At 68.4% G+C, this 54,010-nt stretch carries 67 protein-coding genes and 1 pseudogene (2 of these 68 only partly in view); 29 read left to right on the top strand and 39 right to left on the bottom strand.

Annotated elements, in window-relative coordinates:
• The 5 genes from PSR88_RS00630 to PSR88_RS00610 all read left to right on the top strand — a co-directional run.
• Positions 1–19, top strand: partial view of a lipase family protein gene (locus PSR88_RS00630; protein ID WP_009472685.1) — the 3' portion only. 1,202 nt of this gene lie to the left of the window's left edge; 19 of the gene's 1,221 nt are visible here — the last part of the coding sequence; its start codon lies beyond the left edge, outside the window; the stop codon is at positions 17–19.
• Between the two features lie 119 nt (positions 20–138).
• The gene (locus PSR88_RS00625) at positions 139–825 is read left to right on the top strand and encodes an SDR family NAD(P)-dependent oxidoreductase (RefSeq protein WP_016884224.1); all 687 of its coding nucleotides are present in this window, start codon (positions 139–141) and stop codon (positions 823–825) included.
• A 75-nt stretch (positions 826–900) separates the two neighbouring features.
• Positions 901–3,258 carry an ATP-binding protein gene (locus tag PSR88_RS00620; RefSeq protein ID WP_016884225.1) on the top strand — a complete coding sequence of 786 codons (2,358 nt, stop codon included), beginning with the start codon at positions 901–903 and terminating at the stop codon, positions 3,256–3,258.
• Positions 3,259–3,534: 276 nt separating this feature from the next.
• On the top strand, positions 3,535–3,924 hold the full coding sequence (locus PSR88_RS00615; RefSeq protein ID WP_009472682.1) for a Zn-ribbon domain-containing OB-fold protein: 390 nt from the start codon (positions 3,535–3,537) through the stop codon (positions 3,922–3,924).
• Between the two features lie 5 nt (positions 3,925–3,929).
• The gene (locus PSR88_RS00610; protein WP_011593457.1) at positions 3,930–4,250 is read left to right on the top strand and encodes a hypothetical protein; all 321 of its coding nucleotides are present in this window, start codon (positions 3,930–3,932) and stop codon (positions 4,248–4,250) included.
• A 10-nt stretch (positions 4,251–4,260) separates the two neighbouring features.
• On the opposite strand, the gene PSR88_RS00605 is transcribed toward PSR88_RS00610, so the two are convergent.
• Genes PSR88_RS00605 through PSR88_RS00595 form a run of 3 tightly spaced genes read right to left on the bottom strand, consistent with a single transcriptional unit; the run spans position 4,261 to position 7,870 of the window.
• A complete protein-coding gene (locus PSR88_RS00605) occupies positions 4,261–6,357 on the bottom strand; it encodes a xanthine dehydrogenase family protein molybdopterin-binding subunit (RefSeq protein ID WP_011593456.1) in 2,097 nt (698 codons plus the stop codon).
• On the bottom strand, positions 6,354–7,346 hold the full coding sequence (locus PSR88_RS00600; RefSeq protein ID WP_011593455.1) for an FAD binding domain-containing protein: 993 nt from the start codon (positions 7,344–7,346) through the stop codon (positions 6,354–6,356). The genes PSR88_RS00605 and PSR88_RS00600 overlap by 4 nt, the downstream gene beginning before the upstream one ends.
• Positions 7,343–7,870, bottom strand: coding sequence for a 2Fe-2S iron-sulfur cluster-binding protein (locus PSR88_RS00595; RefSeq protein ID WP_011593454.1), 528 nt, complete (start codon positions 7,868–7,870; stop codon positions 7,343–7,345). The genes PSR88_RS00600 and PSR88_RS00595 overlap by 4 nt, the downstream gene beginning before the upstream one ends.
• Positions 7,871–8,195: 325 nt before the next feature.
• Between PSR88_RS00595 and PSR88_RS00590 the strand changes: the two genes are divergently transcribed.
• The 5 genes from PSR88_RS00590 to PSR88_RS00570 are packed head-to-tail and all read left to right on the top strand — an operon-like array spanning position 8,196 to position 11,697.
• Complete coding sequence (locus PSR88_RS00590) at positions 8,196–8,627, top strand: amidohydrolase family protein (RefSeq protein ID WP_237724182.1); 432 nt, start codon at positions 8,196–8,198, stop codon at positions 8,625–8,627.
• A gap of 55 nt (positions 8,628–8,682) precedes the next feature.
• The gene (locus PSR88_RS00585; protein ID WP_011593452.1) at positions 8,683–9,348 is read left to right on the top strand and encodes a glycosyltransferase; all 666 of its coding nucleotides are present in this window, start codon (positions 8,683–8,685) and stop codon (positions 9,346–9,348) included.
• Entirely contained in the window at positions 9,345–10,310 is a 966-nt protein-coding gene (locus tag PSR88_RS00580; protein ID WP_016884227.1) for an acyl-CoA dehydrogenase family protein, read from the top strand. The genes PSR88_RS00585 and PSR88_RS00580 overlap by 4 nt, the downstream gene beginning before the upstream one ends.
• Before the next feature lie 2 nt (positions 10,311–10,312).
• On the top strand, positions 10,313–11,086 hold the full coding sequence (locus tag PSR88_RS00575; protein ID WP_016884228.1) for a PIG-L deacetylase family protein: 774 nt from the start codon (positions 10,313–10,315) through the stop codon (positions 11,084–11,086).
• Entirely contained in the window at positions 11,080–11,697 is a 618-nt protein-coding gene (locus PSR88_RS00570) for a class I SAM-dependent DNA methyltransferase (protein WP_009472673.1), read from the top strand. The genes PSR88_RS00575 and PSR88_RS00570 overlap by 7 nt, the downstream gene beginning before the upstream one ends.
• Positions 11,698–11,710: 13 nt before the next feature.
• Here PSR88_RS00570 and phoU read toward each other — a convergent pair whose 3' ends face one another.
• A complete protein-coding gene (gene phoU, locus PSR88_RS00565) occupies positions 11,711–12,358 on the bottom strand; it encodes a phosphate signaling complex protein PhoU (RefSeq protein WP_016884229.1) in 648 nt (215 codons plus the stop codon).
• A 39-nt stretch (positions 12,359–12,397) separates the two neighbouring features.
• Positions 12,398–12,667, bottom strand: a complete 270-nt coding sequence (locus tag PSR88_RS00560) for a DUF4235 domain-containing protein (RefSeq protein ID WP_011593448.1) — start codon at positions 12,665–12,667, stop codon at positions 12,398–12,400.
• A 140-nt stretch (positions 12,668–12,807) separates the two neighbouring features.
• Between PSR88_RS00560 and PSR88_RS00555 the strand changes: the two genes are divergently transcribed.
• The gene (locus PSR88_RS00555) at positions 12,808–14,130 is read left to right on the top strand and encodes an NAD(P)/FAD-dependent oxidoreductase (protein ID WP_011593447.1); all 1,323 of its coding nucleotides are present in this window, start codon (positions 12,808–12,810) and stop codon (positions 14,128–14,130) included.
• 37 nt (positions 14,131–14,167) lie between these two features.
• Positions 14,168–14,395: a hypothetical protein gene (locus PSR88_RS00550; RefSeq protein WP_029539651.1), complete on the top strand. Its 228-nt coding sequence runs from the start codon at positions 14,168–14,170 to the stop codon at positions 14,393–14,395.
• Here the strand turns inward: PSR88_RS00550 and PSR88_RS00545 are convergent.
• Positions 14,392–15,081, bottom strand: coding sequence for an HAD family hydrolase (locus PSR88_RS00545; protein ID WP_016884231.1), 690 nt, complete (start codon positions 15,079–15,081; stop codon positions 14,392–14,394). The genes PSR88_RS00550 and PSR88_RS00545 overlap by 4 nt on opposite strands.
• A 78-nt stretch (positions 15,082–15,159) precedes the next feature.
• Here PSR88_RS00545 and PSR88_RS00540 point away from each other — a divergent pair, with 78 nt between their 5' ends.
• Both PSR88_RS00540 and PSR88_RS00535 read left to right on the top strand, forming a co-directional pair.
• Positions 15,160–15,603 (top strand): SRPBCC family protein, encoded by a 444-nt coding sequence (locus PSR88_RS00540; RefSeq protein ID WP_016884232.1) that lies wholly within the window; start codon positions 15,160–15,162, stop codon positions 15,601–15,603.
• A gap of 4 nt (positions 15,604–15,607) precedes the next feature.
• Complete coding sequence (locus PSR88_RS00535; RefSeq protein WP_016884233.1) at positions 15,608–17,230, top strand: phytoene desaturase family protein; 1,623 nt, start codon at positions 15,608–15,610, stop codon at positions 17,228–17,230.
• Here the strand turns inward: PSR88_RS00535 and PSR88_RS00530 are convergent.
• Positions 17,227–17,637 carry an NYN domain-containing protein gene (locus tag PSR88_RS00530; RefSeq protein ID WP_011593445.1) on the bottom strand — a complete coding sequence of 137 codons (411 nt, stop codon included), beginning with the start codon at positions 17,635–17,637 and terminating at the stop codon, positions 17,227–17,229. The genes PSR88_RS00535 and PSR88_RS00530 overlap by 4 nt on opposite strands.
• Positions 17,638–17,722: 85 nt before the next feature.
• Here PSR88_RS00530 and PSR88_RS00525 point away from each other — a divergent pair, with 85 nt between their 5' ends.
• Complete coding sequence (locus PSR88_RS00525) at positions 17,723–18,706, top strand: magnesium transporter CorA family protein (protein WP_016884234.1); 984 nt, start codon at positions 17,723–17,725, stop codon at positions 18,704–18,706.
• Positions 18,707–19,316: 610 nt separating this feature from the next.
• Here PSR88_RS00525 and PSR88_RS00520 read toward each other — a convergent pair.
• Positions 19,317–20,462 carry an RNA polymerase sigma factor gene (locus PSR88_RS00520; protein WP_011593438.1) on the bottom strand — a complete coding sequence of 382 codons (1,146 nt, stop codon included), beginning with the start codon at positions 20,460–20,462 and terminating at the stop codon, positions 19,317–19,319.
• A gap of 6 nt (positions 20,463–20,468) precedes the next feature.
• On the bottom strand, positions 20,469–20,876 hold the full coding sequence (locus PSR88_RS00515) for a YciI family protein (RefSeq protein WP_029539652.1): 408 nt from the start codon (positions 20,874–20,876) through the stop codon (positions 20,469–20,471).
• A gap of 270 nt (positions 20,877–21,146) precedes the next feature.
• On the opposite strand from PSR88_RS00515, the gene PSR88_RS00510 reads away from it, so the two are divergent.
• Positions 21,147–21,371, top strand: coding sequence for a hypothetical protein (locus tag PSR88_RS00510; protein ID WP_009472660.1), 225 nt, complete (start codon positions 21,147–21,149; stop codon positions 21,369–21,371).
• 73 nt (positions 21,372–21,444) lie between these two features.
• Positions 21,445–21,597 carry a hypothetical protein gene (locus PSR88_RS00505; RefSeq protein ID WP_157180196.1) on the top strand — a complete coding sequence of 51 codons (153 nt, stop codon included), beginning with the start codon at positions 21,445–21,447 and terminating at the stop codon, positions 21,595–21,597.
• A gap of 43 nt (positions 21,598–21,640) precedes the next feature.
• Here the strand turns inward: PSR88_RS00505 and PSR88_RS00500 are convergent, their stop codons facing one another.
• The 3 genes from PSR88_RS00500 to PSR88_RS00490 form a co-directional block, all read right to left on the bottom strand.
• Entirely contained in the window at positions 21,641–21,964 is a 324-nt protein-coding gene (locus tag PSR88_RS00500; protein WP_029539653.1) for a hypothetical protein, read from the bottom strand.
• Positions 21,965–21,975: 11 nt separating this feature from the next.
• Positions 21,976–22,416 (bottom strand): STAS domain-containing protein, encoded by a 441-nt coding sequence (locus PSR88_RS00495; protein WP_237724183.1) that lies wholly within the window; start codon positions 22,414–22,416, stop codon positions 21,976–21,978.
• Positions 22,417–22,663: 247 nt separating this feature from the next.
• A complete protein-coding gene (locus PSR88_RS00490) occupies positions 22,664–23,389 on the bottom strand; it encodes a GAF and ANTAR domain-containing protein (RefSeq protein WP_016884238.1) in 726 nt (241 codons plus the stop codon).
• Between the two features lie 91 nt (positions 23,390–23,480).
• On the opposite strand from PSR88_RS00490, the pseudogene PSR88_RS00485 reads away from it, so the two are divergent.
• Together PSR88_RS00485 and PSR88_RS00480 are read left to right on the top strand one after the other, a co-directional pair.
• Positions 23,481–23,779: pseudogene (locus PSR88_RS00485) on the top strand (HNH endonuclease); the annotation flags it as partial.
• A gap of 171 nt (positions 23,780–23,950) precedes the next feature.
• Positions 23,951–25,684 (top strand): cutinase family protein, encoded by a 1,734-nt coding sequence (locus tag PSR88_RS00480; RefSeq protein WP_016884241.1) that lies wholly within the window; start codon positions 23,951–23,953, stop codon positions 25,682–25,684.
• A gap of 7 nt (positions 25,685–25,691) precedes the next feature.
• On the opposite strand, the gene PSR88_RS00475 is transcribed toward PSR88_RS00480, so the two are convergent.
• From PSR88_RS00475 to PSR88_RS00435, 9 genes are all read right to left on the bottom strand, one after another.
• The gene (locus PSR88_RS00475) at positions 25,692–26,273 is read right to left on the bottom strand and encodes a DinB family protein (RefSeq protein ID WP_029539654.1); all 582 of its coding nucleotides are present in this window, start codon (positions 26,271–26,273) and stop codon (positions 25,692–25,694) included.
• The gene (locus PSR88_RS00470) at positions 26,270–26,593 is read right to left on the bottom strand and encodes a membrane protein (RefSeq protein ID WP_016884243.1); all 324 of its coding nucleotides are present in this window, start codon (positions 26,591–26,593) and stop codon (positions 26,270–26,272) included. Before PSR88_RS00470 ends, PSR88_RS00475 begins: the two co-directional genes overlap by 4 nt.
• A gap of 38 nt (positions 26,594–26,631) precedes the next feature.
• Positions 26,632–26,781, bottom strand: coding sequence for a hypothetical protein (locus tag PSR88_RS00465; RefSeq protein WP_016884244.1), 150 nt, complete (start codon positions 26,779–26,781; stop codon positions 26,632–26,634).
• Between the two features lie 14 nt (positions 26,782–26,795).
• The gene (locus tag PSR88_RS00460) at positions 26,796–27,032 is read right to left on the bottom strand and encodes a DUF3618 domain-containing protein (protein ID WP_016884245.1); all 237 of its coding nucleotides are present in this window, start codon (positions 27,030–27,032) and stop codon (positions 26,796–26,798) included.
• Positions 27,029–27,472 (bottom strand): phage holin family protein, encoded by a 444-nt coding sequence (locus PSR88_RS00455; RefSeq protein WP_011593428.1) that lies wholly within the window; start codon positions 27,470–27,472, stop codon positions 27,029–27,031. Before PSR88_RS00455 ends, PSR88_RS00460 begins: the two co-directional genes overlap by 4 nt.
• A gap of 76 nt (positions 27,473–27,548) precedes the next feature.
• Complete coding sequence (locus PSR88_RS00450; RefSeq protein WP_009472648.1) at positions 27,549–28,076, bottom strand: DUF6328 family protein; 528 nt, start codon at positions 28,074–28,076, stop codon at positions 27,549–27,551.
• Between the two features lie 113 nt (positions 28,077–28,189).
• Positions 28,190–28,468, bottom strand: coding sequence for a GlsB/YeaQ/YmgE family stress response membrane protein (locus tag PSR88_RS00445; protein WP_009472647.1), 279 nt, complete (start codon positions 28,466–28,468; stop codon positions 28,190–28,192).
• Between the two features lie 100 nt (positions 28,469–28,568).
• Positions 28,569–28,805 (bottom strand): csbD family protein, encoded by a 237-nt coding sequence (locus PSR88_RS00440; RefSeq protein WP_009472646.1) that lies wholly within the window; start codon positions 28,803–28,805, stop codon positions 28,569–28,571.
• A gap of 39 nt (positions 28,806–28,844) precedes the next feature.
• On the bottom strand, positions 28,845–29,384 hold the full coding sequence (locus PSR88_RS00435; RefSeq protein WP_009472645.1) for a Dps family protein: 540 nt from the start codon (positions 29,382–29,384) through the stop codon (positions 28,845–28,847).
• A 476-nt stretch (positions 29,385–29,860) separates the two neighbouring features.
• Here PSR88_RS00435 and PSR88_RS00430 point away from each other — a divergent pair, with 476 nt between their 5' ends.
• From PSR88_RS00430 to PSR88_RS00420, 3 genes are all read left to right on the top strand, one after another.
• Entirely contained in the window at positions 29,861–30,106 is a 246-nt protein-coding gene (locus tag PSR88_RS00430) for a cold-shock protein (protein WP_009472643.1), read from the top strand.
• Between the two features lie 146 nt (positions 30,107–30,252).
• A complete protein-coding gene (locus PSR88_RS00425; RefSeq protein WP_009472642.1) occupies positions 30,253–30,684 on the top strand; it encodes an ATP-binding protein in 432 nt (143 codons plus the stop codon).
• The gene (locus PSR88_RS00420) at positions 30,684–31,481 is read left to right on the top strand and encodes a SigB/SigF/SigG family RNA polymerase sigma factor (protein ID WP_011593425.1); all 798 of its coding nucleotides are present in this window, start codon (positions 30,684–30,686) and stop codon (positions 31,479–31,481) included. The genes PSR88_RS00425 and PSR88_RS00420 overlap by 1 nt, the downstream gene beginning before the upstream one ends.
• A gap of 10 nt (positions 31,482–31,491) precedes the next feature.
• Here the strand turns inward: PSR88_RS00420 and PSR88_RS00415 are convergent, their stop codons facing one another.
• A complete protein-coding gene (locus PSR88_RS00415; RefSeq protein WP_009472640.1) occupies positions 31,492–31,746 on the bottom strand; it encodes a hypothetical protein in 255 nt (84 codons plus the stop codon).
• Between the two features lie 104 nt (positions 31,747–31,850).
• On the opposite strand from PSR88_RS00415, the gene PSR88_RS00410 reads away from it, so the two are divergent.
• Together PSR88_RS00410 and PSR88_RS00405 are read left to right on the top strand one after the other, a co-directional pair.
• The gene (locus tag PSR88_RS00410; protein ID WP_016884246.1) at positions 31,851–32,993 is read left to right on the top strand and encodes an FUSC family protein; all 1,143 of its coding nucleotides are present in this window, start codon (positions 31,851–31,853) and stop codon (positions 32,991–32,993) included.
• Positions 32,994–33,079: 86 nt separating this feature from the next.
• Positions 33,080–33,850: a GAF and ANTAR domain-containing protein gene (locus tag PSR88_RS00405; protein WP_016884247.1), complete on the top strand. Its 771-nt coding sequence runs from the start codon at positions 33,080–33,082 to the stop codon at positions 33,848–33,850.
• A 2-nt stretch (positions 33,851–33,852) separates the two neighbouring features.
• On the opposite strand, the gene PSR88_RS00400 is transcribed toward PSR88_RS00405, so the two are convergent.
• The 7 genes from PSR88_RS00400 to PSR88_RS00370 form a co-directional block, all read right to left on the bottom strand.
• Positions 33,853–34,677 carry a glycosyltransferase family 2 protein gene (locus PSR88_RS00400; protein ID WP_011593421.1) on the bottom strand — a complete coding sequence of 275 codons (825 nt, stop codon included), beginning with the start codon at positions 34,675–34,677 and terminating at the stop codon, positions 33,853–33,855.
• Positions 34,674–35,678: a glycosyltransferase gene (locus PSR88_RS00395; protein WP_009472635.1), complete on the bottom strand. Its 1,005-nt coding sequence runs from the start codon at positions 35,676–35,678 to the stop codon at positions 34,674–34,676. The genes PSR88_RS00400 and PSR88_RS00395 overlap by 4 nt, the downstream gene beginning before the upstream one ends.
• Positions 35,675–36,802, bottom strand: coding sequence for a glycosyltransferase family 4 protein (locus PSR88_RS00390; protein ID WP_016884248.1), 1,128 nt, complete (start codon positions 36,800–36,802; stop codon positions 35,675–35,677). The genes PSR88_RS00395 and PSR88_RS00390 overlap by 4 nt, the downstream gene beginning before the upstream one ends.
• Positions 36,784–37,854, bottom strand: a complete 1,071-nt coding sequence (locus PSR88_RS00385) for a hypothetical protein (RefSeq protein ID WP_016884249.1) — start codon at positions 37,852–37,854, stop codon at positions 36,784–36,786. The genes PSR88_RS00390 and PSR88_RS00385 overlap by 19 nt, the downstream gene beginning before the upstream one ends.
• 67 nt (positions 37,855–37,921) lie before the next feature.
• Entirely contained in the window at positions 37,922–39,346 is a 1,425-nt protein-coding gene (locus PSR88_RS00380; protein ID WP_016884250.1) for a trehalose-6-phosphate synthase, read from the bottom strand.
• The gene (locus tag PSR88_RS00375; RefSeq protein WP_011593417.1) at positions 39,343–39,798 is read right to left on the bottom strand and encodes an STAS domain-containing protein; all 456 of its coding nucleotides are present in this window, start codon (positions 39,796–39,798) and stop codon (positions 39,343–39,345) included. The genes PSR88_RS00380 and PSR88_RS00375 overlap by 4 nt, the downstream gene beginning before the upstream one ends.
• Positions 39,799–40,168: 370 nt before the next feature.
• Positions 40,169–40,384 carry a CDGSH iron-sulfur domain-containing protein gene (locus PSR88_RS00370; protein WP_016884251.1) on the bottom strand — a complete coding sequence of 72 codons (216 nt, stop codon included), beginning with the start codon at positions 40,382–40,384 and terminating at the stop codon, positions 40,169–40,171.
• 24 nt (positions 40,385–40,408) lie between these two features.
• Here PSR88_RS00370 and PSR88_RS00365 point away from each other — a divergent pair, with 24 nt between their 5' ends.
• On the top strand, positions 40,409–41,455 hold the full coding sequence (locus tag PSR88_RS00365) for an iron-containing redox enzyme family protein (RefSeq protein ID WP_016884252.1): 1,047 nt from the start codon (positions 40,409–40,411) through the stop codon (positions 41,453–41,455).
• A 3-nt stretch (positions 41,456–41,458) separates the two neighbouring features.
• Here the strand turns inward: PSR88_RS00365 and PSR88_RS00360 are convergent, their stop codons facing one another.
• From PSR88_RS00360 to PSR88_RS00350, 3 genes are all read right to left on the bottom strand, one after another.
• The gene (locus PSR88_RS00360; RefSeq protein WP_009472628.1) at positions 41,459–42,844 is read right to left on the bottom strand and encodes a WS/DGAT/MGAT family O-acyltransferase; all 1,386 of its coding nucleotides are present in this window, start codon (positions 42,842–42,844) and stop codon (positions 41,459–41,461) included.
• 119 nt (positions 42,845–42,963) lie between these two features.
• The gene (locus PSR88_RS00355; RefSeq protein ID WP_029539656.1) at positions 42,964–44,130 is read right to left on the bottom strand and encodes an AI-2E family transporter; all 1,167 of its coding nucleotides are present in this window, start codon (positions 44,128–44,130) and stop codon (positions 42,964–42,966) included.
• Positions 44,127–44,573, bottom strand: coding sequence for a DUF6292 family protein (locus PSR88_RS00350; protein ID WP_029539657.1), 447 nt, complete (start codon positions 44,571–44,573; stop codon positions 44,127–44,129). Before PSR88_RS00350 ends, PSR88_RS00355 begins: the two co-directional genes overlap by 4 nt.
• Positions 44,574–44,694: 121 nt before the next feature.
• Between PSR88_RS00350 and PSR88_RS00345 the strand changes: the two genes are divergently transcribed.
• Positions 44,695–45,405: an enoyl-CoA hydratase/isomerase family protein gene (locus tag PSR88_RS00345; RefSeq protein WP_016884254.1), complete on the top strand. Its 711-nt coding sequence runs from the start codon at positions 44,695–44,697 to the stop codon at positions 45,403–45,405.
• Positions 45,406–45,525: 120 nt separating this feature from the next.
• Positions 45,526–45,963 carry a cupredoxin domain-containing protein gene (locus tag PSR88_RS00340; RefSeq protein ID WP_016884255.1) on the top strand — a complete coding sequence of 146 codons (438 nt, stop codon included), beginning with the start codon at positions 45,526–45,528 and terminating at the stop codon, positions 45,961–45,963.
• A 5-nt stretch (positions 45,964–45,968) separates the two neighbouring features.
• Here the strand turns inward: PSR88_RS00340 and PSR88_RS00335 are convergent, their stop codons facing one another.
• The 3 genes from PSR88_RS00335 to PSR88_RS00325 are packed head-to-tail and all read right to left on the bottom strand — an operon-like array spanning position 45,969 to position 48,509.
• On the bottom strand, positions 45,969–46,421 hold the full coding sequence (locus PSR88_RS00335; protein WP_016884256.1) for a nitroreductase/quinone reductase family protein: 453 nt from the start codon (positions 46,419–46,421) through the stop codon (positions 45,969–45,971).
• 8 nt (positions 46,422–46,429) lie between these two features.
• Positions 46,430–47,335: a DUF4436 family protein gene (locus PSR88_RS00330; RefSeq protein ID WP_192815096.1), complete on the bottom strand. Its 906-nt coding sequence runs from the start codon at positions 47,333–47,335 to the stop codon at positions 46,430–46,432.
• A gap of 13 nt (positions 47,336–47,348) precedes the next feature.
• On the bottom strand, positions 47,349–48,509 hold the full coding sequence (locus tag PSR88_RS00325; protein WP_016884258.1) for a zinc-binding dehydrogenase: 1,161 nt from the start codon (positions 48,507–48,509) through the stop codon (positions 47,349–47,351).
• Between the two features lie 123 nt (positions 48,510–48,632).
• On the opposite strand from PSR88_RS00325, the gene PSR88_RS00320 reads away from it, so the two are divergent.
• Entirely contained in the window at positions 48,633–49,169 is a 537-nt protein-coding gene (locus tag PSR88_RS00320; RefSeq protein ID WP_016884260.1) for a carboxymuconolactone decarboxylase family protein, read from the top strand.
• Between the two features lie 41 nt (positions 49,170–49,210).
• On the opposite strand, the gene PSR88_RS00315 is transcribed toward PSR88_RS00320, so the two are convergent.
• Together PSR88_RS00315 and PSR88_RS00310 are read right to left on the bottom strand one after the other, a co-directional pair.
• A complete protein-coding gene (locus PSR88_RS00315; protein ID WP_016884261.1) occupies positions 49,211–49,636 on the bottom strand; it encodes a hypothetical protein in 426 nt (141 codons plus the stop codon).
• Positions 49,637–49,682: 46 nt separating this feature from the next.
• Positions 49,683–50,369, bottom strand: coding sequence for a phosphatase PAP2 family protein (locus PSR88_RS00310; RefSeq protein ID WP_029539658.1), 687 nt, complete (start codon positions 50,367–50,369; stop codon positions 49,683–49,685).
• Between the two features lie 104 nt (positions 50,370–50,473).
• Here PSR88_RS00310 and PSR88_RS00305 point away from each other — a divergent pair, with 104 nt between their 5' ends.
• Positions 50,474–51,151 carry a response regulator transcription factor gene (locus tag PSR88_RS00305; protein ID WP_009472616.1) on the top strand — a complete coding sequence of 226 codons (678 nt, stop codon included), beginning with the start codon at positions 50,474–50,476 and terminating at the stop codon, positions 51,149–51,151.
• Here PSR88_RS00305 and PSR88_RS00300 read toward each other — a convergent pair.
• Both PSR88_RS00300 and PSR88_RS00295 read right to left on the bottom strand, forming a co-directional pair.
• Positions 51,124–52,527, bottom strand: a complete 1,404-nt coding sequence (locus PSR88_RS00300) for a sensor histidine kinase (protein ID WP_016884262.1) — start codon at positions 52,525–52,527, stop codon at positions 51,124–51,126. The two genes, PSR88_RS00305 and PSR88_RS00300, sit on opposite strands and share 28 nt — an antisense overlap.
• Positions 52,528–52,542: 15 nt before the next feature.
• A protein-coding gene (locus tag PSR88_RS00295) for a non-ribosomal peptide synthetase (protein ID WP_016884263.1) crosses the window boundary here: on the bottom strand, positions 52,543–54,010 show its final stretch. It continues 2,954 nt past the right edge of the window; 1,468 of the gene's 4,422 nt are visible here — the last part of the coding sequence; its start codon lies beyond the right edge, outside the window; it ends in the stop codon at positions 52,543–52,545.

Genomic DNA, 54,010 nt, shown 5'->3' with positions numbered 1-54,010 from the left:
CGCACCGTCCAACTGCTGATCGGTGGGCGCCGATCCGCGACGGGTCGCCTGTGCGGCACGTCGCCGGATTGTGTTCTGCCCGTGCACAGTCCGAAAGTTGAGCGTTTGAGCAGATCTACCAGGGGGTATTCCGAATCCATGCACCCCAGCACACGCACCGCTGTCGTGACGGGATCGGACTCGCCGATGGGCCGGGCGGTCGCATTGGCACTCGCGGACGACGGGTTCCACATCGGCCTCGCCTACGCCGCGGACCGGGACAGCGCCGAAGCCACTGCCGCCGACGTCCGGTCCAGATCGGTGAACGCGGCCGTGCAGCGCATGGACCTGGCCGACCTGCCCGACTCCGCGGCCGCCGTCGACGAGTTCGCCCGTGAGCTGGGCGGAATCGGCGTTCTCGTCAGCTGTCCGGGCAGTACGGCCGTCGAGTGCATCCAGCGCGCCGTGCGGTACATGATCGCAAGCGGCGGGGGCGGCCGGATCGTCAACGTCATCCCGTCGTCGTCCGGGCTCGGCGGACTCACCGGTCTGCTCGCCGCCGAATTGGCGCGATACTCGATCACGGTCAATTCGGTCGTGGTGCCCGCGGTCGAACCGGACTTCGCATCCCCCGGCCCCGACGACCGGGAAGTCGCCGCCGTCGCGTCGTACCTGACCGCGCCGGCCGCAATGTTCGTCACCGGGGCCGCCTACGTGGTCGACGGCACCCGGATCGCCATGATCCCGCACAGCCTGACCGAGGCCGGCACGCGGCGGCCTGCTCGCCGCGCCAACCGCATCCGGTCCTACACCGGCCGCTGGGCGCCGACCCGCTGGACGCGGTGACCCCGTTTGCGGGGCCCCGAAACTCGCGGACCCGCAGCCGAAAGCGTCGTTGCCGCCGCGCACCGGGAGTACCGTGTGCGCAGGGGGCTGCGAGTCGAGAGTGACGGTGCGATGCCGGCGGCAGTGAAGGGCACAGTGGGAAATCTGCCCCACGAACTGACGAGTTTCGTCGGCCGTCGCCGTGAGGTGACCGAGGCGCGACGCCTGCTGTCCGTGTCCCGTCTGGTGACGCTCGCCGGGATCGGCGGGGTCGGGAAGACCCGGCTGGCGTTGCGGGTGGCCGCCGATGCGAGTCGCGCATTCGAGGACGGCGTGTGGTTGGTCGAACTGGGGGAGCTCGACGACGACACGACACTCGTCGACGCCGTCTCGGCGGCACTGCGACTGCGCGAGCAGCGCTCCGGGAACCCGGAGGTGCTGCTGACCGAGTACCTCGCCACCCGGCAACTGCTGCTGGTGCTCGACAACTGCGAGCACGTGGTCGCCGCGGCCGCCGCGTTGTCGGAGACGTTGTTGCGGGGCTGCCCGGAGTTACGGATCCTCGCGACGAGCCGCGAACCGCTGGCCATCGGCGGTGAGGCGGTACTGCGGGTGCCGCCGTTGACCGTGCCCGAACCCGAACGCTCGTCACTGCAGGGCCTGCCGCAGTACGAGGCGGTGACGTTGTTCGTCGAGCGGGCGGCCACGGCAGTGCCGGAGTTCGAACTCACCGAGGACAACCATGTCGCGGTGGCCCGGATCTGCCGCCAGCTGGACGGGTTGCCGTTGGCGATCGAGCTGGCGGCGGTGCGGCTGCGGGTGATGTCGGCGGAACAGATCCTGCAGCGACTGACCGACCGCTATCGGTTGCTGACGGTCGGATCGCGGGGCGCGCCGAGCCGGCAGCAGACCCTGCGGCTGTGCGTCGACTGGAGCCACGAACTGTGCACCGAGGAGGAACGGGAGCTGTGGGCGAGACTGTCGGTGTTCGCCGGCGGCTTCGAACTGGACGCGGTGGAGGGAATCTGCGCCGGCGACCTGCCGGTGGAGAACGTCCTCGACGTGGTGGCGTCGTTGATCGACAAGTCGATCCTGATCCGCGAGGAGTCCGGGCCGGCGGTGCGATACCACCTGCTCGAGACGGTGCGCGACTACGGCCGCGAGAAATTGCAGGAGACCGGGGAGTACCAGTCGCTGCGCCGGCGGCACCGCGACTGGTACGAGCAGTTGGTGGTGCAGTGCGAGGCCGAATGGATCGGACCCCGGCAGGCGATGTGGATCAGCCGGCTCGACGCGGAGACGCTGAACGTGCGGGCGGCCCTCCATTTCTGCCTGACCGAGCCGGGGGAGGCCGAGACGGGGCTGCGGATCGCCGCCGCACTGTACCCGTACTGGCGTGCCAGGGGACTGCTCCGCGAGGGTCGCCGCTGGCTCGGCCAGCTGCTGGGACGGCACCCGGGCGACGCAAGCAGGGAACGGATCGAGGCGCTGTACGTCGACAGCGTGCTCGCAGGCATGCACGGCGACCGCGAGGCCGCGAAAGCGCTGGTCGACGAGGGGGTCCTCCTCGCCGAGCGGCACGGGGACACACTGATGCGTGCCCTGGTGGTCCACGCCGCCGGGTGCTGCGCCATGTTCGCCGGGGACCTACCCCGCGCACGGGTCTGCTTCGAGGAGGCACTCGCCGAGTTCCGCGACAAGGGCAACCTGCTCCAACTGACGTGGGGACTGCTCGGGGTGGCACTGGTCAGCGGCATGCAGGGCGACGGGGCGGTGGCGAAGATGTGCGGATCCGAGATCTTCGCGCTCACCGAGGCCCACGGCGAGTCCGTCTACCGGGGCTGGTCACTGTGGGCGGCGGGAATGGCGGCGTGGCAGCGCGGACACCTCGCCCTCGCCGACGACTACGTGAAGCAGGGGCTGCGGCTGTCCCACCTGGTCGACGACCGGATCAGCGCCTGCGGGGCACTCGAGGTGCTCGCCTGGGTCGCCGTCGGCTCCGGCCGGGCCCAGCAAGCCGCCGAACTGATGGGCGCCGCGGAGGCCGTCGCGCAGACCGTCGGCAACCCGAGCACCGTCTACCCGAACCTGCTCGTCCACCACGCGGAATGCGAGCAGCAGGCACGCGCCGTGATCGGGGACCGCGCATTCGACGACGCCTTCGACCACGGTATGCGCACGTCGTTCGACGATGCGGTCGCCCACGCGCTCGACGAGCAGCCACCGGAGACGGTGTCGGCGTCGAACGGGGCGACGCACCTGACCCGACGCGAATGGCAGGTCGCGGAACTGGTCGCCGACGGGCTCACCAACAAGGCGATCGCCGCCCGGTTGGTGATCTCGCAGCGCACTGCGCAGGGGCATGTCGAGCACATTCTCGCCAAACTGGGGTTCAACTCGCGCACCCAGATCGCGGCGTGGATCGTCGAACACGCACAGGACCCGCACCCCTGACCCGCCACCCGCACGGGACGAAACAGGTATGTCCCCGGGTCGTTCAGCCGCTGTAATTCCCCGCCGCGGACGGGATGCTCATACGCGTCCCCCCAATCCGGCTCCAGACCGAGGCCCCCCGATGCCCACTGATCCCCGAACACACCGAAAGCCCGACCCCCAACTTCCACGGCCCCCGATTCTCCGTCGGGCGCACACCGACCGGTGTCTTGTGTGGATCGGGGGAAACCGAATGGCAGACGACGTGGTGGGGCAGGAATTCACGGGGGTGACGGCATGACCACGGACGGCATGACCCGCTGGCAGGGACTTGCCCAGAAGTGCGAACTGATGATCCAGCGCTGCCTCAACTGCACGACCCTGCTCGCGCCGTTGATGGCCACCTGCTCCGCGTGTCAGGGTTCGAACCTCGAGCGGGTCCCGTCGTGCGGCGTCGGATCGATCGTGTCCTCGAAGGTGGTCCACCGTGAAGTGAACGAGACCGACCGTGGTCTCGTCCCCTGCACGATCGCGATCGTCGAACTCGACGAGGGGCCGTGGGTGTACACCTGGATCGACGGCGACGTCCCGGCACCGTCCGACTGTCCGGTTCGCGTCGAGTTCCGTCCCGCGTCGACGGCGGAACAGTTGCCGGTGTTCGCGGTCCGCTCCGCCGGTCAGCGGTGAGCGGCATGACGACCCAGACCACAGAGGAACCGGAGGAAGCGTTCGGCACCGATTGGCTGCGCCTGGCGCTTCGCCGATGCGATCTGCTCGCGCAGATGCACTCGGTGAGCTCGGATGCCCGGTGGATGATCAGCTTCGCGATCCAGTGGGCACCGTTCGGTGGTGCCAGCGCGGCGGAACTGCTGGAGCGATTCGGTGTCAGCCGCCGACGCTTCATGGAACTCGTATTCGAGGGACTCGCACCGAAGTCCACCGATGTCCAGAAGATCCGTGCGATGAAAAGTCACCTGCGCACGTCCCTCGCGCAGGCGTGGGGCGTGCAGTAGCCCCGGTCGATCACCCGGGCAGTAGGTCGTCCAGGTGGATCGGCGCCTTCCGGACCCGCACCCCGGTGGCGTGACGGACAGCGTTCGCCACCGCGGCCGCGGCCCCGACGATGCCGATCTCACCGGCGCCCTTCGATCCCATCGGATTGGCGTGCTCGTCGACGTCGTCGAGGCACACCGCGTCGAGGTACCTGATGTCGGCGTGGGTGCTGACGTGATAGGAGGCAAGGTCCTGGGTCACGACGTGACCGAACCGGGGGTCGTTCACGCTGCTCTCGTGCAGCGCCATCGAGATCCCCATCGTCATCCCGCCGAGGAGTTGCGATCGAACGGTGCGGGCGTTGATCACCCGGCCGATCGCGAACACCCCGAGCATGCGTTCGACACGGATCTCGCAGGAATCGCGGTGGACATGCGCCTCCACGAAGTGGGCACCGAACGAATGGAGCGCGAACTTTTCCGCGTCGGGGTTGTCGGGCGTCCCCGCACGCGCCTCCGCCCCCGGGTCGGGGGACGTGCCGTGCGCGTCCCGGAACGCGCGGGCCGCCGCGACGATCGCACTGCCCCAGGAACTGGTTCCCGTGGAGCCGCCTGCGACGGTCGCCGACGGAAGATTCGTGTCACCGATCTGCAGGACGATCGCGTCCAGCGGGCAGCCCAGCGCGTCGGCGGCGATCTGGGTGAGCGCGGTCCACGCGCCGGTACCGATGTCGACCGACCCGATCTGCACGGTGTACGTGCCGTCGGAGTCGTACACGATCCGGGCAACCGATCCGGGTGACGTGTTGGCTGGATACGTCGCGGACGCGACGCCCATCCCCACCTGCCACTGCGAGTCCGACCGGGCCCGCGCCGTCGCGTCGCGGTCCGCCCACCCGAAACGCCGGGCGCCCTCCCGCAGACAGTCGGTGAGGCGCCGCCCCGACCACGGGCGGCCGGTACTCGGGTCGACCTCGGGTTCGTTGCGGATCCGCAATTCGATCGGGTCGAGCCCGCAAGCTTCGGCCAGTTCGTCCATCGCCACCTCGGCCGCGAACATGCCCGGGGTCTCGCCGGGGGCACGCATCCAGGAGGGGGCGGGCACGTCGAGGGACGCGAGACGGTGGGTGGTGTACCGGGTGGGCGTGGAGTACATCAGCCGCGACGGGACCGCCGCCTGTTCGGCGAACTCCTTGATCTTCGCGGACTGCACGACCGCCTCGTGGGAGAGCGCGGTCAGCCGTCCGTCGGCGTCCGCCCCGAGCCGGATGTGCTGCACCGTCGGCGTGCGATACGCGGAGAGGGCGAACATCTGCTGCCGGGTGAGCGCGAACTTCACCGGCCGGCCTTCCACCCGCTGCGCCGCCATCACCACGAGCACGTCGTGCGCGTGCGGCAGTCCTTTGGAGCCGAAGCCGCCGCCGACGTACGGGGCGATCACCCGCATCTGCTCGACTTCGAGTCCGAACAGCGGTGCGAGCGTCTGCCGCACGGAGTGGACGCCCTGGGTCGAATCGTGCAGCGTCAGAACCGGTCCGCTGCCGCCTGGGGTCCACCGGGCGATGGCGGCGTGCGGTTCCATCGGGTTGTTGTGTTCCATCGCGGTGGAGTACACCTGATCGACCGTGACCGCGGCGGCGGAAAGTGCCGCGTCGACGTCGCCGTCCTCGGTGTCGGTCGGGAATCCCGCGTTGACATCCTCGGGGGTGTACAGATCGCCCCTACCGGAACGGAAGTCGGTGTCGTGGGATTCCACGTCGTAGTCGACGCGCACGAGGCTCGCGCCGTGGCGGGCGACTTCCGGTGACTCCGCCACCACCGCACCCACGAATTGGCCGCGGAAATGAACCTCGGCGTCCTGCAGGATCGCGAGTTCACCGTCCGAGGTGTCCGCGAGGCGGGGCGCATCGAACACCGTCAGGACCGCGAGCACCCCGTCCAGGGCTTCCGCGTCGGCCGTGTGCATCGCCGTGACCCGGCCGCGTCCGATCGTCGACAGGATCGGGTGCAGATAGGTCGGCTCGTCCACCGGGTACTCGAACGCGTACAGCGCCGTGCCGGTCACCTTGTCGTGGGCGTCCAGCCGTTCGGCGGAGGTTCCGATCACCTTCGGATCGACGAGGGTCATCGGCGCGCCTCCTCGGCGAGGGAACGAAGTACCGACGCCAGCACCCGCCGGGTCAGTGCAACCTTGAATTCGTTTCCAGGAAGCGGTTGTGCCGCAGCGAGTTCCGCTGCAGCGGCCTCGGTGTACGTGGCCTCCGTGGGCGGCGACCCGACGAGGACCTCCTCGGCGAGCGTGGCACGCCAGGGTCGGTGCGCGACCCCACCGAGCGCGACCCGCGCCGACGTGATCGACGTATCCCCGATCGTCAGCTCGGCGGCCACCGACACCACTGCGAACGCGAAGGAGGCACGGTCACGCACCTTCCGGTACGCGGACCGGTTCCCGGAAGGCGGCGGGGGCAGCTCCACGGCCGTCACGAGATCACCGTGCGCGAGGACGGTGTCGCGGTCGGGCCGGTCCCCGGGAAGCCGGTAGAACTCGCTCAGCGGGATTCGCCGTTCACCGTCGGCGCCGCGCACCACCACGACACCGTCGAGCGCCGTCATCGCGACGGCCATGTCGGACGGGTGCACCGCGACGCAGTGCTCCGAGGCACCGAGAATGGCGTGGTAGCGGACGTAACCGCCGATCGCGGAACACCCGGTGCCGGGCTCCCGCTTGTTGCAGGGCGTCGTGACGTCCTGGAAGTACACGCAGCGAGTCCGCTGAAGCAGATTTCCCGCCGTGGTCGCGAGGTTGCGCAGCTGGCCCGACGCACCGGAGAGGAGGGCGCGCGACAGCATCGGGTACCGGGCGCGGACGACGTCGTGAGCGGCGAGGTCGCTGTTGCGGACGGCCGCCCCGATTCGGAGCCCGCCGTCCGGGAGTTCGACGACGTCGCCCAGGGGAAGCCGGCTCACATCGACGAGGAGATGCGGGCGCGCGACCCCGAGCTTCATGTGGTCGACGAGGTTGGTGCCGCCGGCGAGGAACGACGCCCGCGGGTCACCCGTGACCGTGGCGACGGCACTGTCGACGTCGGTGGCCCGCTCGTAGTCGAAGGGAATCACGCCTCCGCCGCCTGCCTGATCGCCGCGAGGATGTTCGGATACGCGCCGCACCGGCAGAGGTTTCCGTTCATCCGCTCGCGTATCTCGTCGTCGGTGAGTTCGGGCGGAGCGGTCAGGTTCTCGGTGACGGCGCTCGGGTGCAGGGCCAGGAACTCGTCGAGCATCCCGATCACCGAACAGATCTGACCGGGCGTGCAGTAACCGCACTGCAGTCCGTCCTGCTCGACGAACGCCTGCTGAACGGCATGCAGCACCTCGCCGTCGGCCAGTCCGTGTGCGGTGACGACGCGTTCCCCGTGGTGAGCGACGGCGAATGTGAGGCAGGACGTGGATCGTCTGCCGTCGAGGAGGACGGTGCACGAGCCGCACTGGCCGTGGTCGCAGCCCTTCTTCGGCGCGGTCACCCCGAGGTGGTCGCGGAGCGCGTCGAGCAGCGTCGTGCGGGTGTCGACTTCGAGGTTTCGTTCCTCACCGTCCACGGTGAGGGTGATCTTCCGGTAGCGGGGGCTGTCCGCGACATTCATGGCGGGAGGTTACCCGCGGGCACTGATCCCGAATCACAGTCGGCCGACTCGGGAATTGCTGGTATATCGGACGATATGGCGTCTGCTCAGTGGATCGACACGCACGTACATCTGGTGGACTTTCTTCAGCATCCCGCGGCTGTGACCGATTTGCGAGACAGCTTGGTCGGGGCCGGCGTGCAGCGGGCCGTGCCATTACCACTCGCTGACCGACGCCATCGTCCTCGATCTGCTACCCGAACTCGAATCGGACGGCCGGTTGACGGTGGCGCCGCTCGTCTGCGGGTTCGATCCCACCGATCGCCCTCGCGGTCGGATCGAATTCGTGTGGAACCGCACCGGTCGCTGGGCCGGTGTCGGTGAGGTGATGTTCCGCCACGACGACCTCACGAGTCTCACCGTCGGCGAAGTACCCTCTCCCGATCACGCAGCGATGGACGACGTCCTCGACTTCTGCTCCGAGAAGGAGGTGCCGATCTCGATCCACCACGATTCCGCGTCGATGGGGCTGCCAGGGCGGCACGAATACATCGGCGCGCTCGAGCGAGCTCTCGAACGGCATCGGTCGACCTCCGTCGTGTGGTGTCACGCAGGGGTGTCCCGCCGGGTGGGCCCCAACGGACAGTTGGACCTGGTCCGCGAACTTTTGCTGCGGCACCCGAACTTGACCGTCGAACTGTCGTGGGTGCTGTTGGACCGGATCGTCGACGGCCCCGATGTCGCCGTCGGCAACGCCGAACGATCGTGGTTCCCCTGACGACGGACTGGGTACTTGTTGAACCCGAAACAGTGAGTGATCAGGAAGGGACGTCATGCGCGTCGAGCACATCACGGTGGTCGTGCCCGCCCACGACGAGGAAGCGCTGCTGCCGCGCTGCCTGGAGGGCCTCCATACCGCCGCCCGGGCCGTGTCCGTGCCGGTCACGACGGTAGTGGTGCTCGACGGGTGCACCGACGGCAGCGAAGCCGTCGTCCGCAGGGCGGGTGTCGACGTCGTGATCCTGGGTGCGCGGAACGTCGGAGCGGCCCGGCGTGCGGGTTTCGAGTCGGTCGCCCCGCGCCCCCACGAGTGGTTCGCCACGACGGACGCCGACTCGCGCGTCCCCGCGCACTGGCTGTCGTCCCACCTGCAGCACGCGCGTCGAGGGGCGCAGTTGGTGGCGGGCACGGTGGCGGTGACCGACTGGTCGGGGTGGCCCGACCATGTCCGGTCGCGGTACGGCAGCGCCTACCGGTCCGGCTCCGCCCACGGGCACGTGCACGGCGCGTCCCTCGGATTCTCGGCGGACCTGTATCGGGCGGCGGGAGGGTTCGCCGCACTGCCCGCGCACGAAGACGTGGATCTGGTGCAGCGGATGGTCGAGCGGGGAGCGAACGTGGTGTGGAGTATCGATGCCCCGGTGGAGACATCGGCGCGAGCCGACGCCCGAGCGCCGCAAGGTTTCGCCACGTACCTCGAAGGACTGCAGGACCGATGAGCACCGACGTCACCCGCGACAGCAGCCCCACCGACGCCGCAGTGCGGGCGATCATCGGTTCGGGGGACGCGGAACTGCCGCTGCCCGGCGGCGGCTCGACCGCAGCCCGGTGGGCCCGGCTGACGCAATGGTGCCGCCACGACCTCTCGGTCGGCCGGCTCCTCGAGGCACACGCCGACGCGGACGCAATCCTCGCCGAAGTCGACGGCACCCGCGCCGGCCGGAACGAATTCTGGGGCGTGTGGGCCAGCGAGCCACCGCACCCCGTCCTGCACGCGTCCCACGACGCTGCCGGGTGGCGCCTGCGGGGGACGAAGGCATGGTGCTCCGGGGCGTCGATGTGCACGCACGCCCTGGTCACGGCGCGAGTCGACGAGCAACCCCGCCTGTTCGCCGTCGATCTGCGGGAACCGGGGGTCACGGCGGGCCGCGGCGGCTGGCGAAATCCGGGCATGGCGGCCACCGACACCGAGTCGGTGACGTTCGACGGCGTTCCCGCACGACCGGTCGGCGCGCCCGACGAGTACCTCGACCGTCCCGGGTTCTGGCACGGCGGCATCGGGGTGGCGGCCTGCTGGTTCGGGGGCGCACTCGCCGTCGCGGAACCGCTGCGGGTGCGGGCCCGGAGTGGCCGCACGGACGGTCACCAGCTCGCGCACCTCGGCGCGATCGACGTCGCCGTCAGCGCGGCACGATGGGCACTCGAATCGGCGGCCGGGGAGGTGGACGCGAATCCCCTCGACCGGAGATCCGCCCAGGTGCGCGCGTTCCGGGTGCGGGCGCTGATCGAACGGACCGCGAGCGAGGTGATCGACCGCGTCGGCCGGGCGCTGGGCGCCGCGCCGCTCGCGACGGATGCCGACCATGCCCGCAACGTCGCGGACCTGCTCGTCTACATCCGGCAATCCCACGCCGAGCGCGATCTCGCGGCACTCGGCGCACTCGTCGCGGGGGAGGACTGACAGTGGACAACGGCACCAGATTCCGGGAGATCTCCGTGGCCGCGCGCGGCACACCGGAGGACGAATGGCAGTCGTGGCTCGAGTCCACCCGTTTCCTGCCGGTACCACTCGCGGAATGCGACCGGTTGGTCGTCGTCGCACCACATCCCGACGACGAGGTACTCGGCGTGGGCGCGCTGATGGCCACCGCCGCGGCCGCCGGCATACCCGTCGTGGTGGTGGCGGTGACGGACGGTGCGGCGTCCCACCCGGACTCGCCGACCCTGTCGCCCGACGCGCTGGCCGTCGCACGGATCGCGGAATCGACCCGGGCGACAGCACTGTTGGGTGTCGGCGAACCACTGCGACTCGGAATACCGGACGGCGGAGTGAGCGCGCACGAGCACGAACTCACCACCCGCCTCGTCGACGTGCTCACCGCGACCTCCGGGGCGGGGGAGAGAGTGTGGGTGCTCGCGACCTGGCGAGACGACGGCCATCCCGATCACGAAGCCACCGGACGAGCTGCAGCAGCAGCATGTTCGATCACCGGTCACCGACTGATCGAATATCCGGTCTGGATGTGGCACTGGGCCCGGCCCGCCGATCCGGCGGTGCCCTGGAACCGGATACGCGTGCTGACCCCGGCCGCCGAGATCCTGGCACGCAAACGCGGTGCCGTCGACGAATTCCGGACCCAGATCCTCCCGCTGTCCGAGGACCCGCGGGACGCCGCGATCCTCCCGCCGTGGGTGCTCGCGAGACTGATGCGGACAACGGAATGGGCGCTGTGGTGAGCGCAATGGATCCCGGCTACTTCGAGACGATGTACGCGGAATCGGCGGACCCGTGGGGCTTCGACGAGCGGTGGTACGAGCGCCGCAAGTACGCGCTCACTCTCGCGGCCCTGCCCCGTCCGCACTATCGGCGGGCGTTCGAACCGGGGTGTTCGATCGGCGTCCTCACGGTGCACCTGGCGCGGCGTTGCGACCGAGTCGTCGCAACGGATGTGGTTCCGCGCGCCCTGGAGAGCGCACGGGACCGTCTGCGGCGCGAAGGAGTGGCCGACCGGGTGGAACTCGGCCGGGCATCGCTGCTCGACCCGTGGCCACCCGGCGCCTTCGACCTCGTCGTGCTCAGTGAGGTGCTGTATTACCTGACACCCGCCGACCTCGCCACCACGCTCGGACGTGCTGTCGACGCCCTGGAAGTCGGTGGCACCCTCGTGGCGGTCCACTGGCAGCATCCGGTACCCGAGTACCCGCAGACCGGCCGCGCGGTGCACGAGACGGTCGCCGCGACGGACGGCCTCCACCGTGCCGGGTCGTACCAGGACGCGGACTTCCACCTCGACGTCTACACCCGGGGTCCGGTGCCCTCGGTGGCCGCGGCGGAAGGGTTGAGCTGACCGGGCGTCGCACTCACTGTTCGGGCAGGCTGCCCGTCTCGAGGAAGATGACGCGCCTGCCGATCTCCACCGTGTGGTCGCAGAACCGCTCGTAGAAACGGCCGAGCAGGGTGATGTCGACGGCCGACTGGACACCGTGCGGCCAGTCCTCGGCCTGGGTGATCGTGAACAGGCTCCGATGGAGATCGTCCATCGCCTCGTCCGCCGTCAGCAAACCGCGTGCGCGCTCGGGATCACGGTGCTGCAGAACCTGCTCGGTTTCCTTCGCCTGCGCGACGGCGACGGCGCCCATCTCGGTGAACACGCCCAAGACTTCGTCGGGAACGACGTGGTCGGGATGCCGTCGGCGCGCGATCTTCGCGATGTGCACCGCGAGACCGCCCATGCGGTGCAGATCCGCGGAGATGTGGAGGCCGCCGACCATGAACCGGAGGTCGTGCGCGACCGGCGCCTGCAGCGCCAGCAGGGCGAAGGCACGCTTCTCCCAGTGCGCCGCGGCATCGTCGAGCTCGCCGCTCACATCGATGACGTGATCGGCGAGCTCGAGGTCTGCCTGCAGCAGTGCGTCGCTCGCCTCCGACATCGCGGTAACGGACAGCCGGCACATGGAGGCCAGATCGCCGGACAGGCTGTCGAGATTCTCCGCGAAACGAGTACGCATCGGCTCAGCCTAGGGGTGTTCTGTGACAACTGCCTCGATCTACCGGGGGTCGTCGTGGGCCAGCTTCCGGTATCCCTGCGCGCCTGCACGGTCTACCGCTGCCTTGACCAGGCCGAATACGGTGCCCTGCACGGCCGCCGCGATCAGCACCTCGCGGGTGCTGCGTGAGAGATCCTTGGGGTCGGGAGCCTCGGCTTCGCCGGCGACGCGCTTCCACACCTGACCGAAGAGCGCGCTTGCCGCGATTCCGCCGGCGACACTCGCGGCCAGCGCCAACGGTTTGTACATTGCCTTCGACACGGCACTCATGTTCCCGCCCTTCGCATTCGATCCCGTCGATCCCGTCGATCGCTCTCGTACGGCGAGTACCCGTATTCGCCGTCCTCACACCGCGATGCCGCGCCGCCGGTGTTGTTTGGTTCGACGCCGGGTTGGGGACAGTGTTCTGTATGACCAACGAATCAGCTGGAGAGCCAACTCGCATCGTCGTGGTGGGAAGCGGCTTCGCCGGATTCGAATGCGCACGCGCTCTCACGCGTCGCCTCCGGGGGACCGATACCCGCATCACCCTGATCTCGGCGCACGACTACATGCTCTACACACCGCTCCTGCCCGAGGTGGCGGGCGGAATCCTGGACGCACGGTTCGTCACGGTTCCGCTGGCCGAGGCGCTGCCGAACGTCGAACTGGTGAAGGGCAACGTCGATTCCGTCGACTTCGAGGCCCGCACCGTGCACGTGACCGACTGCGAGCACGGTGTCGAGGACGTGGCCTGGGACCGGGTGGTGCTCACCCCGGGGTCGGTGACCCGCCTGTTCGACATTCCCGGTCTCGCCGAGCACGCCAGGGGACTCAAGACGCCGGCCGAGGCGCTGTACTTCCGCGACCAGCTGCTCACCCAGATCGAACTCGCAGAGCGGGACACCGACCCTTCGGTCGCCGACGCCCGCCGGACGGTCGTCGTGGTGGGGGCGTCCTACGCGGGCACGGAACTCACCGCCCAACTGCGCGCCCTCGCCGACGAGGCGGCCGCGCGGCGAAACCTCGACCCCGCGAAGATCCGGTTCCTGCTGCTCGACGCCGCCGACACGGTGATGCCGGAGGTGGGCGAGAAGCTGGGCGGCAAGGTGTTGGACGTGCTGCGCTCCCGCGGCATCGACGTGCGACTGGAAACCACGCTGACCGAACTCGGACCCGAACACGTCACGCTCGACGACGGCACCGTGATCCCCACCCGCACCGTCGCCTGGGTGACGGGCGTGACCGCAAGCCCGCTCATCGACACGCTCGGATTACCCACCGAGAAGGGAAGGTTGACGGTCCGCCCCGACCTCTCGGTGGACGGGCATCCCGACGTCTTCGCGGGCGGCGACGCCGCGGCTGTTCCCGATCCGAGGAACAGCGGGTCGATCACCCCACCCACCGCCCAGCACGCCGTCCGGCAAGGGCAGACCCTGGCCCGTAACGTCGCGGCCAGCCTGGGCGTCGGCGACCCGAAACCGTACGGCCACCGCGACATGGGTCTCGTCGTGGATCTCGGCCCCGGGTTCGCCGTCGCGAACCCTCTCGGCATCCAGCTGTCGGGGTTCCTCGCGAAGGTGGTCACGCGCGCCTACCACCTGTACGCCATGCCGAACACGGCCAATCGCTGGGCGGTCGCCCTCGCCTATCTCACCGATCTGCTCTTCCCCCGCCCACTCGTGTCGATCGGACTGGTCACCGATTCGGAATCGCGGTTCGCGGCCGGCGAGGGCGTAGGAGCGCAGCACTGAGCGCACGCCGCCTGCGAACGCAACTAAGGAACCGATGATGGCCGAGAGCAAGAAGGAATTTGTCGCACTACGCCTCGACGAAGTGATCCACGAATGGGAGGCGGACGCGCCTGCCGGTGGTTCGGGATCCGCGGGATCGGAGGGTCCGTTGGTCACAGCGCAGCGCCACCGGGCCGAGATGGACACCGCGACCGACGAGCGTGTCGACGAGATCGCCGAGGCGTATCCCGAGATTGCGCAGGCGTGGTCGTCGCGCGGCGTCTAGGACACCAGCAGCTTCGCCAGCGGACTGGACTCGAGGTTGTCCAGAAGGTCCTGTGCGTCCTCGAACACCGCCGCCGCGCCGGCCTCCGTCAAGTCGGCGCGGGAAATGCCCCCACTGAGGAGTCCGACGAAGGTGACGCCGGCCCGCGAGGCCGCCTTGCCGTCCCACACGGCGTCGCCCACCATCACGGCAGTGCCCGGCGACGTGGACGCGCGGTCCATCGCGGCGCGAACCACCCCAGGATCCGGCTTGGCCTGATCGACGTCCTCGGACGACGTCGTGTGAGCGATGTACGAGTCGACCGACAAGATCTCCCGCAGCACGTCGAGTTCCTCCTCGGGGGCGGAAGTGGCGAGGACGACCTGCACACCGCGCCCGTGCAGTTCCCGGATCAGTTCCCGTGCCCCGGACAGCGGCCGCATGCTGTCCCGCGCGCCGAGGTAGTACGTCGTGTGGAGATCCTTCGCGCGGTCCCCGAGCTCGTCCGCGTCGTCACCGAGAAGCGATTGCAGGAGAAGCGACGAATCCAGTCCGATCGCACGGTGCACCCGCCACGCGTCCACGTCGTGCCCGACCTCCCGGAAGGCCCGCTGCCACGCTCGCACGTGCAGGTAGTTGGAGTCCACCAGGGTGCCGTCGACGTCGAACAGCACTGCTCGGGCGGTGGACGGGGATTTCGCAGACATAGGCTCGAGCAAACCACAGTTTTCGATGTGGTGAACGTGGGTAAGCGCGGAGAGTCCGTCAGGTACTCATTCGAAGGAGTGGTCGTCATCGAGGCACAACACGACACGTCGGCGTCGGTGTCGGACGTGTGGTCCGTTCTCGCCAACGGGTGGCTGTACCCGTCCTGGGTGGTCGGGGCGTCACGCATGCGTGCCGTCTCCGCCGAATGGCCCGCCGTCGGGAGCCGTCTGCACCATTCCGTCGGCGCCTGGCCCGCGTTGATCGACGACTCCACCGAGGTCCTCTTCGCCGAAGAGAATCGTGAACTTCGGCTGCTCGCCCAGGTGACGCCCACGAAGGCTGTCGTGCGACTGCGACTCGAGCCGCGTGAATCCGGCTGCCACCTCCGCATGTCGGAGGCAGCAGCCTCCGTACCGTTGAAGTGGGTTCCGCAGACGGCGCAAGACCTCGCGGTCCTCCCGCGCAACCTGGAATGTCTACGCCGGCTCTCGTTCCTGGCCGAGCGAAACACGAAACCCTGACGCCGTGACAGTGCGGACTGTCGACGCCGTCGTCATCGGGGCCGGGCCCAATGGTCTCGCCGCAACGGCCACCCTGGCGGAGGCCGGCTGGGACGTCGTACTTCTCGAACAACAACCCGAACCGGGTGGCGCCGTCAGGTCGGCCGAGCTCTTCCCTGGTTTCCGCACCGACCTGTTCAGTGCGTTCTATCCCCTGGCTGCGGTGTCGCCGGCGATCCGGCACCTCGACCTCGAAGGTGTCGGTCTGCGATGGAGTCAGGCGCCCGCCGCGGTCGGGCACCCCAGGCACCCGCACGACGACGATGCCCCACTGATCCACCGGGATCCGACCGACACCGCCGCCGACCTCGAGCGCAGGCAACCGGGGGACGGACAGGCGTGGCTCCGGCTCTTCGAGCAGTGGAAGGACGTGAAGGAACCGTTCCTCGACACCCTGTTCAGCCCGTTTCCTCCCGTCCGTGGACCGCGGCGACTGTTGTCGCAGCTCGGCACCGCGGAAGCCCTCCGGCTCGTCCGCTTCCTCATGCTGCCCGCACGCCGGATGACGCACGAGTTGTTCGACGGCGAATCCGCCCGGGTGCTGTTGCTGGGCAACGCAATGCACGCCGACACACCGGTCGACGCACCGGGGAGCGGAGTCATGGGATATCTCCTGACCATGCTCGCGCAGGACGACGGGTACGTCGTCCCGGTCGGTGGGGCCGGCGCCCTCTCCGCCGCAATGGCGGAACGAGCGAGACGAAACGGCGCGGAAATTCGGTGCGGCGAGGAGGTGACGTCGATCGAGGCAACCGGGGGAGTGGCGACAGAGGTTCGGACGGCGGGCGGCGACCGTTATCTGGTCAAGCGCGCGGTGCTCGCCGATGTCTCCGCGCCCGCACTCTACGGACGGCTGCTGGATTCCTCCGTGGTCCCCGCCGGTGTCCGTGCAGACCTCGAGAAGTTCGAGTGGGATACCCCCGTCGTCAAGGTGAACTACGCTCTCGACCGCAAGATTCCGTGGCGGTCGCGGAGCCTCGAATCCGCCGGAACGGTGCATCTGGGCGCCGACGACAACGGACTGGTCCGGTGGATGGCCGACCTGACCACAGGCGTGATCCCGACAGACCCGTTCCTGCTGTTCGGTCAGATGACGACGTCGGACCCCAGCCGTTCGCCCGAGGGAACCGAAAGCGCCTGGGCTTACACGCATCTTCCGCGGGGAATCACGGACGACGAATCGGCCGAGTTGCTGGCGCACCGAGTGGACGCGATGCTCGAATCGCATGCGCCGGGGTTCGCCGAGCGGGTGGTGGGGCGCAATGTGCAGCGTCCGGGTGACCTCGAGGCGAGCAACGCGAACCTGCACGGCGGCGCCGTCAACGGCGGCACCGCCCAGCTGTACCAGCAGCTCGTCTTCCGCCCGACCCCAGGTTCGTCCGGGCCCTACACGTCCATCGACCGGCTGTACCTGGCCAGCTCGGCCGCCCATCCGGGCGGCGGCGTCCACGGTATGTGTGGGTACAACGCGGCCCGTGCCGCCCTGGCCGACCACGGGCGGTGGGGGTTGGTGCGGCGGAAGGTCCGCAGCCGCATCCTCGACCTCGTGGTCACCCCCGACGGTAAGCGGTCGCCGCACCACCGCTAGGTGTTGATGCGGTCCAGGAGCCAGCGCGGACCGATCGTGGTGGCCCCGAGCGCCTCGACTCGGTCGCGGAGTTCTCGGTCTGCGGTGACGACGGTGATCGGCCGGTCGCCGTCCTCCTCGGCGGCTGCGGCCACCACATCGACGATCGCGTCGTCGCCCGAACCGGGCGCCGACACCACGTGCAGACCCTCGAATTCCGGGTTGGTCTCACCGGTGACCGCGGCCTTCGCCGCGCCCTCGAGGACGACCACCACCTCGGCCGGCCGGTCCAGGCGCTGTTCGAGGGTGCCGAGCTTGGCGAGCAATTGTCGGGCCGCACCGGCACGATCACGCCACCAACCGTCGGGTCGCGAGCCGACGACGTTCGCAGCATCCACCACAACCAGCGCAATTTTGTCGTCAACCACGCCCTCAGTCTCCTCTCTCCTCGCACACCCCGTGTGGGTGCTATGACAGAGGAGACGGTCTGTCCGTCGTGGAGAGGAGGCCGATATGGACGTCCGCTTCATCTCCCGTGACGATGTGCGTTCGTGTGCGGTGACAGAACTGAGGGCGTTGCTCGACCGGCCCGACGGATTGGTCTGGGTGGATGTCCCGACCTGGGACGAGCAGGCGAACGACGCATTGACCACGATTTTCGGCTTCCATCCTCTCGCCGTGCGGGATTCGATGAACCGCAATCAGGTGCCGAAGGTGCACAGGTATGAGGACCACTTCTTCGTGGTTCTGCACGCGCCGCAGTCGGGAGCGCACGGGCACGTGCACTACGTCGAACTGGACCAGTTCATCGGCGGCCGGTACCTGGTCACCGTGCACGGCCCGGTGAATCCAGCGATCGATCCCGCGACCGCAATGGTCGAGGTGAATGCGGTGCTGGGCCGGTTGAAGTCGGGAAAGTTGCAGCCGAGCAACGCATTCGAGTTGTCCTTCGCATTGCTCGCCGCATTGACGGCTCGGATGCGGGCGTACACCGCCGAGTTGACCAAGGACGTGTGGAAGCTCGAGCAACAGGTCACCGGCGGGCACCTCGGTAATCCGGAAACCTTTCTCGACGAGATGTTCCGGGTCCGACACGGTCTGCTCACGGTCGGCACCATGGCCGCGCTGAGCCGAGAGGTCTACGGCCGCATGGTCACCATCGAGGCGTTCGGCGCCGGCAAGGGGCAGGACCTCCTCCTAGACGCGGTCGACCAGTTCCAGCATCTGACCGTGATGGCCAAGGGCCAGAAGGACTACCTCCAGGGCACGATCGAGTTCTACCAGGCACGCACGAACACCAAAATGACCATTGCCGCCGAGCGACTCGCCGTCATCGCGGCCGTCACGTTGCCGATCACGGCGTTGTCTTCGATCATCGGCATGAATGTGATCGTGAACGAACGGACGCAATGGCTCTCGGTTGCCGCGATCGTGCTCGTGATGCTCGCGATGTCCGGGGCACTACTCGTCTGGGCGAAGCGTAAAGGCTGGTTCTGAAGCCTGTAGTTGCGTTCTGCGGGGGAGTGGTGGACTCGGCGGCATGGGCGTGCCTGGTGTGGGGGAGGACACGTAAGCAGCTCGTGGCATTCCCACGATCTGCGACTCCTGCAGGCTCGTCGGAAATCGCCGCATCAGTTTCCCAATAATTCGATGGGTAAGACTCTGGCTCGGACGGAACGCCGATATTACCCGAATTCAGGTGGTCGCCGCACGGCGTCGGGGTAGTGGGACGCTGTCTGCACCTCTCGACTCGTTCAAAACCTGTTCGGACTGCTTAGACGCTGAGGCCTTCAGGCCGATGCCGGGGTAGGGGAGAGGACGCTGCGGGGCCGGCCGAGCGGCCAGGGGGAGGGGAGCCGCACGCCCGGCAGTCGTCAGTCGAATAGCGGTCGGCAGTGAGCAGGAATCGCGTATGTAGCCATCCCGTCATCGGCCTTGATAGTGTTCCATCGCCGATACTTGAATCGGGCCGTGACGGAACACGGTGATTTACCGAATTAAGCGGGTCGCCACAGCATCAACCAACCGTCCTCACCACAACCAGCACCGATCCTTTCTTGAGCCAATCACCCCCTAACCGGCTATTAAGCGGTGGCGTGGTCGCTGCTCAACTGCGCAGCTGAGCGTTGAGCCGAGCGGCCTGTCGCGTGAGGTGGTCCCGTTCGGGGAGGTTGGGCGCCGACCGGGCAGCTTCGGCGTAGAGCTGTGCTGCGGTGACCGGGTCCCCGTCACGCTCATGTAGGTACGCCGCGGCCGCGGAGTACCGGGGAAGGGTGGGGTCGAGCCCCGACAGGGCGGCCAAGCCCGCCCTCGCGCCGTCTGCCTCTCCGACGGCGACGGCCCGGTTGAGGCGGGCCACCGGGCTGTCGGTGAGGCGCACCAGTTCGTCGTACCACTCGACGATCTGCACCCAGTCGGTCTCCGCGGACGTCCGGGCGTCGGCATGGAGCGCAGCGATGGCGGCTTGGGCCTGGAACTCGCCCAGTCGGTCGCGGTCGAGGGCCGACTGGAGCACGACGACGCCCTCGGCGATCAGGCGGGTGTCCCACAGACTGCGGTCCTGCTCGGCAAGAGGCACGAGGCTGCCGTCGGTGCGGGTCCGCGCCGGGCGCCGTGCGTGGTGGAGCAGCATGAGCGCGAGCAGGCCCGCGACCTCCTCGTGGTCGGTCTTGGCCGCCAGCTGGCGAGTGAGCCGGATCGCCTCGGCGGCGAGATCGATACTGCCGCCGTAGCCCTCGTTGTAGACCAGGTAGAGCACGCGCAACACCGTGGCGACGTCTCCGGGCTGGTTGAACCGCACGTCCGAGACGGTCCGCTTGGCCCTGCTTATCCGTTGGGCCATCGTCGACTCGGGCACGAGGTAGGCCTGCGCGATCTGACGCGTGGTCAGGCCGCTGACCGCGCGCAGCGTGAGCGCGACAGCCGAGGCAGGTGTCAGCGATGGGTGCGCGCACAGGAAGTACAGCTGGAGTGTGTCGTCCACCGCCTCGCCAGGTTCGGGGGAGGGCTCGGCATCGACGCGTGCCTCGCGGTACCGCCGCGAGGAATCGGAGCGGGTGGCGTCGAGGAACTTGCGCCAGGCCACGGTGACCAGCCAGCCCCTGGGGTCGCGCGGTGGGTCGTCCGGCCACGCGCGCACGGCCTCGATCAGAGCGTCCTGCACGGCGTCCTCGGCCGCCGCGAAGTCTGCCCCGCGACGGACGAGGACGCCGATCACGGTGGGGGTGAGGGTCCGCAGAAGGGCGTCGTCCACCGTGCATCACTCCGTAGCGGTGGGAGAGACGGCCAGGAATGGGCGCACCCCGAGCCATTCGTGGATCGGTTTACCATCCGCACCCGGGGCCGCGGACAGCTCGCCGGCCAGCTCGAGTGCCCGCTCGTGGGTCTCGACGTCGATCACCATCCAGCCGGCGATCAGGTCCTTGGTCTCCGCGAACGGGCCGTCGGTGACCGGCGGTCGTCCCTCGCCGTCGTAGCGGACGAACGTGCCCTCCGGGGAGAGTGCCTGACTGTCGACGAACTCGCCGGTGCTTTCGAGCCGAGCGGCGAAGTCGTTCATGTACTGCACGTAGGCGGAGATCTCCTCCGGCGTCCACTGGTCCATGGCCACGTCGTCGACCGATGCGGGCGCGCCCCGGTAGTGCCCGAGCAGCAGGTACTTGGCCATCGTGCTCTCCTTGGTGCGGTACGGCCCATTCTGGCCGTGTTCACTCCGGGGACGAAGCCGCGCGCGGCTTCTCGACATCCCTGCACGGATTTTCTCGATCGTCGCTTTCCGTGACGGACGGTCAACTGCTCCACCGTTCGACGATGATCCCTTCGGCCTGCACATGGTGCAGATAGCACCGACTGGCGCGTGGGGCTTGTTGTGATGTACAACATACTCGTAAGTTTGTGACTCACGTCACTCAGCTCCTACGACGGGGTACGCCAACACATGACCCGCACCACGGTGCACCAGGACGACCAGCGCACAATGTCGCCGCCCTCTGCCGAGGAGCCGCCGCACCGCCACACGCTCCGTCCGATCGCATACATCGCCTCTGTCTCGGCGGCAACCGCAACTGCGCCGGCCGCCGTCGTGACGGGATCCGTCCTCGTCGCCGTCGCCACCTCCGTGTCAGTGCTCGCCGCTGTAGTACTCGCCGCGCTCCTGATCTAACCGTCCGCCTCGCGGACGCACCCTTCGACCACCACGCGGCACTCGCCGGCGCAGAAGACAGAAAGCACTTCACATGAACACCTTCTCCAGGCCCACCTCAGCCCGTAATCGCGGCTTCGCTGCCCCCTCCCGTGGCTCGATGAGCACGGTCGAGATCAAGAACCGCATCGAAGCAATGTTCCGCGAGGACGACGAGCGCGAGTCGAAGGCAGTCCGAGCGGAGTAGTAGTGCCGGCGCCGGCTCTCAGCACGTATCGGCGCGCACTTCCTCACGAAGTGGCGGAGGTCTCCTGATCACAGGCGCGGGCCGGCCGGCGCAGGTCACCGCCGTACTCGTCGTCGACTCGAACCGCGGCGGCGTGCAGCCGGGTAGCCGTGCTCCCGTCATAGCGCACGTAACCTGCTCTGCCGAGTGCGGAGATGATCGTGCGACGGTGTGCCGGCGACAGCAGTTGAAAAAGAATCGTCGGGGTGTCCTTCAAGGTCACGTGCGACTCGGACACGTACGTCGGACCGGCCGTGTCGAGAAGCACACGCACGGTCTCCGCGACGCTTGCCGTCGGATGCCCACGAGGAGGCTGCCTCCCGGACATGTCGACTCCGATCAGCCGTGTGCGATCTTCTCCACCGTGTCGAAGGCGTCGCGAACCGTGCGGCACGTGGGGATCATCGCGTCGAGGCCGATGGCCTCGACGGGCCGGAGCACCGCTCGATTCCCCGCCAGCGCCCAGGTAATGTGCTGCCGCCGAGCAGACTCCGCAAACTCGGACAGTATCGACAATCCCGAGGTTCCGACGAAGTCGACTGCGGTCATGTCGACGATGATGCGTGACGGGGTCCCGTCGGTCAGGTGCGCGAGGGCGAGCGCGAACGAAGGTGCGGCGAGCACGTCGATGTCGCCGGAAACTCGTCCCACAGTGGCGTCCGGCGCGAATTCGACGGCCATCCGCACTCCACTATTATTGGGGTGCGCATTCCGAGTGCGGTGGCGGGTGGCCCGCGCGGTGCGGGGAGTGACCCGGAACGACGTGCGTAACAGTTTCATGACCCTCCGATCGCGGGCACTCTGTGCGAGTCCGTGCGCCGCGCGGGCACTCTGTGCGAGTCCGTGCGCCGCAAGGAGCGCAACGGCACCGAGACCGCAGCGGGAGCGCACACAACATCTGTCCACCGCGCACCGCTGCGGCCCCCGGACAATCTGCGGCTGTGTTCTCAACCACGCGCGATAAACATTACGTCTACAGCAGATGGGCATCAACCGATTGCCAACGTGGTCGAGCGGGGAGGTCTCGTCAGTCGAACTTCGAATTGTGATGCGCGATGACTTCCCGTGCGACACCCGTGAGCTTGATGTTCATGTCCTGCGACGTCTTGCGCAGCAAGTCGAATGCTCTTCCTTCGGAGATGTCGTGGAAGGCCATCAACAGTCCGATCGCTTTTCCGATCTCGCGGTTGCTGGCCAGGCCCTCACGCAAGGTCTGTGCTTCCTGATGTTCGTGGAGCGCTGTCAGCGTCACCGCCGCGAAGGCCGTGATCAGAATCGCCTGATCGATCGATTTGTCGGTGAATTCTCCGGCGTTGTCCGAGAACAGATTGAGGGCGCCGACCTTGCGTCCACGGATCATGAGCCGGAAACCGGCAGCGCCCCGGACCGGGGTTTCGGCAATCGCCCGACGGGCAAGGCGCGGCCACTGCGTCGAACGGGCGAGCTCGCTCTCGACCTGCGGTGCGTCGTTCTCGATCGCATCGAGGCAGGGCCCCTCCTGCTCGGCTCGCTCGAGCGCGTCGACCTGGGCTGCGATGTCATCGCTCGCGGCGACGGTGACGTGGCGATCGTTCTCCTTCAGCATGAGGCTGGCGTGGGCACACCCGGGAACCAAAGTGGCAGCGGCATCGCAGATGGCCTGGTAGACCTGAGTGAAGTCGTCGCCGTTGTAGACCATCTCGGCCAGCCTCGCGAAGACGGCACTGGGCGCGTCGCCTCCGGTATGCGTCATCTCCGAAGGACCATTCGGCATTGTTCGCCTCCCGACGTGCACCAACGCGGCGTGAACCGACGTCGCAAGACTCGCGACGTCCGATCAATTCTGCCAGAACGGCAACGACCACTTGAGCGCAGAGGGGTTGAAGTCGGTCGGGTACGCGGCGCAGGCGGTGATCACCGACGACGTCGCCACCCGTACTCGCGCGGAGCAAAAGGCTGCGGGGTTTACCGCAGGTGGAGCGGGACCGGGGTATCGCGTCGCAGATTCGCGCAGGCGCTGGTGCACGAGATGCCGCACACCCTGGCTCTGCTGCAAACCGGTCGGCTGAACGAATGGCGAGCCACCCTGCTGGTGCGGGAGACAGCGTGTCTGTCGGCCGCGGATCGGGCGATCGTCGACCGCCGGTGGTGCTCGGACCCGGCCGCGGCCCGAGATTCGGCGGTCGAGACCCTTCTGATCACACACCTCCGCGCCTCGTGAACGACGCCTTCCGAGGCGGACGTGTAACGCCGTTGCTGCAATGTGCGACTTGTCTGTTAACGCGTTGACACCTACCGGGTTTTCGACACGGGCTACGAACGGATGGGGTAGACCATGAAACGTCGCGTTTCGGCACGCAAGGTCGCGCATCGACGAAGGATCGTAGGCAGTCTGATCGCTCCCGGCGCGTTGGGGCTGGCGGCGCTGCTCGCGACTCCGTGGTCGAATCCGGGTTCACCGGCCACGACGGCGACAGCCTTGACGGCGGCGGCCTCGGACGCGTGCTACGACATGGTCAGCATCGCCGTCGCCGGCCGCGGTGACACCCCGCGCGACGGGACCCGAATGCTCGTGGCACCCGATGGCACACGGCTTCCCGCGTCGTACTCCAGCGACTACAGCAGTCCATGGATCGACGAGGTGGTGAATGCGCCGCAGCAATCCGTCGGCGGTGGGTCATATGCCGCGGTCTACATCGAGTATCCGGCCAACATGAACTCGTACGAGGACGCCGTGAACGCCGGCGTCGACAACACCGAGACCGTGATGCGGTCGATTCACGCGTCGTGCCCGGACACGAAGTTCTCGATCGTCGGCTACAGCGAGGGCGCCGATGTGGCACGGCGGGTTGCGATGGAGGTCGGCAACCAGGACGGCCGGGACGGCTCGTACGACATCCTCGATCCGGCGGCCGTGGTCGGTGTGGTCATCCTGGCGGATGCCGGCCGCAACCTCGGGGGAGGGCCATTTCCCGGTTCGGAGAACGAATTCCGCAATCCCGACGGCTTCGACCTTGCCTACCAGTCGGGGCAGCCGGGCACGTCCGGGCGGGGAGCGTTGCCCAGCACGTCGGGCAGCTTCGGTGCCCTGGACGGGAAGGTGGCATCGTTCTGCTCGGAAGGCGACCTGACCTGCTCCGCACCCGAGAACATTGCGCTACTGCAGCTCGCGATCAACGTGGGACGGCAACTGAACGTCGACTCGCTGCAGAAGGATGGGCTGACCCCCGCGACGGGACAGGATCTCGCGGTGGTGCTCGGGCAGATCGCCCTCGCCGCGTTCGCGGACATCCAGTCGCAAGGCGATTGGATGCAGTCCGACGAGACTTTCCTCGACGTTCTGATCAAGGTGTCGGATCCGGCGTACAAGCCCGATAGCGGTGCGGCGCAATCGGACACGTCAACTGGTCCGATCTCGTCAAATCAGGCGGTCGACCTGGTCTACCTGCCTGCGAAGGTGCGGAACGAGATCATCGGGTTCATCGCGGACAATCAGAACACGATCCAGGTGGCGATGAGCGACCCGTATCAGCAGACGCTGGGGGAGGGGACCGGCCATCACTTCGACTACTGGCGTGATGCGAATGCCGGCAGCGGGAAACCGCTGACTTCTGCCCAGTACGCCGCAGCGTGGTTGACCCACCTGGCGCAGGAGGCGGAGAAGGGCGAGTCGCGCGCGGCCGCGGCGGAAGCGTCGACCGCGAAACTTGCCTCTGCCTCCACGAAGGAAACGGAAACGGAAGCGGCTCGGGTCGCACCCACCACCACGGACAGCGCGAAAAAGGCTCAGTTGGCGGGCAACCCGGTCAGCGCGACCACCACGACCAGCAGTTCGCCGACCCCCACGACGACGGTCGCGACGACGACGTCACCGGAACCCACGACGGCTGTGGAAGTGGCCGCAGAAACCACGACCTCGGTGTCGGCGCCTCAGGCCGTCGCCGGAACACCGGACACATCCGTGGTGACTACCACCGCGGCGGAACCCACCACGACCACTGAATCGGAGTCACCGACGACCACCACGCCGGTCGTCACCACGACGACGCTTCAACCGGCGGCCGGGTGACGCCCGATCAGCCCTGGCCGGCTTCGCGTGCGGCACGTTCGAGACGGGTCCGGTAGGTCTCCCACCACATCCGGTCTTCTGCGGGCACGTTGGTGTTGTCCGCGCGCATGCCGACCGTGCCGTCGACGAGTTCGCGGACGATGTCGGCGTGCCCTGCGTGCCGGTGGGTTTCGGCGATCACGTGCACGAGAATCCGGTGCAGGGTGACGTCGCGGTGGTCGCCCGGCCAGTGCGCCACCCGGCCGGGCGCGTCGAGGGGTAGAGCCCGGATGGTGTGGTCGGCGTGCGCCCACGCTGTCCGGTACTGCCCGACGATGTACTCGCGTGACTCGCCGGGGGTCGCCCACATGTCCACGTTGTCTTCGGCGGCGTCGGTCACCCACGGTGGGTATTCGACGGATCGGCCGAAGGTCTCGCCGAAGTAGCCGATCTCGACGCCCGTCAGGTGTTTGACCAACCCCAGCAGGTTCGTGCCGGTCGGGGTCATCGGCCGACGGGTGTCGTATTCGGACAGCCCGTCAAGCTTCCACAGCAGAGCGTCGCGGGCGGCTTGGAGGTACTGGTGAAGGTCCACCTTCGGATCTGTCAATGCCCTTCCTGCTCGGTCAGTTCCTTGCCTTCGAGGGCCTTGACGCGCCGCCGTTCGAGGAGAACGAGACCCGTGCCGACGACGAGGCACAGGACGCAGGCGATGCCACCGATCAGCGCCCAGCCCTCGAATCCGTAGCCGGCCGCGACCAGTGTCAGACCGAGCACGGCGATTCCGGCGGCGATCAGGATGTATCCCGGCCAGTTCCGGCTGTCGGTGATCGCCTCACCGGCGTGATTGCGCATGGTGTGCGCATCGTCCTGGGGGTGATGCTCGGAGTTCAATTCGCGGCTGGGTCCGTTGTCCGGCTGATACGTCACTACAGTCCTCCTGTGCGCGAGTGGTGATCTGAGTTTCATCAGTCGGTCTCTGTGTCGGAGTCGGCGGAGTCCTCTGCCAACTCGGGCGCGTTCTCTCGCGTGGCCATGCCGCCGTTCTTGCCGTGATCGACGGGACCGGGACGGCCACCCTTGGGCTCGTCCGTCTCTCCGTGAGTGTCCTTGGTCATGTTTTTGCTCTCCTTCAGTGGCGGTGCCGACGGCGTTGTCGCACGGCGAAGTAGGCAACGACGAATGCGGTCACGAGTCCGGCGGCCGCGACCCCGCGGGGTTGCTGCCGGACCCTGTCGAGTTCGTGGCGCGCGCCGGCTTTGGCGCGTGCGGGCACGTCCACTTTGCTGTGCAGCGCATCCACAGTGGATGCGAGCGCGGCTCGTTGTTCGGCGACAGAAAGTTCCGGTTCGGGCTGGGGGTCGGTCATCGAAGGCCTTCCTTGACGGTGTCGACGTCGGCGCGCACGCTGTTCGCCGTCCGCGCGGGTACAGGCGGCAGCGCGTTCTTGGCGCGGCGGGCTCCGACCGCCGCCACGACGCTGCCCACCACGATCAGTACGGCGGCCACGATCAATGCGGCCAGCCACGGATCGAGTGCCGTCGCCAGTCCCAGAATTGCGGTGGCGACGAGGGCCCCGAATCCGGACAGCAGGAGCAGCACGCCCGCTCCGGAGACACCCGCTCCGATCCCGAAGCGCGTTCCCTTGTCTTTCACTTCGGTGAGGGCATGGGTCATCTCGGTCCGTACGAGTCCCGTCACCTGATCGGTGAGTCGTTCGACGAGTTGGACCGTCGACAGATCGTCGAGATCGTGTGCAGCGCCGGGCGGCTGGACCCGCGGGGTATCGCCGCGATGGATATCGGTCATGTCCGTGCTCCTTCCTCGTCTCCGCACCGCCTACCCGGGAGCGTTCCGGGCGAAACAGGGCGCACTCCCGCCGTGCTCATCGATCGGCGGAATCGCCGTCGGTCGAGCGATGCCGCGACCGCAGGATCGCGGCGAAGACCCAGAGTCCGCAAAACATCGCGAGGGCCACCGCGGCGGCGACAACTCCGGCGATGGGTGAGATCACGAAGCTGAAGATCAACGCCACCACACCGATCAGCGCCAGCGCGAGGGTGGCGATGCCACAGATCGCGAGGCGATGCGATGCGGACACGAGATCCGGGAGCGCGTGCCGACGGAAGAGCATGCGGTGCAGGCCGGCCGGGGCCACCAGGAGCATGGTCGACGTCACCGACAGTGCGACGGTCGCCAGATAGATGGCAACCTCACTGTCCGAGAGGTCCTCGAACCGTTGCTGGAACGGCAACGTCAACAGGAAGCCGGTGAGTAGTTGCACCCCGGTCTGCACGACGCGCAGTTCCTGGAGAAGGCCGCTCCAGTTCCGGTCGAGTCGTTGAGTCTCGGTCTCGTGCCGGGCGCGGAAGTTCCAGTTCGCATCGTCCCGAGCCGGTCCTCGACTGTCCATCCCCCACGAGTACCCCACCGCCGGCGTCGAGGCCACGATTTCGTGTGGAATACGCGACGAAACCGGGCCTGCCCATCGTGAGATGGGCAGGCCCGGTTCCGGAGTGCGGGGGACTAGCGTCGCCCGGCCGTGCTTCGCCCGGTCACGAGCTTGACCAGGAACAGGAGTATCACCGCACCGAGGAGGCAGGTGAAGAAGCTGAACCAGAGACCGCCGCCCTCGACGTCGGTGCCGAAGAGGCGGAGGATGAAGCCGCCGAGGAGACCGCCGACGATTCCGACGACGATGTTGAGGATGATGCCCATCTGGGCGTCGGTCTTCATGATCTTGCTGCCGATCCACCCGGCGAGGCCGCCGATGATGATCCAGCCCAGAATTCCCAGTCCTAGCACGTATCAGTCCTTTCGGGGGAGAGTGGTGACCGGCGATTGCCGATTCCGCTCGGAGAAGAGACGCTCGGTGCGGGCCGGTCGTGATCCGGCCCGCACCGTCTCACTGTTCGGCGCGCTGGCGTGCTTCCTGCGCTTCGGCCTTGCCGCGGGCCTTCTCGGCTTCGGCTTCCTTTGCGGCGGCCTCGCGTTGGGCGGCGGCCTTGTCCTGCTGCGCCTTGCCCTCGCGGGTGAGATCGTCCTGGCCGGACACCGCACCCGCGGCTTCCTTCGCTTTACCCTTGACGTCTTCGACGACGCCCTTGACGGCCTCTGCCGGACCGCTGTTGTTGTCAGCCATGTTCGTCACCTTTCGTTGTGGACGGGAGATCGACCGTGCTCACCGCGCTTGCGCGGCTGCCTGCTTTTCGGAGTGCGCGCCGTTGTTCGAGAGGCTGCCGCCGGAGTTCTCGAGATGGGCGCGGACGAACCACTGGAACTTCTCGAGTTCGCCGGTCTGCCCGATGAGAAGGTCCTCGGTGATCGGGTCGAGGTCGCCCGTCTCAGCGATCGCCTTGCGGTTGTCTCCGACGACGCCGCTGTAGACGAGGTCGAGGGCACCGAGATGCGCCTGCGCCGTGTCCCGCTTCACCGAGTAGTCGTCCCAGGTGCGGTCGCGGGCGATCGCGGCCGGGGTGCCGTCGGGCGAATTCCCCAGCGCGGCGATGCGTTCGGCGACGGCGTCCGCGTAGCCCCGCACCAACTCGACCTGCGGGTCGATCATCTCGTGCACGCCGATGAAATTCGGACCCACCACATTCCAGTGAATGTGCTTGAGCGTCAGATGCAGATCGTTGTATGCGCTGAGCCGCTTCTGAAGTATGTCGGCGACTCGCGCGCCCTGATCGTCGGAAAGACCTGGCACGGTGAACTTCGACATTCTCGGTCCTCTCTTTCGCTACTACCTGCCGGCGGAACTTCGAGGCATTGGGTGCCCCTCGATTGCCGGGGAGGCGGGGCCGGATGAACTCACCGCGTACCCGTGGTGAGAAGTCTCGAATCACCGTGACCCTGCCTCGCCGCAACCTGCGGTCGTGTCGAACAACGTTCCTGACTCGATCGCCGAAGTTCCGACAACTCGACCGTACTACAAAATCTATGCCGAGCAAATCAGATCTTCTGCGGTGTGGAGCGCGGATGCGCTGTGGTCGGCAGATCTCGATTGTGCAAACGCTCCGCCCGAATCGCCCCACATCCGTACTAGAGGCACTACCTTCGGTCTGATTCGACCAGGGGTCGACCGTGCGCACGCCGAGGAGGAGCAATGCTCAACGTGGCTCTGCTTGTGGTTCTGCTCGTTGCGAGTCTGGGGGGCGGCGCTGCGCTCCACGGCCTGGCCGATCGAAGGGCGGCACGATGAGCGCCGGGCACACGCTGCCGGCCCGGCAGTCGACGGCACTGCGCACGGGCACGGTGCGATGGTTCAACGCCGAACAGGGTTTCGGTTTCCTCGCCCCGGCCGACGGATCCGACGACATCTTCGTGCACGTCTCCGAAATCGCCGGCGACGGTCACCGCATTCTCGAGGAAGGGCAGCGCGTCAGCTTCGCCGTCTGCCGCACCGAGACCGGCGACCAGGCACGCGACGTCCGGATCGCCTGAGCCCACCGAATCGAGTTCGTCGAACCCGCACGTCGGGACGCATTCGGCACGCGCTCGCACTTTCGTTCGCCGGCGGGTTGAGGGTCGCGGCAGCTGGGTACGCTGCCGAGAGTCGCAGAAACCGACGACACAGACGTGGAGTGCAGATGGCCGAGGTCGACGAGGTTAGACGAATGAGAACGAGATCCGGTGTGCCCGTGGAGCTTCGTGTGGCGGCGGAGTTCGAACAGTTGCCTGTGGTGCGCGCCGTCGCGGAAACTCTCGCCGTTCTGGGAGACTTCACGCTCGACGACGTGGCCGATATCAAACTTGCCGTGGACGAGGTGTGTTCGGAACTGATCGCGGCTGCGCCGGGAAGTGCCGAACTGACGTGTTCGTTCGTCGTCACGGAGCCGGGGTTGCATGTGACGATCAGTGCACCCCTCACCCGCGGCGGAGTGCCCAACCGGGAAAGCTTCGGCTGGCACGTGCTCGAGACGTTGATGAATGCGGTTTCGGTATCGGAGGGACCCGTCGGCAACGGGTCCGTCGAACGGACCGTGGCGGTGGAACTGGTCAAATACAGGGGCACCATCTAGTGTCACCGGTTTCGGAACGTGGCGAGCGGCACCGTCCCGGCAGAGACGACTACAAGGACGTGGCGCCCACGGTGGCGCGCCTGCGAGCCTTGGACGCGTCGTCCGGGGAGGCGTCCGCGCTGCGCGACGAAGTCATCACACGCTGCCTTCCGCTCGCCGATCACATCGCCCGCCGATTCGGCGGGCGCGGCGAGGCGCACGAGGATCTGCTGCAGGTCGCCCGGCTCGGACTGGTCAAGGCCGTCGACCGCTTCGATCCGGACCGGGGCTTCGACTTCGTGTCCTACGCGGTGCCCACGATCATGGGCGAGGTTCGCCGGTATTTCCGCGACACCGGCTGGTCGATGCGGGTGCCCCGCCGCATGCAGGAACTTCACGCGTTGATCACCAAGGCCGTCGACGAGCTGTCGCAGGAACTGGGTCGGTCACCTTCGGCCAGTGAGATCGCCGCCCAACTCGAACTCGACGTCCGTGAAGTATCCGAGGGCCTGCTCGCGAAGAACGCCTACCAAACCTTGTCGATGGATGCAGCCATGGGTGATGATCCCGACGACCTTCCCCTCGCGGAGACGCTCGGCGAGGAGGATCCGGAGCTCGCGAACGTGGAGAGTCACGCCGCCGTGCGGCCTGCGCTGCAGAAACTTCCGCCGCTCGAACGCCGCGTGCTGATGTTGCGGTTCTTCGGATCGATGACCCAGACGGAAATCGCCCAGCGCGTGGGCGTCTCGCAGATGCAGGTGTCGAGGATCCTGGCGCGCACCCTCTCCGGACTGCGGGCGCAGCTGGGCGACGGCTGATCACCCCGGGTCAGCCACCCAAACCCGCGACCGTCGATTCGAGCGACGCGGCGTGGAACTCCAGATCGCTCTGCGAGCAGTCGCGGTCCTGCGGGAGTTGCTCGCGCAGTTCGGTCCGGGTCACGATGATCAGGGACTGGTGCTCGTCGCCCAGCTCACCCGAATCGACGATGGTGGGGGCGCCGCCCTGCAGGATCAGGGCGGGATCCGGCAGTGGCGAATCGAGAAGTGTCTGCAGGTGCGTCGCGGTCACGTGGGTGTTCATAGTGCCCGGCATACCCGGACGCGCCGCGTTCGAACCGTGTCGGTTGGTGCTGCCGCGACTCGGGCACACGGCACTTGTTGTCGCACGAAGGGAGAGAAGGACTCTTGCACGTCACCACACTCCGACGTCTGCGCTCGTGGGCGGGGGACGGTCAGCGAAACACCGTGGTGGTGCAGTCGGCGAAGGCCGCGACCGCTGCGGTGCTCGCGTGGATTCTGGCCGAGCGCCTTCTCGGGCTGCCGCAGCCGTTCCTCGCGCCCTACGCAGCGGTGTTCATGATCGAGGTCACCGTGTCGCGATCACTGCGGGTGGCCGGCGAGCAACTCGCGGCGGTCTCGCTCGGGGTGTTGCTGGCCGCGGCGGTCGGAATGCTGCTCGATTCGGTCACCGTCGGTGTCGGTGTGGCGGTGCTGACGGGTCTCCTGCTCGGCCGGTGGCACCGATTCGGTTCGAGCGGGGTGTGGGTGGCGGTCACCGCGCTGCTGATGGTGACGTACGGCGATTCCGATCAACCGGCGATACTCGGCGACCGCATCCTGGCGATCGCGCTCGGCGCCGGCACCGGGGTGGCCGTGAACGCGCTGCTCCTGCCTCCGCTGTACCTGAGGCGGTCCGAACGCGCAGTGACGGGGCTGGGTTCGACGGCCACGTCGCTGTTGTGCGACGTGGCCCGGGAGTTGCGGGAACCGGGAACCGGTGGACAGCCCGATCGTTGGGCTGAACGGGCGGCGCACGTGCGGGTGCAACTGGACGACGCCCTGGACGCCGTGGCCTGGACGGATGAGAGCGCGCGCGCCAATATGCGACGCGCCGCCGGTGCGGCCGCCGCCGGAAGGAAATGGAAACCGGCGGTCGTGGCGCTGTCCGAGGACTGGCCCCAGTGCACGGAGATCGTCCGCGCCACCTCGCTGGCGCTGGCGCCGCAACCCCCGTTCGGCCCGCTCGACCCGGAGATCCGGGAGAGTGCGGCCGCGTTCGTGGACGCACTGGCAGACGTGATCCGAGCCGAATTCGCCTTCGCCGACAGCCGCGACGCTCCGGTCGCCGCCTGCCGGACGGCGGAGGAGCGGCTCCGCAACTTCGAGGACGCGGTGTCCTCCCACAGCGGTCTGACCCGGGGTTCGTCGATGAGCGCCGGAAGCATCCTCCGGCCGTCCGCGGCGGCGCTGAGTTTGCTGACCGGGGAATCTCCCGCCTCACCGTCCGGGACGGGATCGGTGGACGGAGGCGGTCCCGGGGTCGAGTAAAGTCTTCTCGACGGTAGAGACAACTGCTGCGTTCGTTCAGTGGGTGTCCTGTCGGTTACACCCGGAATTTTGAGGTGTATCCGAGAATGGCCGAGACTGTGGGTGAGCGCCCCGAGTCGATGTCCCCCGAGCTCGACAACGCGACGATCGCCGCCCAATTGGGCTCCTTGGCAATCGCGTTGGACGAGTTCAATCGCAATTCTGGCTCGCAGGTGGAGATGAGCCTGCTGCTTCAGCGGGTCTGCGACCAGGTGGTGGACGCGATCGCCGACGCCGACATGGCCGGGATTTCGCTGCTGCGCGACGGACGGGTGGTGACCGTCGCGTACACGGACGAGGCGGTCCGTGAGATCGACATTCCGAACTTTCAGGCCCTCGACGGCGACTACTTCGGTGTCGCCGGAACGCGGAAGGTCGTCAAGGCCCGGCTCGGGGAGGCCGCGGCCCGGTGGCCGTCGGTCGCGGACAATCTCGACCAGGCCGGCATGCGCAGCTTCCTGTCCGCGCCGCTCGCCGTCGACGAGGCCCTCGCCGGCACACTCAACATCTACGGGCAGGGGGATCACGGGTTCAGCGAACTCGACGCCGTGGTGCTGCTCGTCTACACGACGGCGATCGAGGGTTTGCTGAGGAGCGCCCGCAGCGTGGAGTTGGCCAGGAACGAGGTTTCGGGTCTCACGAAGGCCATGAAGTCCCGTGCGGTCATCGAGCAGGCCAAGGGAATCGTGATGGCGCTGCGGGGCGTGCCCGCGGACCAGGCGTTCGAGATCCTCGTCGCGCAGTCGCAGCAGGAGCACGTCAAGTTGGCCGAGGTGGCGCGCCGCATCGTCGAGTCGGTGACGACGAATCCCGAGTGAGGTCAACTCCTCACCCACGTGCGGCGATCGCGGTCGTACTCGATCAGGCCGTCGGCTTCGAACGCCCTCAGCCAGCCTTGCATCGGCCACCACCCCCAGCGCCGGTGGAAGGTGTGGGCGTTGGTGAGGATGTCCCGCAGGTGCTCGACGGGTGGATCCGACACGGGGTGATACTGGTGAAACGCGTCGGCTCCGCCCACCCATCGCAGACCGACTCCCGCGGCGCGGGCGGTCTGCGCGAAGTCGGTGTCCTCGCCGCCGTAGCCGGTGTAGTCGGTGCAGAACCCGCCGATGTGCTGCCAGGTCGCCCGGCCGACGGCGAAGGACAGTGACCAGAACAGATCGAAGTCGCTTCCCGCTGTGACGGTCCCGTGCGGCGGCGCCGGGCGGGCCGGGTGAGGGGATCGCAGCCGCCCGAGCCCGGCGAGGTCGTACCCTGCGGGTTCTGGAGGCGGAAGGTACGTCACGGGGCCGGACAGCAGGGCCGACCGGTTGTCCGGATGCTCGGCCGCCGACACGTAGCAGCCGAGAAGACCCTCGGACGCCAGGCAGTCGACGTCGAGGAAGACCAGCAGATCGGCGCCGGCGGCGAGTGCGGCATCCGCACCCGCATTGCGTGCGGCCGCCAGGGGCAGCGGGCCGTCGTCGTGGTCGAGCCAGATCCCCCGTGCGTGTCCGTTCTCGGAGACAGTGTCCATCGTCCGCGGGTCACCCATCGCGACGACGATGTGGTCGTCGCAGGTACGCTGGCTCCGTTCGAGGGAACGCAACTGCATCCGCAGATGACGGTCCCGGCGTGCGGCGATCGTCACGACCGCGACCTTCACGGCGCCGATTCCGCCCGTTTCGCCAGGCTGTCGATGACTGCCGCTGCGCGGGTGGCGGCGCCCGCGGTCTGCCAACGCACCCAGCTGTCGCCGCCGAGGGCGAGTGCCCGGTCGAGCAGCGCCGGCCATCTGGTCACCTCCGGCCACTGCGGTATCGACACGGCGAGTCCACCGCTCGCGAGCGAGTGCGCCGTCGCCGATTGTTCACCGAACGGACGCGGCTGCGCGATGACGATGGCCGGACGGCGGGCGGCGGCGATCTCGGCGACCGAGTTCTGCCCGGCGTCGGACACGACGACGTCGGCGCCGCACAGTTCCGGCCAGGGGTCCTCGATCCACGGTGCGCCCGGAACCCCGAGTGCCTGCCATCGATAGTCGCGATGCACGTGGGCGCACCGACGGACGTCCCCGACCGTCACCGCGGTGCCGCCGGCGCCGCTGAGCACCAGGATCCGGGGTCGGGAGGAGGCGGGACCGGCGGCGGGTGCGCGGCCGTCGAACCGACTGATCCCGCCGACGAATGTGGTCTTGTGCGCGAATTCCCGTAACCATTCCGGGTCGTACATCGCCTGCGGCCATGCGGCCACGATGTGGTCGGCGAGCCGGTAGCCGAGACGATGGGCCGGATCTGTGCGCTCTCCCGGCATCGCGATCATCACCACGGGCACGCCCAGCAGTCGAACGAATGCAGCCACCTCCACCGAGACGTCGACGACCATCAGGCTGGGTCGGGTCGCGTCGACCCACGACGCTATCCGGGACATGCGGGTCCGCAGCCCGACGTCGTGGGCGGGAACCCAGTGCAGTGCGCCGTCGGCGGTGGGGTTCTCGGGGGAGGAGCCCCGGTCGTCGCGCGCCAGCCGGACACGGTCCGCGAACGGACCGCCGGGGTCGACCGGCGCCGAGGAGAGAGCGGTGACCGGTGCCTCCAGGGCCGCGCAGATGCTCGAGGCGCGCACCCGGTGGCCCGTCCCGTGGTGGTGGATGTAGTAGCCGATCACGATGCCACCTTCCGGTCGCCGTCGGCGCGGACCCGGTTCGCCGCGAGCCGCCGGTAGATGTTCACGTAGGCGTCCACCATGCGACGTTCCGAGCAGTGGCTCCGTGCGTGTTCGCGGGCTACCCGGCGTGGCAACGCGACGACCTGCGGTATCACCTGGGCGAGGGCGTCGACGTCGTCGGGCACGACGAGGCGACCGCAGTCGGCGGAGAGGACCTCGGGGATCCCGCCGCGCGCGAACGCGGCGACCGGCGTTCCGCAGGCGAGCGCTTCGGCGACGACCAGACCGTACGGTTCGTCCCACAGCGGGGTGATCACCGCCGCCGCCGAACCGCCGATCGCGGTCGCCAACTCGGGCTGGGCTAGGTGGCCCAGATAGGTCACGCCGGGACCCAGCAGGGGTGCGATCGTGCTCTCGAAGTAGCCCGGATCGCTGATGGGCCCCGCAAGGCGGATCGCGAAGCCCGCTCGGCGCGCCGCCGCGATCGCGACGTGCGCACCCTTCTCCGCTACCAGTCGGCCGAACCAGATGAGGTGCGGGCCGCCGTCACCCTGAGGCCAGCGGTCGACGTCGACCCCGTTCGGCACGACGTCGATGCGGTCGATCGCGTGACTCCACGCTGCGGCGGTGTGCTTGCTCACGGCCACGAAATGGGCGTCGGTGCCGGCCCGGACGGCGAGAGCCGACTCGAGCCACGGGGTGGGCGGAGTGTGCAATGTCGACAGCACGGGTGTCGGGACCGCGGGAGCCATGGCGACGGGGAGGTAGTGCAGGCTGTGGTTGTGCACCACGTCGAACGAATCCGCCAGCGGTCCGGCGAGATCGAGCATCAACCGCAGGTAGGCGTGGTGGTCCCGCAGGAAGTCCATCGGTGGCATCGACACGTCCTGCCGGGCGGCCGCACTCGTTTCCAAGGTCTCCACCGTCAGCTGCGCGCAACCGAGACCCGGATCGGATCCGGGTCCGGCGAACAGACTGACTCGATGCCCGTCCGCGCACAGGCTCCGCGCCAGGTGCCAGACGTGCGATTCGAGGCCGCCGGGGAAGGGCTGGCGGATGGGGTGCCGGCTGGAGGCGATCAGGGCGATGCGCAGGGCGTCGACGTTCACGGCAGCGCACGCCACGACAGTGCTCTTTCGTACAGGTTGTGATGCGCCTGCGCGAGCAGGCGCCGCTGGGTTGCGCGCTCGTGCCACGTCGCCCGGGCCGTCGCGGATCGGTGCAGGGTGCGGACGGCCCGGTCGAGCGAGGCGGCGTCGAAGGAGTCCTCGTCGAATCCGAAAGTGGCACAGTCCTGTTGCTGCGCATAGAAGCCGCATGTCGGGGCGACCACCGCGGTACCCAGGTCGTAGCACGCCTCGAGCCACCCGGAGTGGGTGCCGAAGCGGTAGGGCAGCACTGAGACCGACAGCGACGACAGGTACTTCCACAACTGGGCGTCGGTGAAGTACGGGTGGACGCGCACGTCGACCCGATCGGCGTCGCGGTAGCGCAGGAGTCGCGCCGCCGCGTTCGGCGCGTACCAATAACTGTCCGGTCGGAAGATCTCGTCGTGGACATCGATCTGCAGACGCGCTCCGCGGAGAGCGGCGACCGTGCGGGTCAGCGCGTCCAGGACCGGGAACGGATCCATGTTGGCGCGCAGACTCTTGACGTGCACCCCGACCACGAAGTCGTCCGAGTCCGGGCGGGGACGCTCGACCAGAGGGCGCTCCACGACGTGCGGGTGAGCGAGGACCGTCGCGGTGCGGGCCCAGTTCGCGTCGATGACGGCTGCGGCGCCCTCGGTGAGTGTGGCCAACTCGGTAGCGGCGGGCACCAGCACGTCGAGAACCTCCAGGTGCGGCCCGGCGTCGGGGTGGTGTGGGTTGCGGAGGTCGTGCACCGTGTAGACCAAGGGCTTCCCGCGGGCGGACAACTCGTGGACGATGTCCTTCATGTCCGCCGGTTCGATGGCGTCGAATCCGAAATGAATGTGGAACACGTCGAATTCGCGATGGTGGCGGCTGATCCAGCCCGGATCGAGCATGAGCGGTGGCCACCATCCCCCGGGGACCTTGCGACCGTCTGCCGGGACGGGATCGGCGAGACGGACGACGTCGCCGCCGCCTCCGTCCGGCTCGCCCAGATGACGAACGTAGACATGGGACTCCGGGACGGAGGCAACGCGAATCATGTGTTCTCCTTCGGCCTCGGCCGATCCAGGACAGGGGTGTGATGCGACGCTCGGTCGCGGGCGACGGCTACAACGCGCCGAGGAACGACTGCGCCCACCGGTGCACGTCGTGGTCGAGCACCTGACGGTGCAGTCGTGACATGCGGCGCCGTCCCTGCTCCCGTTCCGGGTCCAGCGCGGCCATGATCGTGTTCTTCACTCCGTCGAGGTCGTGCGGGTTCACCAGGTAGGCGCCCCGGAGTTCGGCGGCGGCACCGGCGAACTCGCTGAGCACCAGCGCCCCGCCCAGGTCCGCGCGACAGGCCACGTACTCCTTGGCGACGAGGTTCATCCCGTCCCGCATGGGGGTGACCAGCATGACGTCGGCGGCCAGGAACAGCGCGATCAGTTCGCTGCGATCGACCGGCTGATAGAGGTAGTGCACGAATGGCCGGCCGATCTGACCGTGGTCACCGTTGATGTGGCTGACCTGCTCCTCGATGGAACTGCGCATCTTCATGTAGTGCTCGACGCGTTCACGGCTGGGGGTGGCGAGTTGCACCATCGCGGTGTCGGACGGATCGAGGCGACCCTCGTCGAGCAGTTCGCCGAGCGCCGAGAGCCGCAGGTCGATGCCCTTCGTGTAGTCGAGCCGGTCGACTCCGAGGAGAATCTTGCGGGGGTTTCCGAGTTCGCGGCGGATCTCGGCGGCCCGTTCGACGATGGCGGGATCGGTTGCCTGTTCGACCAGTTGCCGCGAGTCGACGGAAATGGGGAACGCGCCGACCTGCACGACCCGGCCGTCGAGTGTCACCTTGCCGAGTGCGCTGCGCACGCCGACACCTGCGGTGGTGGTGTCGAGTCCCAGCAGCCGGCGCGCCAGGAACAGGAAATTGTTGGCGCCGCCGGGCAGGTGGAAGCCGATGAGGTCGGCGCCGAGCAGCCCCTCCACGATCTCCTTGCGCCACGGCAACTGCATGAACAGTTCGACGGGCGGGAACGGGATGTGGAGGAAGAACCCGATGGTCAGGTCGGGGCGCATCTCCCGCAGCAGACGGGGCACCAACTGCAACTGGTAGTCCTGCACCCACACGGTTGCGCCCTCGGCCGCGGTGCGCGCGGTCTCCTCGGCGAAGTGGCGGTTCACGTCCAGGTACGAGTGCCACCAGTCCCGGTCGAAGACCGGTGCCACCAGCACGTCGTGGTACAGCGGCCACAGCGTCGCGTTCGAGAATCCTTCGTAATACAGCTTGACCTCGTCCGAGCTCAGCTCCACCGGGTACAGGTCGACCCCGCCGGAGACGATCGGTTCGACCTTCGTGTCGGGCACACCGGGCCAGCCCACCCAGGAACCGCGTTCCCGGTCGTGAAGGATCGGCTCCAGTGCTGTGACGAGGCCTCCGGGGCTCCGCTTCCAGCGTGTCGTCCCGTCGTCGAGTGTTTCCATGTCAACGGGCAGCCGGTTGGCGACCACCACGAAGTCGGACGCGCCGTGCGGAACGGAATCCTTCACGCCGAGCGCCCACCCTGGTGAACTCCCTGGGCGACCAGCAGGAAGGCGTCCTCCAGGTCGGCGCAGAACGGGATCTGTGCAGCCATCTTCATTGCCGTCAACGGCCTGCGGAGTGCGTTGTTGCCGGTCACCGCCCACGGCACGGTGAGCCGGCGGGCGCGGGCGGCCATGGTGCCGAGTACCGGCAGGGCAGACGCGCAGAAGAATTGCACGTCCGTCAGGTCGAGCACGAACGGAAGTCGTTCGTTGATCGCCTCGTCGAGATGATTCCCGAAGGTGTGCAGGGTGGTGACGTCGATGTCACCGGATATCCGGACCACGAGGATCCCGCCGGCACCGGGCGCACTGACGACGGAGAGCCGCCCGTGCTCGGGCTCGACGGCCCAACTGAACAGCGTCGAACTGTCGGGTGGGCCGTAGCGTGTCGGCAGCGCACTGAGAACAGATTTCATGTCGTTTCCTCACGGTCGAGCGACGTTAGGAGACAGGCACGAAATAAGGCGCGTGAACCGTGCCCGTCCATTGCGGCTGGGGGCTCAACCGTGCAGGACTCTGACGTTACCCCATCGTGTCAATGACAGCGGCGAACGTTTCTGCCCGCGGACCACCGCCGACGGCGGGCTGTCGTCGTTTCCGGTTGTCCCACTGCACTTCTCGCCATCGAACCGGGGGAGGCAACCGGGGCGCGGCGTAGCTTGCCCGCGGAGTGGGTAATCGGAGCGGATGGAAATTATCGCCATCGTGATCCTTGTCGGCGTCGTGACGTTCGTGATCGCGCGCCGCCGCGCGCACAACCGGAAGCGCAACTGATGCGGGTCGGCCCTACGGGCGGCGCCGCTTCTTGTGCGACGAGTCGCAGAACGGAGCGATGCTTGTCCGCCCGCACCGGCACAGCGCCACGGTGGCCCGATCGGTGCCGAGCGGGTTACCTTCGGGGTCGAGGATCCGCGCAGCACCGCGCACCAGCAGTGGACCATCAGGGCAGACCGTGATCGTGACGTCGGATTCGTCGGCGCCGGCAATGGGAATGGAGTTCATATGACTACTTTGCACTCTCGGTCGATGTCGGACACGGTCGCGCAATCGGGAACGTCCATGCCCTTTCCGAAGCCGCGTGGGCCTGTCAGCGACCTCTTGTTCTCCATTCTGCGCGCAGACGTCGCCGATGCCGAACCGTTCGTGGCGGCGGCACGCTCCCTCGCCTCGTCGGCGCGCGACAGTCCGCGGGCGTTCCTCTTCGACGAGGACGCGCAGATCTGCCTGACCGCGCTCTACGAACTGCACCTGCAGGGGATCACCGGTGTCGGCGACGAATGGGAGTGGAACAGCGACCTGATCGCCGCCCGGTCGGCGCTCGACGTTCCGTTCGACGCCGCGATCCGTGACGTCGCCGACGCGCCGACCGGCGCCGACGACGTGGTGGCGGCACTGTGGGCGATGACCGCCCCCAGCACGGCGCCGGGGCTGTCCGGTCACATGGCCCACGAGGCGGATCTCACCCAGTTCCGGGAACTGCTGATCCACCGTTCCCTGAACCAGTTGCGTGAGGCCGACGTGCACACGTTCGGCATTCCGCGGCTCGCGGGCGCGCCGAAGGCGGCGCTGGTGGAGGTGCAGTCCGACGAGTACGGCGGCGGCAGACCCGAGCGGATGCACTCGGCGCTGTTCGCCACCACCATGCGTGAACTCGGGTTGTCCGACGACTACGCGCACTACATCGACGCGGTCCCCGCCGTGACGCTGGCGTCCCTCAATGCGCTGTCCCTGTTCGGCCTGCACCGCAGCCGGCTCGGGGCCCTGGTGGGACACCTGTGCGCGGTGGAGACCACGTCCGCGTTGCCGAGCAAGAAATACGCCGCCGGACTGCGCCGCCTCGGATTCGGGAAGGCGGCCACCCTGTTCTTCGACGAGCACGTGGAGGCCGACTCCGTGCACGAACAGATCGTCTGCCGCGACCTCGCCGGCGGACTGGTCGCGGCCCGGCCCGACGTGGCCGGCGACATCCTGCTGGGGGCTGCGGCCTGCCTCGCCTTCGACGACCTCGTCGGCGATCACGTCGCACGATGCTGGGAGGAGAACCGCACGTCGCTGCGGCAGCCGCCCGGTTAGGGATCAGGTGCCGGATGCGGCGACCGCGTGCTCGAGATCGCTGAGCGACGTCTCCAGGTGCGTGATGATCCGCTGTAGATGCGGGACGGCGTGCCGATCGCCCACCACGCCGACGTCGAGCTGACCGGACCGGCTGGTGAGGGTGATGCTGAGTGCTTGACCCCCGAGGACCGTCGGCGCCGGATACACGGCGTCGAGGCGGGCCCCATTCCAGTATCGCGGCCTCGACGGGCCCGGCATGTACGAGATCATCACGTTGAACGGCGGGGGAGTGTCGTCGACGAACCGTCGGACCGGCTCGAGCAGGATCGGGCTGATCGCCAGCGCGCTCATCAGTTGGAACTGGGTGTGGCTCAGCGCGCCGAACACCCGGTTGGTGTGCTCGACCGACTCGCTGATGCGGGCGAGGCGTGCCGCCGGATCAGCTTCGTCGGTGGCCAGGCCGACGACCATGGCGCCGACGCCGTGATCGCGGCCGCGCGGTCCGATCATCGTGCCGCCGAGGTCGAGGGGCACGGGCAGCATCGCCGTCAACGGCGCGTCCGGCAGCGCGTACTGCTCGAGGAGATACCGGCGCAAAGCCCCCGAACACATCGCGAGCACCACCGCGTTGATCGTGGTGTGGGCGGCGGTGGCCACCGACACCAGGCGCCGGATCGGCCACGATCGTGCCGCCAGTTTCCGGGCCCGGCCGACCGGAACGTTGAGCATCGTGGGCGGCGACTGCAGGGGAAGGGTCAGATGCTGCTCGCGGACGCCGTCGTAGGCGACTTTCGCGAGCGCGGGCAGTACCCCGACGATGCTGGTGGCGGCCCGCACCCCGGCCCGGACCACGGCCACCGGCAACACGGATTCGCGCCGCGGCACACCGGCGACCCCGGGAGTCCACGGTGCGGGGCAGTCGCGGGCGTCGGGGTCGGTCGACAGCGCGTGGTGGAGAAGTCGCAGCCCCGCCGGTCCGTCCATCAACGACAGGTGAATCTTCGAGAACACGGCCGTCCGTCCGTCGGCGAGCCCCTCGATGACGTGCATCTCCCACATCGGGTGCTGCGGATCGAGCGGCATGCCGTGCATCTGGGACACCAGCGACAGCAGGTCCTCCATCCGGCCCCGGCCCGGGACCGCGGTGTGCCGCACGTGGTAGCCGAGATCGATGCGGTCGTCGAACGACCACCAGGGGTAACTGGCCCCGCGGAGCGGGCGTACGGCGCGCCGGCGGAACGTGTCCGACGCGCCCTCGTGCGAGATCAGCGCCTCGAACATGGCCCGGGCATGGTCGGGCCCCGACTCGCGCGGCGGTTCGAACAGTTCGAGCGCACCCACGTGCATGGGATGCGACGGCGTCTCGAACAGCACGAACATCGCCTCGGTGGGACTCATCACCGACATCCAGCGCCTCTTTCTCATGCTCGGGACACGGCCCGAGCATGCCCCGGCGCATCCCACGTCTCCAGGGTAAGCAGAACACGGAAACTTCTTCCGCAAGACCGTTTTCGTGCCCTGCCTCCTCAGCCGCGGTCGAGCTGCGGAAACACCGTCTCACGGGCGAGGAGCAGAACGGCGGCGGCGACGGGGATCGCGAGCAGCGCCCCCACGATCCCCAGCAGCGCGCCACCGATGAGGACGGCGACGACGGTGACCATCGGGGGCACCTTGACGGTGCGGCCGATGATGCGGGGAACGAGAAGATAGTCCTCGAACAGGCGGAGGGCGATGAAGAAGACGATGGTGGCCAGTGACACCAGCAGGGAGACGGTGAGGGCGACCAGCGCCACCACCACGCCGGCGAGGGTGGAGCCGACCACCGGAATCAGATCCAGCACGGCGACCAGGACGGCCAGCAGCAACGGGTAGGGGACGTCGAAGGCGACCAGCCACACGAACGTGAGGACGGCGGTGATCAACGAGATCAAGAGATTCCCGAGCACGTATCCGCCGACCTTCGCGAAGATTTCGTCACCGATCAGGATCGTGCGGGGTCGCCGTGAGTTCGGGGCCAGGCGGTAGATCGACGACCGGATGTGTGCGAAGTCGGCCAGGAAATAGGCGGTGAGCACGACCACGATCACGGTGCCGCTGATGGCGCTGAACACGAACTTGCCCGCACCCACGAGCCCGCCGACCACCATCGGCGCGTTGCTCGCGTCGAGTGCCCGCCGCAGTTCGTCCTGCAGGTGGAAGCGGGTGCTGAGCTCCTCCAATACCGGGTAGCGCTGCTCGAGGTGTCCCAGGTAGTCCGGGGCGTTGTGCACGAGTGCGCCGCCCTGCGTCACCATGGGCGGGATCGCGGCGGCCAGGAACCCGGCCAGCACGGCGAAGGCGAGGACGAAAACCGTTGCGACCGCGGCCCATCGGGGAAAACCGTGCCGCACCAGCCAGGACACCGCAGGTTCGAGGCCGATCGCGAGGAATGCGGCGACGGCGATGAGGACCAGCACCCCGCGGGCCGCGAGAACGACCTCGATCAGGGCGTACGTGACGGCGACACCGGCGGCCCCCGCCATCCCGATGAAGAACGGTGACCGGCGATCGAAGCGCGGTCCGGGCTTCCCGAGCGGATGCGCCGCCGTGCTGATGCGCGCCGCGCCCTCCTCCGCGGCGACGATCGGCTGCTCCTGCGCGGGGGAATGCGGTTGGGCCACGCTGTCGTCGTGGCCCCCGGCGCCCGTGGTCACGGTCGTCTGACGACTCTGTCCCGCCGTCCGCTGCCGGCGGTGTCCCGGCCGATGCGGGGACACCGGTCCGCGGCGGTCGTGCCGGGTCCGGTGCTCGGCACTCCCGTCGATACGGGTGTCGAGCGGCAGTAGTCGTCGATCAACTCCACTGCACGTTCCGCGCAGACGGCGGGCGACGGCATCCGCCCGATGCCGAGGCCGTCGATCACGATGACACTGCGGCGGCCCAGTCCTTCGACGCCGAGTGACCAGCCGAACGTTCGATTCCACGCGAGCACCGCGTTGCGTCCGGGCAGATAGTGCAACCGGTGCGGCAGAACGAGGACCGCTTCGATGCCGTCGCTGTCCCACCAGTCGATGGAGTCGGCGTGAACGGTTCTGGCCACCGTGTGGATATAGTCCCGAACGGTGCGGGTGTCGGCAATGCCTGTTCCGCTCTTCATCGTCCACCGCCTCAGCTGTTTGACGATCGACATACCCGGCCCCGCGACAGTTGAAACTTCACCCACCGAGGTGTGTGTGCTCGAGCGGCGCGACCCGCCCGTCTCCAGGTAGCCTCGCCGCATGCCTTACGTGGAGCGCTCGGAAGATGTGTTCGTCCTGTACTTCGGCGAGGAGGGGGAACCGGACAGCGAGAACGCCTTCCACCCGGATTGGATCGACAGGGTCGACAGCCTCCTCGACCGCATCGAGCAGCACGACGGTCCCGCCGCCCTGGTGACGACGGGACTCGGAAAGTTCTACTCCACCGGTCTCGACACCGCCTGGGTCGTCGCCAACACCGACAAGCTGAACTCCTACATCGACCGGGTGCAGGCCCTGTTCGCCCGGATCCTCACTTTCCCCCTGCCGACCGTGGCCGCGCTGACCGGGCACACCTTCGGTGGCGGCGCCATCCTCGCGGCCGCCCACGATCACCGGGTAATGCGTGAGGACCGCGGCTACTTCTGCCTGCCGGGCATCACCATCGGGGCGAGTTACGCGCCGGGCAGCATCGCGCTGCTCGCGGCCCGCCTGCCCGCGCGGGCCGTGCACACCGCCCTGGTGACCGGCCGTCGGTACGGCGGCGTCGCGGCAAGCGAACTCGGGTTCGTCGACGAGGTCGCCCCCGAGCAGCAGGTGCTCACCAGGGCCGTCGAACACGCGCAGGGGCTCGTCGCGACCCGCGGACGCACACTCGGTGAGATCAAGTCGTCCCTCTACGCGGACGCCGTCGCCTCGCTCCGCACCCCGGTGGCGAACCTCGAGTCGCAGGAGGCGCTGAACGGCGGCTGACGGGTCGCCGGGCGCGCCGAGGGGTGCCTGCCGTGAAAACGGGTACTACTCCCGCGAGGAGCGGGGCGTCGGGCATCCGTTCTCATCGTCATCTCTCATCGTCATCCGGAGGCGACCACCATGAAACGCGTTCTGACACTTGTCCTGCCGATCCTGCTGGCCGTCTTCGCGCTGGCCGCGTGCGGAAGTGACGGTGATGACTCGTCCGGTTCGGCGGAATCGGCGCACGGCGGCGACCATCCCATGTCCGGCATGCCGTCGATGTCCATGTCGATGCCGATGTCCATGCCTGCGGGGGCGGGTCAAGCGGGCGGGCAGGAGATCCTGATCTCCGATTTCAAATACACCCTGCCCGGCACGTTCGCGCCGGGAGAAGAGGTCACCGTCCGCAACGACGACACCGCCGAACACACCGTGACGGCAGACACCGGCGACCTGTTCGACGTGGAGGTCGAACCGGGTGCGACCGCGACGTTCACCGTTCCCGGTCAGCCGGGCACCTTCGCGTTCCACTGCGCGTATCACCCGAACATGGTGGGCACACTCGAGGTTCGGTGACCCCGTCAGTCGAGTGGCTCGATGCGGAACACCTCGCACCGGTCCGCGGCGGCCGCGAACGCCTCCGGCGAGGAGTTCGCGACCGTTCCGGCCTTGAGGAACATGGTGACTCCGTGCGGCACCCGGATCGGGAACTCGCGGAGGATCCGGCCCCGCTCCGACATGGGGAGGGCGACCAGCCGGACGCGTTCGCGGCGACGCCCCCGCGTCAGCTCACCGCGCCCGGCGGCCAGGGCATTCTTCGCCCAGTCCGATTCGGCGTATCCCGCGACGACGTAGCGCCGGCCATCCACCTCGTACGGTGACACGGGGGTCGACCGGAGCACCCCCGTCTTCCGGCCGGGGACGGTGAGCGCAGGCATCGGCATCGGAACGCCCAGGCGGTGCAGGCCCACGATCACCTTGTTCACGTGGGCGAGATACCAGGGCGGCCGCACTGTTCCGGTCCGGCGCACCATGTCCTCGACTATTCCGAACCCGGCGCTCTCGTGGCAACCACCTCGTGCTGTGCGGGCGCTTCGCTGTCCCGCCACCAGCAGAACACGAACAGGGCCAGCGACGCGACGAGTGTGGAGACCACCCACACCGTGAGGGCGATGTCGACCCACGACCCGATCGGCGGGCTTCCCGGCAGGATTCCACGCAACGGCACGACGGCGAACAGCATCGCGGCCATCCAGCCCAGCATGTCCGTGTTGACGGCGCGCTTACGGCGGAACGTCTGCAACGCGACGAATGCGGCGAGGCCCGCGAGGATCGTCATCATCAGCAACAGGATTCCGGCGTAGATCAGGTTCCCGCCCGTGCGCGCGAACATCAGCGCGGCGCCGGTACCGTTCCGGGACAGGTCCGTATCGACCGCAACCTCCTCGGCGCGTGCCTTCCACCCGTCGACGCGGCCCTCCAGCAGGAGGGCCGTGGGCACCAGTTCACGGTCGGCGCCGAGCCCCTGATACGCCTCCACCACCATTGGATTCACCTCGAACCGGTCGAACGGCCAATAGGCCGCGTTGCCGGTGGCGATGAACTCGGTGTCGAAGGTCGTGGCCGAGGCGCCCGCCCGGAAGACGATCTCCTCGTGGCTGGTGCTCGGGACGAGCAGCAGCGTGATGTCCCGGTTCAGTGTGTCGCCGTTGGCGTGGAGGAAATCCTCACCGACGGTGATTGTCACCTCGGCCTGCACCCGGTCGGTCGTCGGCTGCAGCGACTTCGCCGTCACGAGGACCACGACCTCGTCGCTGCCGATCTCGAACGGTCCGTCGTCGTCGCCGGTGCGGCTGCTCAGCCCGTACACGGTGAGCGACGCGGCGTAGATCAGCGTGAGGAGAAGCGCCGGGACGGCCCACTGGAGCCGGGGGTGGTGGGATGTCATGGGCATCGGCGAATCACAGCGCGGCGGTCGTGTTCTCGGGGTCGATCAAGATCTTCGCGTGGACCTCGGGGCTGCCGAGCGCGGTGAACGCGGATTCGACACCGGCCAACCCGACCGTGCCGGTGATCAGCGGCGTCGGATCGACCTTTCCGTCGGCGAGCATGTGGAGTGTGTCGCGGAACTCGCGGGGGTCGTAGGCGATGGCGAAGCGCAGGTCGATCTCCTTGTTGATCGCCAGGGCGGGCCGGAAGGTGTCGGTCTCCATGCAGACCCCGACCACGACGACACGTGACCGCAGCGGCGCGCCGGCCAGTATGCCGTCGATGACTCCGGGCATGCCGACGCACTCGAAGACGACCGGCCCGGACGGTGTCGCGCCCACCGCGTCGGCGAGGGCGAAGGCATGCCACCACGGCAGCTTCGGGATTCGACGCAGCCTCTCCATGGTGTCCAGTCCGAGGGCGAGCACCTCCGTGATGGAGGTCGTCTCCCTGCGTCGCGGATAGGACGTCCAGGGCGACGCCGCGGCAGCGTCGACGACGACGTCGGCACCGCATTGCCGGGCGAGCTCCCGCCGTCGGGTGGAGAAGTCGGCGGCCACGACGGTGCGGACACCGGATGCCTTCAGCATGCTGATCACGGCGAGACCGATCGGGCCGCATCCGATGACGATCGCGGTCCGGCGCGTGCCGACGTCGCCCTTCCGCACCGCGTGCCACGCCACCGCCATCGGCTCGGTCAGCGCGGCCGCCTCCTCCGACAGCCCGTTGGGCACCGGCAGGGTCATCGACTCCTGCACCACCACCTGTTCCGCGTAGCCGCCCGGCGCCGAGGCCGACAGCCCGGTCAGGTGGATGTCCGACCCGGTGCGGACGATGGGCAACGCAACCACCGCGGTACCCACCGGCCACCGCTTCCGGCAACCGGGCCCGTAGCCGGCGACGGTGCCGCTGAACTCGTGCCCGAGCACGACCCGCTGGTGGGAGCGCATGAAGTCGCGGTAGCCGGTTTCGGCCGCCAGTTCCGCCATCGCGTCGGCGTGCACGCGGGCGTGCAGGTCCGAGCCGCAGATCCCGCACCGGGACACATCGATCAGCACCTGACCCCTCGCCGGGATCGGAGCCGGGATGTCATCCACCTCCAGGCGAGTCTCGGTGCAGATGACAGCCTTCATGCCGACTCCTCGGGGTGCGGTGGGCCTCCGTTCCGAACGTAGAACACTCCCGTCGCCGGGACACCACGATTGCCGAACGGCTTCAGGGTTGTCCCGCCCCGGCGATGGGTGTAGACCGACAGCATGAGCGTCCTCGGTCAGATGGACTCGTTTCGTCGTGTCTTTCCCACCGCCCGCCGCAACCGGGCAGACCTGTTGCGCTGGTTGCGGCGCCGACCGCAGCTACTCGCCGCCGTCGGGTTCCACGAGTTCGCGCTCGCGACCAGCGCCAGGGTCGACCCGCGTCTCAAGGCGCTCGGCGAGATCAAGGCGGCCGCGCTGACCAACTGCGAGTACTGCCTCGACATCGGATCGGCGTTCAGCCGCGCGCTCGGAGTGAGCGACGCGCAGTTGCGCGCCCTCCCGACGTTTCGGGAGAGCAGCGAATTCGACGACACCGAGAAGCTGGTGCTGGAATTCGCCGAGGCCATCACCCGCACGCCCGCCCACATCGGCGAGGACCTGCGGCGCTCATTGCTCGCCGAGTTCTCCGAGGCGCAGCTGACCGAACTCGCCGCGGCCATCGCCTGGGAGAACCACCGGGGACGTCTCAATCAGGCGCTCGGTGTGCGTCCCTCGGGTTTCTCCGACAGCGACTTCTGCGTCGTGCCCGAGCAGTAGCCGGCGGAGTCTCCGCACTCGGTCCGATCGACGTCAGACCGTCAGCGGCAGCGGGAACGCGACAACCCGTCGAGCACGAAACCCAGCCCGATGCCGAGCATCCACACGTCCTTGGCGACGGCGATGCCGTTCTCGTTCGGCCAGATGCTGCCGGGGTTACGCAGTGCAGGCGTCCTCGCGTACATGGCCACGAGGCCGCCGGAGAACCCGGTGAGCGCCGCCCCGGCCACGGCGGAGGGTACGAACGGTGTGAGCAGTGCTGCGCCCGTGCCGATCTCGGCGACCGACAGCAACTTGATGAACCGTTCCGGCGGAATCGCGTTCAAGAACGGGAACGCCCCCGCCGCCATACCGTGAAGGCCCTGGGCGGCCTGCTCGTCCGCCGACCATTTCTGTATCCCCGAATGGAGGATGAAACCCCCGGTCGCGATGCGCGCGGGAAGGTCGCCGAGTGTGGTCAGTCGCATGGTGGTCTCCTGTCGTCCGGGTCGAACCAGAGAACTGTTCCCCACCTCAGCCTCCCACTCGGTCGACGACCGCGAGCGGTTTCGGCGGAGCGACGGCGGCGAGCGGACGGTGGACACGCTCGTACGTGGCGGCGCCTACCGTCACGAACACCGCGCCGAGGATCGCGCCGGCGACGACGTCGGACATCCAGTGGACACCGAGGTAGACGCGGGTCATGGCAACGATCACCACCCCGCACCCGGCCACCGCCGCGCCGCATACCCGGACGCGGAGATGCCGGCGGCCGAGCAGGATCGCCGCCGTGATCCCGAGCAGGGCCGCGGTGCCCGTGACGTGCCCGGACGGGAACGAGTAGTCCGTCTCCAGGACCTCCTGCAGGTCGACGGCCGGCCGGCTGCGTTCGACGACCAGCTTCAGGGCCGTGCTCGCCGCGGTGGCGGCCCCGACCGTCCCGACGACGACGGCGGCGGGGATAGCGGAACGCCGGCGCCAGGCGAGGGCGAGCCCGCAGATCACGGCGAAGGCCACGGTGGCGACGGGGCTGCCGAGGTCGGTGACGAGGAGAGCCACATGGTCGAGGGTGGCGGAGCGGTGACCGACGACCCACGACGTCGCGGGCACGTCGGCACCGGTCAGTGGGCCGCCGTCGCGGACCTGCACACAGAGCACGGCCAGGATCAGCGTCAGCGCGGACACACGAAGCCCGGCGGTGGCGATGGAGGTGTGGGGCATCCGGCCAGTGTCGTCACCGCCCGCTGTGGGAACGCTGAGAGCGCGTGGCCCACCCCGCGGCGGTCTGTTGTACTGAAAGTCGCGGGGCACAGGGAGGAGCGCGTGTGCGAGTTCTTCTGGTCGAGGACGAACGGCGTCTCGCCGAGACGGTGCGCCGTGGACTGACGGCCGAGGGGTTCGTCGTCGACGTCGAGCACGACGGCCTGTCGGGTTTCGAGGCGGCGCTCAGCGGCGACTTCGACGTGGTCGTCCTCGACATCATGCTGCCCGGGAAACACGGGTACGACATCGTACGGGACCTGCGGCGTCGTGAAGTGTGGACTCCGGTGCTGATGTTGTCGGCCAAGGACGGCGAATACGACCTGGCGGACGCGTTCGACCTCGGCGCCGACGACTATCTGATCAAACCGTTCTCGTTCGTGGTGCTGGTGGCCCGGCTGCGGGCGCTGGTCCGCCGCGGCGCACCGCGGCGTCCCACCGTCCTGACGGCGGACGGCCTGGAGCTGGACCCCGCCCGGCATCGGGTCACCCGGGACGGCACCGCGCTCGCGCTGACGCCCCGCGAATACAGCGTCCTGGAGTTCTTGATGCGGAACGCCGGATCCGCGGTCACCAAGCAGGAGATTCTGCAGTCGGTGTGGGACACCCACTACGAGGGCGACGACAACATCGTCGAGGTGTACATCGGTTATCTGCGACGCAAGGTGGATACCCCGTTCGGCAGAAACAGCATCGACACCGTGCGCGGGGTCGGTTACCGGCTGAAGTCCGGAGACGACTGACGGGTACCGTCCGCGGGGAGGGTGATCACGAATTGCGATCCGCCCGTGCCGCTGTCGGTGACGTCGATCGTGCCACCGTGTGTCGCGACGATCTCGGCGACGATTGCCAGGCCCAGTCCCGCACCGCCCGAGTCGCGGGTACGGGGGGTATCGAGGCGGACGAACCGTTCGAATATCCGCTGCCGATCCGGCACAGCGATCCCCGGCCCGTCGTCGGCGACCTCGAGGACGGCGCCGTCGGACGACGTCCGGCAGTTCAGGCGGATCTCACGCCGGGCGTGACGCCGCGCGTTGTCGACGAGATTGCGCACCACCCGCGCCAGTTGCTGCGGGTCGCCGACCACGCGGACCGGCGCGATCGCCGTCCGCACCACCAACTCCGGCGACATGTCGCGCACGCGGGCACTCTCGGCGTACATCAGGTCGTCGATGTCCACGTCCACCGATGTGTGGGTGAGCCCGTTCTCGTCGGCCCGGGCGAGGAGCAGCAGGTCCGCGAGGAGATGGTTCATGCGGCGCGCCTCCGGTAGCAACGACTCGTCGACCAGCGACGTGTCGACGAGTTCGGGCCGGGTGTGCGCCAACTCCAGAGCGGCCGTGATCGTGGCGAGCGGACTCCGCAGTTCGTGCGACGCGTCGGAGACGAATCGTTGCTGCGCGCGGTGACCGGACTCGAGACGGCCGAGCATGCTGTTCATCGTTTCGGCGAGCCGCGCGATCTCGTCCTGAGTGTGCGGCACCGGGACGCGTTCATCGAGTCGGTCGGTGGAGATGGCGGCCACCCGCGCCCGGATTCGTTCGACGGGCAGCAGCGCCGCGCCGACGAGACGGTAGCTCGCCACCGCCACCATCGCGACCACGACGGGGCCACCGATCGCCATCAGGAGGGCCACGGTGCCGAGGATGCCCTCGATGGGTTCGCGGTCCGCCCCGACCACCACGGTCGCGGGACCCTGTAGTGACTGCGCACCCCGTTCGACGATCCAGTAGTCGGGTTCGTCGCCGAGGTCGATGTTGCCGAGGTACCGGGATTCGCCGGGCGGCACCGGCTCGAACGTGACAGGGAGACGGTCGGCGCCGGGGGAGGTGGCTACGACGGTGCCGGCCGAGTCGATGACCTGGATGGCACCGACCTGGCCGTCGGTCGCGAACAGCGAGCTGTCGAGGTCCTCGGGTTCCGCGGTGCGGAGTTGCTCGACGATTTGCCGGGCGCGGGCGTCCGCGGCGTCGCGCGCCGAGTGCTCCAGTGTCCGGTACAGCACCAGCAGTAATGCTCCGCCCGCGACGACGAGGCAGATGGTGACCACCAGGGCGGCGGCCGCCGCGGACCGGGCGCGCACGTCCCACGACCTCGGGTGGAGCAGATTCCGATCCATGGGGTTCAGTGTTGCTCACGCACCGGGATCGCCTCCGATGACCGCCAGCAGGGCGTCGACGAAGGACGTTGCGGTGGCCCCGTCGAAGAGGTCGGTGGCGTACACCAGTTCGGCGTCGATTCCCGCCGGCCGGCCGGTGGTGTCGTGCCGTTCGGTGAAATGAAAGTGGAGATCGCATTTCGCCACGTCGAGGGGACGCGGGGTGATGTCGAAGCGCAGGCCGGCGACGTCCAGGGTCGCCGGGGTGAAGTTGTTCAGCGACAGCGCGACCTGGAAGAACGGGTGCACTGACGACGACCGGGGCGGGTCGATCACCTCGACGAGTCGCTCGAATTGCACATCCGCATGCGCGAAGGCACGCAGTTCGATGTCATGGGAGTCGCGGATCACGTCCGCGAGCGTGTCCCCGGGATCGACCCGGGTCCGCAGGACGACGGTGTTGACGAACATCCCGACGACGTCGTCCAGTTCAGGGTCGTTCCGACCGGCGACCGGGGTGCCGACGGCGATGTCGGTGTCCCCGCTCAGTCGGGCGAGCAGGATCGCGACCGCAGATCTCAGTGCGGTGAACACCGTGGCGTGATGCCGGTGTGCGAGCGACGCGAGCGTGTGATGCGCGGTGTGGTCGATCCGGAACGTGGCGCGGCCGGCGCCGTAGGTCCAGTGGTGTGGCCGGCGGCGGTCGAGGGGCAACCCCACCGCGCCGGGTAGCCCCGACAGTTCCTCGGTCCAGTACGCGAGTTGCTGCGACGCGACGCTTCCCGGATCGTCCTCGGCGCCCAGCATGTCGCGGCGCCACACACTGTACTGCGGGTACGTCACCCGGGGCGGCTCCCAGCCCGGGGGCGCACCCGCGGTCCGGCTCGCATACGCGGTGACGAGATCGCGGGCGACCAGCGCCAGCGACCATCCGTCCGCGGTGATGTGGTGGAGGACACACGCGAGGAGGTGATCGCGCGCGTCCAGCGCGAAGAGCGTTGCGCGCAAAGGGGGTTCGGTCCGCACATCGAACGGCGCCCCGAGCACCCGGTCCACCCGGTCGGCGACGTCGTCGGGTCCGGCGGGGATCGGCGCCAGATCCGGTAGGGCATCGTCGACGGACAGCAGACGCTGGTACGGCCCCGCCGCCGAGTCCGGAAACACGGTGCGCAACGCACCGTGGCGCGCCAGGACGTCCGCGACTGCGGAGCGCAGCGCGTCGACGTCCACTGCCCCCGCCACCCGCACCGTGAACGGAATGCTGTACAGCGGCGGGGTGGTGGCACTGCGGTCGATGAACTGCTGCGACGGCGACAGCGGCACCCGGTCGGGCACGGCGGTGGCGGCGATGCGCGGGGCCCGCACCGCGCCGGATCGGGAAGCGTCCCGGTCGTCGATCCGCTCCGCGAGCGCCGACACGGTCGGGGTCTCGAACAGCTCACGCACACCGAGCGTCGCGTCGAGTTCGGCGTTCAATGTCGCGACCACCCTCGTGGCCGACAGG

It is taken from the genome of Rhodococcus sp. DK176 (assembly GCF_038447315.2).
GTDB lineage: Bacteria > Actinomycetota > Actinomycetes > Mycobacteriales > Mycobacteriaceae > Rhodococcus_F > Rhodococcus_F jostii_A.
Note: the sequence above shows the minus strand (reverse complement) of the source record. Positions and strands in the feature narration are given on the sequence as shown.

Coding starts and splice junctions, on each gene's coding strand:
- PSR88_RS00625 (WP_016884224.1), top strand. CDS start 139: ATGCACCCCAGCACACGCACCGCTGTCGTGACGGGATCGGACTCGCCG.
- PSR88_RS00615 (WP_009472682.1), top strand. CDS start 3,535: ATGACCACGGACGGCATGACCCGCTGGCAGGGACTTGCCCAGAAGTGC.
- PSR88_RS00610 (WP_011593457.1), top strand. CDS start 3,930: ATGACGACCCAGACCACAGAGGAACCGGAGGAAGCGTTCGGCACCGAT.
- PSR88_RS00605 (WP_011593456.1), bottom strand. CDS start 6,357: ATGACCCTCGTCGATCCGAAGGTGATCGGAACCTCCGCCGAACGGCTG.
- PSR88_RS00595 (WP_011593454.1), bottom strand. CDS start 7,870: ATGAATGTCGCGGACAGCCCCCGCTACCGGAAGATCACCCTCACCGTG.
- PSR88_RS00585 (WP_011593452.1), top strand. CDS start 8,683: ATGCGCGTCGAGCACATCACGGTGGTCGTGCCCGCCCACGACGAGGAA.
- PSR88_RS00580 (WP_016884227.1), top strand. CDS start 9,345: ATGAGCACCGACGTCACCCGCGACAGCAGCCCCACCGACGCCGCAGTG.
- phoU (WP_016884229.1), bottom strand. CDS start 12,358: ATGCGTACTCGTTTCGCGGAGAATCTCGACAGCCTGTCCGGCGATCTG.
- PSR88_RS00560 (WP_011593448.1), bottom strand. CDS start 12,667: ATGAGTGCCGTGTCGAAGGCAATGTACAAACCGTTGGCGCTGGCCGCG.
- PSR88_RS00555 (WP_011593447.1), top strand. CDS start 12,808: ATGACCAACGAATCAGCTGGAGAGCCAACTCGCATCGTCGTGGTGGGA.
- PSR88_RS00550 (WP_029539651.1), top strand. CDS start 14,168: ATGGCCGAGAGCAAGAAGGAATTTGTCGCACTACGCCTCGACGAAGTG.
- PSR88_RS00545 (WP_016884231.1), bottom strand. CDS start 15,081: ATGTCTGCGAAATCCCCGTCCACCGCCCGAGCAGTGCTGTTCGACGTC.
- PSR88_RS00525 (WP_016884234.1), top strand. CDS start 17,723: ATGGACGTCCGCTTCATCTCCCGTGACGATGTGCGTTCGTGTGCGGTG.
- PSR88_RS00515 (WP_029539652.1), bottom strand. CDS start 20,876: ATGGCCAAGTACCTGCTGCTCGGGCACTACCGGGGCGCGCCCGCATCG.
- PSR88_RS00510 (WP_009472660.1), top strand. CDS start 21,147: ATGACCCGCACCACGGTGCACCAGGACGACCAGCGCACAATGTCGCCG.
- PSR88_RS00505 (WP_157180196.1), top strand. CDS start 21,445: ATGAACACCTTCTCCAGGCCCACCTCAGCCCGTAATCGCGGCTTCGCT.
- PSR88_RS00500 (WP_029539653.1), bottom strand. CDS start 21,964: ATGTCCGGGAGGCAGCCTCCTCGTGGGCATCCGACGGCAAGCGTCGCG.
- PSR88_RS00495 (WP_237724183.1), bottom strand. CDS start 22,416: ATGAAACTGTTACGCACGTCGTTCCGGGTCACTCCCCGCACCGCGCGG.
- PSR88_RS00490 (WP_016884238.1), bottom strand. CDS start 23,389: ATGCCGAATGGTCCTTCGGAGATGACGCATACCGGAGGCGACGCGCCC.
- PSR88_RS00480 (WP_016884241.1), top strand. CDS start 23,951: ATGAAACGTCGCGTTTCGGCACGCAAGGTCGCGCATCGACGAAGGATC.
- PSR88_RS00465 (WP_016884244.1), bottom strand. CDS start 26,781: ATGACCAAGGACACTCACGGAGAGACGGACGAGCCCAAGGGTGGCCGT.
- PSR88_RS00460 (WP_016884245.1), bottom strand. CDS start 27,032: ATGACCGACCCCCAGCCCGAACCGGAACTTTCTGTCGCCGAACAACGA.
- PSR88_RS00455 (WP_011593428.1), bottom strand. CDS start 27,472: ATGACCGATATCCATCGCGGCGATACCCCGCGGGTCCAGCCGCCCGGC.
- PSR88_RS00450 (WP_009472648.1), bottom strand. CDS start 28,076: ATGGACAGTCGAGGACCGGCTCGGGACGATGCGAACTGGAACTTCCGC.
- PSR88_RS00440 (WP_009472646.1), bottom strand. CDS start 28,805: ATGGCTGACAACAACAGCGGTCCGGCAGAGGCCGTCAAGGGCGTCGTC.
- PSR88_RS00435 (WP_009472645.1), bottom strand. CDS start 29,384: ATGTCGAAGTTCACCGTGCCAGGTCTTTCCGACGATCAGGGCGCGCGA.
- PSR88_RS00430 (WP_009472643.1), top strand. CDS start 29,861: ATGAGCGCCGGGCACACGCTGCCGGCCCGGCAGTCGACGGCACTGCGC.
- PSR88_RS00425 (WP_009472642.1), top strand. CDS start 30,253: ATGGCCGAGGTCGACGAGGTTAGACGAATGAGAACGAGATCCGGTGTG.
- PSR88_RS00415 (WP_009472640.1), bottom strand. CDS start 31,746: ATGAACACCCACGTGACCGCGACGCACCTGCAGACACTTCTCGATTCG.
- PSR88_RS00405 (WP_016884247.1), top strand. CDS start 33,080: ATGGCCGAGACTGTGGGTGAGCGCCCCGAGTCGATGTCCCCCGAGCTC.
- PSR88_RS00385 (WP_016884249.1), bottom strand. CDS start 37,854: ATGATTCGCGTTGCCTCCGTCCCGGAGTCCCATGTCTACGTTCGTCAT.
- PSR88_RS00375 (WP_011593417.1), bottom strand. CDS start 39,798: ATGAAATCTGTTCTCAGTGCGCTGCCGACACGCTACGGCCCACCCGAC.
- PSR88_RS00370 (WP_016884251.1), bottom strand. CDS start 40,384: ATGAACTCCATTCCCATTGCCGGCGCCGACGAATCCGACGTCACGATC.
- PSR88_RS00365 (WP_016884252.1), top strand. CDS start 40,409: ATGTCGGACACGGTCGCGCAATCGGGAACGTCCATGCCCTTTCCGAAG.
- PSR88_RS00360 (WP_009472628.1), bottom strand. CDS start 42,844: ATGTCGGTGATGAGTCCCACCGAGGCGATGTTCGTGCTGTTCGAGACG.
- PSR88_RS00350 (WP_029539657.1), bottom strand. CDS start 44,573: ATGAAGAGCGGAACAGGCATTGCCGACACCCGCACCGTTCGGGACTAT.
- PSR88_RS00345 (WP_016884254.1), top strand. CDS start 44,695: ATGCCTTACGTGGAGCGCTCGGAAGATGTGTTCGTCCTGTACTTCGGC.
- PSR88_RS00340 (WP_016884255.1), top strand. CDS start 45,526: ATGAAACGCGTTCTGACACTTGTCCTGCCGATCCTGCTGGCCGTCTTC.
- PSR88_RS00335 (WP_016884256.1), bottom strand. CDS start 46,421: ATGGTGCGCCGGACCGGAACAGTGCGGCCGCCCTGGTATCTCGCCCAC.
- PSR88_RS00330 (WP_192815096.1), bottom strand. CDS start 47,335: ATGACATCCCACCACCCCCGGCTCCAGTGGGCCGTCCCGGCGCTTCTC.
- PSR88_RS00325 (WP_016884258.1), bottom strand. CDS start 48,509: ATGAAGGCTGTCATCTGCACCGAGACTCGCCTGGAGGTGGATGACATC.
- PSR88_RS00320 (WP_016884260.1), top strand. CDS start 48,633: ATGAGCGTCCTCGGTCAGATGGACTCGTTTCGTCGTGTCTTTCCCACC.
- PSR88_RS00315 (WP_016884261.1), bottom strand. CDS start 49,636: ATGCGACTGACCACACTCGGCGACCTTCCCGCGCGCATCGCGACCGGG.
- PSR88_RS00310 (WP_029539658.1), bottom strand. CDS start 50,369: ATGCCCCACACCTCCATCGCCACCGCCGGGCTTCGTGTGTCCGCGCTG.
- PSR88_RS00300 (WP_016884262.1), bottom strand. CDS start 52,527: ATGGATCGGAATCTGCTCCACCCGAGGTCGTGGGACGTGCGCGCCCGG.